We start from the raw sequence: 46,981 nt of genomic DNA, 5'->3' as shown, positions 1-46,981 counted from the left end.
TCATCACGCTGTGCCAGAGGATGTCGATTACCGCAGCGAACGCGGTCTCGATCGGGCGCTGTTCATGAAACTGATCGGCGGCGACTGGATCGATGCTCACGACAATCTCGCAATCTGCGGGTCGTCCGGCGTCGGCAAGAGCTGGCTGGCTTGTGCACTTGGGCATAAAGCCTGCCGGGATGATCGGTCTGTTCTCTATCAGCGTGTGCCGCGCTTGTTCGCCAATCTCGCTCTCGCCCGCGGCGATGGCCGGTATGCCAGGCTTCAGCGCACCCTCGGTCACGTCCAGCTCTTGATCCTGGACGATTGGGGTCTTGAGCCGCTCAATGACCAGGCGCGTCATGATCTCCTGGAAATCCTCGAAGACCGCTACGGCCGCCGCTCCACTATTATCACAAGCCAGCTCCCCGTTTCGGCTTGGCACGAAGTGATCGGCAATCCGACTTACGCCGATGCCATCCTCGACCGCCTCGTTCACAATGCGCATCGCATCGACCTGTCCGGCGAAAGCTTGCGGCGAAATCAGCGCCGGAAATCTTGACTCGCTACCCGAATGAACTGACAACAATCACAGCCAGCAGGACCCCAGCCTCAAGGGGGCGAGATCATCCCGGAATCCGGGGGCGCAATCATCTCGGAACAAAGGGGCGGCTTCATCGGAATCGGCACCTCATAGACTTTTTCGCGTTTCTTACCCACGGCGATCGACCCCCGTTTGAACCGGAGTGCAATATTCGTCATCAAAGTGTCATAAACAAGCCAAAAAGCCGTTCTGCCGGGTCGATGGCTAGCTGCCAAGCGCCCCCAGAATGCTCGCGAGCGGCGGATCGGAACAAAGGTTTTGCGACGTCACCGACAAAACAATACGGGCTTCCCGAGCGATCGAGGTCGTGTTCGACGGTGCGCATGTTCCATTCAATCTCGCGGCCGTCATGCGTGACCTCAACCGGCAGCCAGAATTCAAAGGTCCTTGTGTGGCCATCGTCGCACTCGCCTCTGACAAGGATGCGGCAGGCTTTCTATCCGTGCTGTCTGGCCATGCTGCCACAATCATATTCACCGAGCTTTCGACCTCGGGCCGAAGCAATTCGGCCAAGGACCTGCAGGCGATTGCGGCATCTGGGGGATCAAGAGCGAAGCCGCGCCGGATCCATAGCGGGTTTTCGAGCGAGCTGTTGTACTTGCGTCGGAAAGCAAAGCTTGGATGCTCGCTACTGGGTCACTTTATCTCGTCGGCGCATTGCGCGGACGAGCAGACGTGACGCTTGACGGAGAGATTTCTCAAATGTCCTGCAGACCGTCTGAAAACTCGCCATGTTGATCGCTATGCAGCAGAATTTTCAGGCTGGCCGAGCACCGGCTTGGACGAAAGGCTAGTTTGTCAGAGGCGGCAGACAACTCACTTGCGATGTGAGAAGGCCGCCGAGCGGTTTGGCATAAGTGCGGCGAGCCCCGTTCGGTGGCCAAAAGCAGATGAGCTAGACCGGAAGCGTGAACCCGCGACAAGCTGGGCGGCGGCGACGCTCAATTGCTCTGGTCGAAATGGATATCAGCGACAGCCGGCGAGCGAGGCAAATCGGATTCGGCTGCGTTGGCAAGCGATGTTACCAGGCGCAAAACCGATTGACGAACGCCCCCATCGGTAATCGTCATGAAGGCTTTGTTCAAACCCAAGCCTTCCTTCGAGGCCAGAAACTCGGAGAGATCCTCGAGCCCCGCAAGATGACCCAGCCGCTCCGTTGTCAAAGGTTGGGAGGCGTCTTGCTGAAAGAAGAAGCTGACCGGAATGGCAAGCGCCGTGGCGATGGTCTGCAGACGGCTTGCACCGATGCGGTTCGCGCCCGTCTCATATTTCTGAACCTGCTGAAAGGTCACGCCGATCTGGTCGGCAAGCCGCTCTTGGCTCATGCCCAGCATGAGGCGACGCATCCGGACACGGGAACCTACATAGACGTCGATCGGGTTTGGTGACTTAACACTCAATATGCGCTCTCCTCATGCAAAAACAGCGCCGCCATCCGCCAGACGCCCAGGGAGGAGGCAAGTAACGAGTCCCCAATTTGCCCCTATAATGTGTATTTGTTTACAAATGATTTCAACCAAAGTGGTGAAGGCGATGCCGCCATAGCGCCATAGCCGATATGAGGCACAAGATTGGCCAATTTTTTGGCCCGCCGATCATCAATATCCCATGCGAAGGACAAAAACGGCCGCGAATACGCGGCCGGTTTTTAGAGTTCGAATTCTGCAGTGGCAGGTTTAGGCTGCGGCAGCCTTGACGACGGCCGTCGATTTGGCGATCGGCGCTTCGTAGGGCTTGTGGATATTCTTGGCGAGGTCGGCATACATTTCGGCGATCTTCGTGGCTTCGTCGACATAGTTTCCGTAGGCGGACGTCACGAAGCCGGTCTGCAGTTCGAAAGCAGCTTCGACGCTCTTGACGCTGCTGATCTTCTCGATATGGGCTACTCCGTCTTCAAAAGCCTTCTTGGAGTAGTTGGCAACTTCGGTGGCAATTGCCTGAGACGCCTTCGTCAGCGACGCATAGCTCTTCAGAATCGTGTCCATGTTCTCTTTGTTTTTTTTGTTCGCATCTTCGAAATTGAACATCAGGCTGCTCCTTTTTTGACTGCGGGTGACAAAGACAATTTATGCGGGCCGCACAAAAAAGTCAATGTATACGTGCAGTTCAATAATACACCATCATCGCAACAGCTTGATGAACGCTGCGAAAACGGCCTGCATTTGCGATAAAAGGTATGATTTTATTAAAAAACCAGGCCTGAATATCCAAGTCGGGTCAAATCCACACATTCAACTTAAAATGGTTCTTAGCATTACCTACTCCAATGCTGTGCCCTTGAGCTGTGGAGATTTACCACCAATGGACCGCTCTGACCGTGGCAACGATGGTCGCCAACGCGGCGATGGACAGACAGACGTACTTTTTCAGCAGAAAGGACGGCAGCCGACCCCTGATTGCGGGATGCAGCGCACGGGAGCGGAAGGCCAGATAGGCGAACAGCGTGGCGGCGATGATCCAGCCGATCAAGTCGTAGAGAGGTCCAAAGACACGAGAGCCCAGCGTCTGTTCCTCTTGGCCGGCCACGACCGATAGCGGCTGATCTGGCTGGGACGACTGTTCGTAGACCGACGCCTCGCTCAGTGCGAGCATGGATTTTGCCGGAGCGTAGTTCAGCTCGGCCTCCTTAGCCAACCAGAAAAGTCCCTGTTGCCTGTCCAGGGGAACGGTCTTTGCGCTCGACATTCCTAGATAGACCGCCCCCAATTCATATTGAGATGCGGCGTGTCCCTGTTCGGCGGCTTTGCGGAACCAGTACATGGCTTGCTTCCAGTCCGCGGGAATACCTCGCCTTCCTTGTGCATCGTCCAAAGCGCGTATTGAGCATGTAGGTCCCCTTGCTCGGCCAAGGGCTTCCAATCAGCCAGAGCACTGGCGTAGTCGTGGGTCTGATAGGCGGCATATCCCTCGTCATATCCAGCCGGAGCCGCACGAGCTACGCAGAGGGAGCAAAAGAGGCTCAGGAACAGTAGGAAAGCGGAAGGACCGAGTTTCATATTCTTTTCAAATTCTAGTGTTAACCGCCGCGAGCGCCTCAGCCTCATAGGCGCGCTCCAATGCCCGCGCGCGCCAGCATCAAATGATCGGTGTTTGATCATCGACCGTACTCAAGCCGAACGGTTGCAATCGGGCGGGGGGCCTATATGACATGGCGATCCCCTTTTGGGCCCCACCATTTGCCGGTTTCCGTGACAATGCGCATACATGGCGACAAAATTGGATCTTGGTGTCGATGAAAAAAATGTTTCAAGAAATGCAACCCTCAGAAAAAACCGGCGAGCCCGCCGGCATCAACGGCTGGCCCCTAGTGCTCTTTTGCTATCTTACGGTCCAATCGATTGTTTATGCGGTAAAATTGTCGATCCCACTTTACGTGGCTCTCACGGTTCCTCGTTTGGATTTCCTTCCCCAACTTCCCACACAAGATTTTCAGCTCATCGAGATGATTGCCAATCTGTTGATGCTGGCAGCGATCTTGCTCTGCATGGCCGTTTTTCTCGCGCGAAGGAAGAGCTTTCGCACAATCTGCGTCTACGTCCTGTTTGCTTCGTTCATTCTCTCGCCCGCGATGTTCTTGTATCATCAAACTGCCCTTGGATTGCCTGTCGTCGCGGCCACATTGTCCCAGGCTTTCATCAGCATACCAAACATTGAAAACTTCGCAGCGTTTACAGCAGCGAGTTGGTATCTTGCCAGATCTCGGCGCGTGGCGAACGCCTTTGTCCGTTGAGGCGTTGGGTGCCGGATGAAGCGCAACGTTTTTGATAAGGCGGACGAAGAGATTTCTGAGAGGTCGTGACAACGCCGGCATGGCATGTGCCGCAATTTTCGCTGGCGACGATACGGTTGTGGCTGCGACGGAAAGTCATGACTGCATCAACTCAGCCTTCAGCAAAATCTCAGAAGTTGCTGCTGGGGCGCAGTTTGACGCCGGTGCAGGATCTCTACGATTATTCAGTTGAATCAAGGAAATCTGCCAGCGTTGCGAGACACATGTCCCACGCTTGCCCTCTGCTGGCATAGAAGTCATGGCCGGCGTGAGGAATGATGTGCGTTTTTACGCTTGAGCGAACAGCCCAGGAACTGGGCGGGCGATTTTCGTCACGCTCGCCAAAGACGGCCAAGGCAGGAATTGGGATGGACTGGGCCGTTATCTGCCGCAGGCGTGTCGACGATATGCAGATCAGGCGGTCAACCGACAGACCAAGAAGGACGCTTTGCCACAAGACCATTCCACCGGCACTGTAGCCCAACGCGACATCGGCGCCATCCACGAGGTCGACAAGACATTCGGCCGCTCGTGCAAATCCATCGCTTTCAACGAGATGCCTATGAAGAGCCTTGCCCACGAGGTCAGTGTTGAGCAGCTCGGATAAACTAACGGTGCGAACGGACGATTGTGCCCAACGGGGTATGAAGCGCGACAGACAACCGCTTGTGCTCGGTTTGCCGTGAATATCAGTCAGGACCAGTATGTTCATCATTTTCCGAGTTGATGGTGGATGTCGCGAAAGTTCTATTGGGCAATCCAGGGTCAATGCTCAGCTAACCTTCTAGACGTCCGCTGATCAGCCAAGTAAGAAGCTCTCTCTGCCGTATTAGTCCCTCCGGCGTTCTGATTTGAGCTCCTAGCTCTTTTAGCGTTGTTTAGTGGGAAACCAACGCTATGCCCTCCACTTGGCCAGATCGAGCCGTCGAGCGTAAAGCACGCCCTGGTACTTTTGACGGGGTGCAATCCTCAGGTGAGGCTTCCCTGCTAGCTATTGAACGCAACAAGGCTGACGCTATTGCCACTGCCTTGGCACCATACTTCGCGTCGGAGAGTGCCTTCAGGCTCAAACGGCATTTGCAGATCTGGGGCTAGTTCCGGTGAAATACTGGCGTTCAAGCGCCAGCGCCAAAACACTCGCGACGATATCGACCAACGCATCTGGGGCCGAGGGACGGCGGTCGGGGTCGAATGCCAGTCCGATAACGGCACGCTGGCCCACCGCCGTCGTCACGGGCCAAAAGTCAAAGCGCGAGGCCAAAGTCGGGTAGATCCCGGCGCGTGCGACGGCTCTCGTCGCCAACGAGGTTCGCGCCGCATCGTAATCGGCCTCCTGCGGCTCCATGTCGCCTACTTTGTTGACTGAAACCACATCGCCCTCGGTGACAAGCATCACGACGACGGGAACCTGGAAGAGCGCTGCTAGAGCTTGGGAGGTGGTCGAGACGATCGCGCTCGCCTTGTCGGCCGCCACGACGTCGCGGCTGTAACCTTGCAGCACGGTCGCCTGCCTTCTAAGGAGCGCCGCATCGGTGGCTCTGCGCCTAGACGTGTAGGCAACGCCACTGACGATAAGCCCGACGAGAAAAAGCAGTCCGATCGCCCAGATGTCCGCGGGGTCATTGACGTCCAGCGTGTAGCGAGGCTCAGTCAGGAAGAAATTGTAGGCAAGAGCACCCAGCACGGCCGAGCAGAGGGAGGCTCCCAACCCGAAAGCAAGGCCCGCGATGATCACCGGCACTACAAATATGAGGGAGAGGTTTGGGATCGACACACTTCTGTCAATCCCGACAGCCACGACCGTCGCGACAGCAGTCATTGCAAACGAAGCAAGGTAGCGCACCACAGTCGAAGCCCCCGATGGTACAGAGCCCGAAAGCAGATCGGTATCCGACATCGGTATTACATCCCGCCGAAGCTTCTCGACAACACCGGCCATTGGTACAACTCCTGCAAAAGTACCATACCGTCCTCCCGCCGGGGGCGGCGGTCAAGGCGGCGACAAGTAAACCGATTATACACCAGCTACATTCGTGCGTGAGTCAAAAGAAGTGCAAATTCCGTGGTATAGGCTTCGACTATTCAAAGTGTCGTCGCCACCGGCGATTTGATCCCGCCCATGCCTGCGGTTTATCCGGTCGGGCGGCCGCCTGGAGCTGCTGGACTACCTGCTGATAAAGCGATTGGCGGCCTGTCCGTCAGGATCGTCTGTCGACGGCGCAACAGGATGCCTAAGCTGCGCAATCGCCGCTACGTCACCAAGGCACGGGTATCCGTCCAGTCGACCCTCAATTTGCGTTCGGAAAACAGCCATTCTCCGCCCACTTTGGCGAATTGATCAAGGTAGCGGATGGACGCCAGCATCAGCGTGTGATTTTCGCCATCGACGGTCAGATGGTGGGCGATACAGTAGGTCTCTCCGGTTGCCTGGTCACCATGCAGATCGGCCGTGCTCTGGCCGTTGAAATGCGTGGTCGTCTGGTATTGGTTGAGAGCGGCAAAGACCGGTGCAAGCGCGTTGCGCCCGTACAGAACGTAGGTTGCTTCGTTTGCGCGGCTGTTCATGAACACATGGAAAACCGTATCCTCAGTGAAGAGCGCCATTTGTAATTTGGCGTCACGCCGCATAAGCATCGATCAAGGTTCGGATTGCCAGTCGATCAGCAGCTTCCTGCGGGTTCATTGTCGGGGTCATGATCAGTCCTTACCGGCTTACCTTTTTGGAATGTAAATCATTCCGCCTTGCTGTCCTTGCTAAGTCCGGCAATCATGATGTCTACAAGTCGCGTGGCTGCGACCTTCCAATGCGGACCGGCGCTAACGTTTGCGACACCAGCCACCGCGCGCAGCAGGTCGAGAGGGTCTATTTCCAACCGAATGTCGTGGTTTGCCACGGCCCGCGCGGTCAGCAGCTCGATCGCGTCGCTTATCTGCTTACCCGATTTCGCATAAAGATCAGACGTGCCATCGGTGAGCGAGTTGAGTGCTGCATACATGCCATGTTTCGTGGCGATATAGTCGATGAACAAGAACATCCACTCTCGCAGCGCCTCGACAGGAGGATGAGTTTCGGCCAGCTGTTTCGCCGCCCGGGCGAGCTGTTCTGTTTCGTTGCGGTAGACTGCCGCGATTAGCGCGTCACGATTTGGGAAGTGACGATAAAGGGTCCCGATCCCGACCCCAGCCGATTGCGCAATCTCCTCCAGGCTTACGTCAGAGCCTTTCTTGGCAAAGGCTGCCTTTGCCGTATCGAGAAGGCGCAGTCGATTGCGTTCAGCATCGGCGCGCGGCTTGCGGGGAGCGAGCAATTCATCTTTTTTCGTCAAATCACAAAATGCCCATTGATAAACGGAGGCGCCCTCCGTATTTAATCCGGAGGCACCCTCCTGTTATTCTATTCGAGCGCGGTGGACAATGGGTTCATCGCACTGGTGTCATTGCTTCTACAGCACAAGGAGACTTTTCATGACTGGATTATTTGGCGCAAACTCCACCACGGACGAAGTGCTGGCGGGGGTGGACCTCCGTGGCAAACGAGTGTTGGTCACCGGCGTCTCGGCGGGCCTCGGCGTTGAGACGGCACGCGCTCTGGCCGCGCATGGGGCCGAAGTCGTCGGTGCAGCTCGCGATCTGGCCAAGGCAGAGACCGCGACGGCGTCGGTCCGAGCACAGGCCGCAAATGGCGGCAGCCTAGAACTGGTCCGGCTTGACCTCGCCTCACTTGAAAGCGTTCGCGCCTGCGCCTACGCGTTGCTGGCGGACAAGCGGCCGTTCGATCTTGTGATTGCCAATGCAGGCGTTATGGCCGCACCCTTCAGTCATACGGCCAATGGTTTCGAGACACAGTTCGGAACCAACCATCTCGGCCACTTCGCCTTCGTCAATCGCATCGCATCACTGATCGCATCGGGCGGGCGGCTCGTAGACCTTGCTTCGTCAGGTCATCGCTTCGCCGATGTCGATCTCGATGACCCGAACTTCGAGCACACCCCCTACGACCCCTGGATTGCCTATGGCCGCTCGAAGACTGCTAACATCCTGTTCGCCGTCGAATTCGACCGGCGGCACAAGGCTCGCGGCGTGCGTGCGACGGCCGTACATCCAGGCGGCATCCGCACCGAACTTGTGCGCCATCTTGATGCCGGAACACTGGAGGCAATGATTGAGCAGATCAATGCCGATCACGCCGCCGAGGGCAAGCCGCCATACCAACTGAAGACGATCCCGCAGGGTGCCGCCACTTCGGTTTGGGCGGGTGTGGTTGCCGCAGCCGACGAAGTCGCCGGCCGATACTGCGAGAACTGCCACGTCGCTACATTGGTGGAGGGCGGTATCAGCCGGGTGAGCGAGGGGGTTCGCCCCTACGCGCTAGATCCGGATCGTGCGAAGGCGCTCTGGGCCAAAAGCGAAGAGATGATCGGCGAACGATTCTAATCGCGGTTTCATCCGTCCTCCCGGCTGCGGTGTCGACAAGGCACCGCAGCCGGGAGGACGGTCACACGGATTGTTGGTTTCGGCCGGGCATTGTCAGGCCGCAGAACAGGCTTGGGCGGCGATGTAGTGCCACTCGACCTCACGATCCTTCGACCAAGCAAGGATGGCATTCGAGGAAAGCTCAGTACTGTACGAAAATCTCAACGTGCTCCCCCAGCATTAGGCGGCCTTGAAGACATCCTTCGAGACACAGTCGCTCATGTTGCCATGGCTTGACGAGCAAGTGGTTCGCCCCGGCGCCGGGCGATAAATTCCCTATTCCTCCTACTTTCGGAAAATTCTCCCAACTAGGGCAACTACCGGCAAAAAATATAATCTATTAAATTTATGTATTTTATCGCAACCTTATGCGTGGCGCCATCGGAACCCGATCTGTCGAGCGGGGCGGCCAAGAACCTGCAATGTGGAGAAGAACCCATGACAAGGCAAATCAAGCTTGGCGCATTCCTCCCCGGCGGCGGCCAGCATATCGCTTCCTGGCGCCATCCGGACCAGCCTGCCGACGGGGCGGTCAATCTCGAGTTCCACATTGAGCTCGCGCAGGCGGCCGAACGCGGCCTCTTCGATGCCTACTTCCTGGCGGACGGGCTTGCGGTCGCCTTCGGTGGCGGCATTGAGGGCGGCAATGCAAGGGTTGTCGGCTTCGAGCCGGTCACGCTGTTTTCAGCATTGGCGCCGCTCACCAAGCACCTCGGCTTCATCGCGACGTCGTCCACGACCTATGAGGAGCCTTACTCCGTTGCGCGCAAGTTCGCCTCGCTCGACCTGATCTCCGGCGGCCGGGCCGGCTGGAACGTCGTGACGACCGCAACCGAAGCCGCCGCGCGGAATTTCAATCTCGAGCGGCAGCAGCCCCACGCCACCCGCTACAGGAGGGCGGCAGAGCACGTCGACGTCGTCAAAAAGCTATGGGAAAGTTTTGAAGACGATGCCTTCATTCGCGATCGCGAAAGCGGCATCTATTTCGATGTGAACAAGGTGCATCGTACCAATCATTGCGGCGAACATTTCCAGGTCGAAGGGCCATTGAACGTCCCCCGCTCGCCTCAGGGTCATCCCGTCATCGTGCAGGCCGGCCAATCGGATGATGGGCGGGGACTTGCCGCGGCCACCGCGGAGGTGATCTTCACAGCGCATCAAAAGCTCGAGACTGCGCAAGAATTCTACCGCGATATCAAAACGCGCGCGCGCGGCTTCGGTCGCGATCCGTCGCATGTGCTTATCATGCCGGGCGTCTCCCCGTTTGTCGGGCGCACAGAGGCCGAAGCGCGCGAGAAATACGAGCGGCTCACAAGTCTGATCATCGAAGAGGATGGGCTCGCGTTGATCAACGCGCTTACCGGCGGTGAGCTGGATCTTAAAGGCTGCGATCTCGACGGCCCGCTGCCTCCAGCGCCGCCGACAGAGGGCATGAAAAGCCGCCAGGAGCTGATCAGGCGCATTGCGGACGAAAACAACTTCTCCATTCGGCAGCTTTACCAGTGGATCGCTTCCGCGCGCGGCCATTTCACCATCGTCGGATCCGCGGTCCAGGTCGCGGATACCCTACAGGAATGGTTCGAAAACGAAGGCGCCGATGGCTTCAACATCCTGCCGCCATGGCTGCCTACCGGTCTCAATGATTTCGTGGAACTGGTCATTCCCGAGCTGCAGCGCCGCGGTCTGTTCCGCACAGCCTATGAAGGCAAAACCTTGCGTGAAAACCTAGGCCTGCCTTTCCCAAAGAGACGGTTAACCGACGTCTACTCCGAAGCCGCCGAGTAAAACTGACACTGGGATAGAGGGCAAGGTCCATGGCGCTTGAAACCGAACAGCAGGGCATCCTGCAGACCTATCGCGAAACATATTTCTGGCAGAGCGGGCTGGCGAGGGACGCGGGCGCGCTGTTGCGCAGCTTGGCGTCGCGCTATGGGCTGCTCATCGCCTTTGCCGCCCTCTGGCAAATTGCACCGGCGCTTGGCTGGATCAACGCTGCAGTTCTGCCTCCACCAGATGCGATCTTGCGGGCGCTCTGGAATGGCATAAGCAGCGGTCGGCTGCTGGGCGACATCGCCATCAGCCTTGAGCGCGCCGGTGTTGCATTTGTCGCGGCGGTCGTCGTGGGCATCCCGCTCGGGCTATTCATGGGGCAGATCCGAATTGTCGAGCGCAGCCTCGACCCGATCCTGCAATTATTTCGGCAGACATCCGCACTCGCGCTCTATCCTGTTTTTATTTTGCTGCTGGGCCTTGGAGAGGCTTCGAAAATCTTCGTGATCTTCTGGGCGACTTTGTTCCCGATACTTCTTGCCACCATCGGCGGCGTTAAACAGGTGGATCCAAAGCTTGTGGAAATGGCGCGCGTCTACGGCGCCAGGCCGATGACTGTGTTTCGCCGCGTGGTGCTTCCGGCGGCCTTGCCGCAGATCTTTGTCGGCTTGCGGCTGAGTTCCACGACTGCACTCCTGCTGCTCATCGCTGCAGAAATGATCGGCGCCAATTCCGGTGTCGGATTTCAGGTGATGAACGCCCAGTATAATTTCCAGATCCCGCTGATGTTCGCGGCAATATTGCTGCTCGCCATTCTGGGACTGTCGGCCAACTTCATCCTCGAAACATTGCAGGCTCGGCTCTGCCGTTGGGCCAACCCCAAGGACTGAAAGCCGGGACGAGACGCATCGTATTTTCATCCTATCCAATGGAGTCCAGAATGCAGATTTCCCGTCGTTCTCTAGGGCGTTTGGCCGCGCTCGCAGCCGGCATGCTGCTGGCGGTCCAGGCGAGCACCGCCGTGGCTGCCGATCAAGTCACCATCCGCTATCTCTCAAGCCAGGGCGGCCTGGCACCCCATGAACTCGCCGATGCGCTCGGCTATTTCAAGGACACGGGTATCACATTGCAGAATGTCGGTTATGCCCAGGGTGGCCCGGCATCGCTCTTCGCGCTGGCGTCGGGCAATGTCGAACTCGGCGGTGCCGCTACCGCCTCGGTGCTCAATTCGATTGCCGGCGGCAACGATTTCGTTGCAGCCTATCCCTCGAACGGTATCGACAAGACGACCGAGAGCGTCTTCTATTCGCTTGACGGCAGCCCGATCAAATCGATCAAGGATCTGGCCGGCAAGACGATTGCCGTCAATACGCTTGGTGCCCATCTCGATTATACCGTGCGCGAGGCGCTCCATTCGGTCGGCCTGCCGGAAAATGCGGCCAAGCTCGTTGTCGTCCCGGGTCCGCAACTCGAACAGGTTCTGCGTTCCAAGCAGGTCGACGTGTCTGCCTTCGGCTACTGGCAGAAGACCTATGAAGGCGTAGCGCTGAAAAACGGTGGTCTCCAGAAGATCGTCGGCGACACCGACGTGCTCGGCGAAATCGCCGGCGGCTTTACGGTGCTACGCCGCGATTGGATCAGGCAACACCCGCAGGCGGCCAAGATCTTCGTCGAAAAGTCGCAAGCCGCGCTCGAATATGCCCGTCTCCACCCCGAGGAGACCAAGGCTCTGATCGCCAAGGTGCTCGCCTCGCGCGGTGAAAACGCCGAAATTGCGCAATATTTCACTGGCTATGGCGTGCGTGAAGGCGGCAAGGCCGTGAACCGTGATCTGCAATTCTGGATCGACATCTTGGCCCGCGACGGCGTCCTCAAGCCGGGACAGCTCAAGGCGGGGGACATTCTCTACGATCCGGCGAATTTCGCCGTCGCCGGCAACTGAGGAGCGGGTCGATGGCTGTTGCTGAATTGACCTTACGTGGAGAGGTGACGATCAAGAACCTCTCCAAGTCCTACTCGATCAACGGCCGCCATCTCAATGTGCTCCAAGGGGTCAGCAACCACATCCGCGCCGGCGAGAGCCTGGCGATCGTGGGAGCCTCGGGGTCTGGCAAGACCACCCTGCTCAGAGTTCTCGCGGGGCTCGAAGATGCGGATAGAGGGGACGTGCTGATCGATGGTCATCCCGTTCACGGCGTCGGCACGGATCGCGCCGTGATTTTCCAGGAGCCAAGGCTTCTGCCCTGGCTTACCGTACTTGATAACGTTGCCTTCCCGCTCGACAATCGCGGTCTGAAGAAGGCCGAGGCGAGGGCCCGTGCACGCCACTATATCCAGCTCGTCGGCCTCGGCGATTTCGCCGATGCCCTGCCGTCGCAGCTTTCGGGCGGTATGGCCCAGCGCGTCGGCATTGCCAGGGCGCTGGTCGTCAGGCCCGAGATCCTCCTGCTCGATGAGCCGTTCGGCGCACTCGACGCCATGACCAAGATCACCATGCAGGAAGAGCTCGCCCGTATCTGGCGGGAGGAGAAGGTGACGATGATCCTCGTGACGCACGATCTCGAGGAGGCAGTCTATCTCGCAGACCGGGTGCTCATCCTTTCCAAGGAAAAGGGTGGGCGCACCCGCGAGATCGATATCGACCTTCCGCGGCCGCGCAACCGTAGCGAGCCGCGCTTCGTCAAATTCCGCGAACAACTGTTGAACGCGTTCGGGCTGCACTGATTTTCAGCTGAGCAATTTTTGAGAAGGAGAATGAAATGGCCAAACGTGACGGTCAGTTGAGCCTCGGCGCTTTCCTTTTGTACACCGGCCACCATGTTGCCGCGTGGCGTCATCCAGGCGCCTCCGACAGCACGGGCTTCGCGGATTTCGCGCATTTTGCCCGTATCGCGGAGAATGCCAAGTTCGATGCGGTGTTTCTCGCCGACGGGGTGAACACGCGCCTGCAGAATGTCGAGGCGGCAAGCCGCAAGGCGCATTCCGGATTCTATCCGTTCGAGCCGATCACGCTGCTTTCGGCGCTTGTGGCGGTTACGAGCCGGATCGGTCTAGTGGCGACAGCCTCCACGAGCTTCTCCGATCCCTATAATCTTGCACGGCAGTTCGCCTCGCTTGATCATCTCTCCGCCGGTCGCGCCGGCTGGAACCTGGTCACTTCAGCCGACGCCAGCTCTGCCTACAATTTCAGCCGCGATGCGATCATCGCGCATGCCGACCGTTACAAGCGGGCGGAAGAGTTCGTCGATGTCGTCACCGGTCTCTGGGACACGTCAGACGACGACGCCTTCCTGCGAGACAGGGAAAGCGGCGTCTACTTTCATCCTGAGAAGGTTCGTCACCTCAATCATCGCGGCGCATTTTTCCAGGTTCGTGGGCCGCTGAATATTCCACGTCCGCCGCAGGGCCATCCGGTCGTGGTTCAAGCCGGCTCTTCTGAACCCGGCAAGGAACTCGCGGCCAGAACGGCCGAGGCGGTCTTCACCGCCCAGCAGACGCTGAAGAGTTCCATCGCCTTCTATAGCGACCTCAAGGGGCGCCTCGCCAAATATGGCCGCGCGGCAGACGACGTGAAGATCCTGCCGGGCGTCTTCCCCGTCGTGGGCAGGACGCGGCAGGAGGCTGAAGACAAATTCGAGCAGTTGCAGGCCCTGCTCGAACCTTCCGTGGGCCTCGACATGCTGGCCGAGCTCGCCGGCGTGGACGAAGTCAGGATGCTGCCGATCGACGCGCTTATCTCGGAACTGCCGGAAACCGAAGGCGGCAAGAGCCGCCGAGCGCTGTTCCTTGAGCTTGCTGCCCGGGAAAATCTGACCTTGCGTCAACTCTACCAGCGAGTTGCAGGCGCCCGCGGGCACTGGCAGGTCGTCGGCACTGCTCAGGAGATAGCCGATGAGCTGGAGGAGCGTTTTGTCAACTTCGGTGCGGACGGCTTCAATATCATGTCGCCGGTCCTGCCATGGGGCCTGTCCGATTTCGTAGAGCTCGTCGTACCCGAACTACGTCGTCGCGGTCTGTTCCGCGATGAATATCGCGGATCGACGCTGAGAGAACATCTGGGCCTCAAACGTCCGTCTTCTCAGAATGCCGAGTCCGCAGCTGTGGCAGCCGAGTGATCCCGATCCTGTTCCTCGTGACGAGCGACGTGTACCGATGGACGGCGTTGGATGTGCAGATCGACGACCAGCGCATTGCTCTGGCCGTCGTAGCTGCATTTGCGGCCGGGCTTGCGCGCGGCTTCTCGGGATTTGGCGTTGGATTGGTGTTTATGCCGTTGGGTGCGGCAGTGCTCGGACCGAAGCTCGCAGTCGCCTCTCTGCTGATCTTTGATCTGATCGTCGCGGCTCCGACAACCCTGCGCGGCGTTCGCTTCGAGGGTCTAAAGCCACTTTTGCCGATATGGGCTGGGCTCTCTGCGGCAACCCCTATCGGGGCGCTGGCCGCAACCCACCTCGAGCCCGGTGAGGTGCGTTGGTTCGTGAGCGTTTTCATTGCCTGCGCGCTAATATTCCTGACTTCGGGCTGGCGCCCGCAGCTGGAGAATCGTCCAAAGTCATCCTTTGTAGCCGGTGTAGCAGGGGGCTTTATGGGGGGTCTGGCCGCATTGAACGGGATCGTGGTTGTCACGTACTGGATGGCAACTGGCATGGAACCACGAAATCTACGAACCAACCTAATGACGCTCTTCTGCCTGAGTTCGCTAGGCTCGGTCGTCGCGTTCATCTGGGCCGGCATGCTGACGCCGCAAGCCCTGTGCATCGCTGCCATTCTTGTACTTCCTTATGCAACAGGTTCGCTTCTGGGTGCCACTCTTTTTCCGCATGCCTCGCCGCAGACGTTCCGCCGGATTGTTTATGGAATGATTGCAGGCTCCATGGTGATCGGCTCCCCGTTCCTTGATCCGGTGCTTCGATAACATCCAGTGGATATCAAGCCGATCCACAGAACCGAACGCAATTGCGATGGTTGGTTCAATTCCCCTCACATCAGGATCGATCGAAGGCCGATTGGCACATCAACCCGACATTGGCGTCCCCACCATCTCACTCCCGGGAGCGGACGATGGCGTTGATCCTCTAAAGCCAATGACATTGACGCCCAATACTTCACAGGTGCTTAGGAGCGAAGGACTATTACCGGTGCGGGGCACAATTTGTTGCAGGAAGCGCCTGCGGCCTTTGCCGTGCTTGCCACCACGGCTGTTGTGGCTTCGATGCGACGCGCATCTACCCCAAGCCGAATTTGCCACCGAGGCTTCTGAGTCCCGGATTTTTACCATTTGCCATTTTCCCAATTGACCTGACGTGGATCGCTGACGGAACGACCGTTCCTCTTTTCGCGTCCGCATCCGCCCGTCGTTTTGACCTTCGAGAGGACCCGGTTGCTTGATTGCGCCGGGACAGGAAATCATGCGTAATGTACAATCTATAGCTTTCAAGGTGGGGAGGCGCGCGTAGCGTGCCTTTCCCGGTCCGACGAAGTCGTACGCCGGAATCCGGAGGCTCGGAAGGAGAACGCTCTGCTGACGTTTCGATTGTTGACTGATTTTTCGCAACAATTTGGAAAGCCGGTGGCCCCCCAACTGGCCCGATCATGTCAGTGTTCTAAACCGGATGGAACGAACTCGGCCGTCCGCAATGCAAGCGCGTTGCATGAATAATGCCGTGGCTAGAACTATCTCGCCCAAACTCTGATCCGTGCAACATCGCCGTGGCGGCACTAGCAATCCAAGATAACCCAAGTGGGGCCCAAATCCTTGACCGTTCCTGAGCGGGAGAGATCGGTTCTTTGCCGAGGATGACGAGGCTAGGGTAAAGCTGCCAATGCTGCAGGAGCGGATGCGGAGGTTCACGCTTGAACTTTTTTCGGAGTGTTCCACAATTTTAGCTGTTCGAAACGGGGGAGATGAAATGCTGAGGATGCTAAACGCTCATCGCAATGCCATACCGCCGCTTCCCTTGTCGACGCCGGTGGTTTTTGTTGTTGATGACGATATTTCAACGCGCGAGTCGCTGGAAGCGCTGATCCTTTCCGGCGGATGGGCCGCAGAGACGTTCGCGTGTGCGCGGTCATTTCTGTCGCGGCCGAGGGCACGTGTAGCGAACTGCCTGATTTTGGACTTTAACTTGCCAGATCTGAGTGGACTCGATTTGCAAAGACTGATTTCTGCCCAGCGATCCGAAACGCCGATCATCTTTGTCACCGGCTGTAGCGATGTACCCATCGCTGTCAAAGCGATGAAGGCAGGTGCTTGCGAATTCATGATCAAGCCGTTTCGCAGCGACTTGCTGCTAGTTGCAATTGAGAACTGTATCGAGCGAAGTAAAGCCGAACTGTTGCGCCGCTCGCAAATTGAAGCGATGAAGGATCGCTACCGATCGCTGAGCCATCGCGAGCGTGAGGTCATGTCTCTGGTGGCTGCGGGTCTTTTGAACAAGCAAGTGGGCTTTGAGCTCGGGATCAGCGAAATTACTGTCAAAGCTCATCGTGGCAGAGTTATGCGCAAGATGAACGCACGTTCGCTCCCCGATCTCGTCGTAGCGGCCGCGCGCCTCGGCCTTTTGAGCCTGTATTGACTACGACGGCTAAAGCACCGATCTCAGTTCGCGATAGTGTTCCGTCAATCTCGCCAGGTTAAAGGCCCTATTGAGCCCGCTTGGATTTGGAAGCACCCAGACTGAAGCGCCCGCGAATTCGTCGGATTGCCTGCCCCATTCGACTTGGGCTCGAAGACTGATGGCCGCGTATGCCGCCTTTCCCAGAAAGGCCAAATTCGCTGGTCCAAACTCTCCGATCTTGCTTTCCAGTGCCGGAGCCGCGCTGACATAATCATGATGCTTAAGCTCACTGGCGCTTTTCGTCGGACGTGAGACTGCCGATGTCAGGCCCAATCCATATTTTAGTATCTCGCGCTCCTCTTCCGCCCGCAACAGGCGGGGTGTAAATCCGGCAAGGTGCAATACCTGCCAAAAGCGGTTGCTTCGGTTTGAGAAGTTATGGCCATCTCTGGCAGCGGACAGGGCCGGATTCAATCCGCAGAAAACCACGCAAAGGCCGGGCGCAAGGATTTCCGACAGGCCGCTCGCCGGCATTGCGGCGTCGATCGGACCAGGGATGCGGGTCTTTGTGGAGTTATCTTGCATGTCAAATTTCGCTGCGCGAACGGAGGCAAGGACGACGCAGTGCGTTCAGTGCTCTGACCAAAATCTGCCGTATGATGGGGTTCGGCGTCGTTGTCATGCATCAGGCGTAGATCAATTCCATGCTCCCGATCAACAAGCAAGAGATCGGATGCATCCACACCAGCATATTGGCCTGCTTCGCAGATGAGCAATCGCTGCATCTGTTGCTCTACGATCGAAGAGATCGGAACGATGCGCGAAGCTCTTCAGTGAATGCGGCCGGCTGCTCCCAGGCTGCGAAGTGCCCGCCCTTTGGAAGCCGGTTGTAGTGAATGAGCTTTGGATAGGCCCGCTCCGTCCAGCTCTGCGGCGCGGCATAGATTTCGTCGGGGAAGACGCTGACGGCCACTGGAATCTTGATGCCCTTGACGGCGAAGAAGGCGAGCTTGTTCTCCCAATAGAGACGGGCCGAGGATGCGGCCGTATTCGTCAGCCAATAAAGCGTGACGTTGTCGAGGATATCGTCGCGGCTGAGGCCCTCATGCCCTCCGTCGAAGACACGGGCAATCAGCTCATAGCTGCGGATGTCGTGGTCGATCATCCAGGATGCGAGACCTACGGGCGAATCCACAACGCCGTAGATCGACTGCGGACGGTTCGCCATTTCGATGGCGTACCCCAGTCCGTGTTTGTAGAAATCGTCGAGCTGCTCGTAGGCGTGCTTCTCGTCGTCGGAAAGGCCGCTCGGCATCGTGCCACCGGGCTGCAACGCTTTGGCAATGTCGTCGGGAACTGTCGCCGGCATATTGACATGTATGCCGGCCAGCTCGGGAGGCGCCAGCAGCGCCATCTGCTCCGACACGGCGTCGCCCCAGTCGCCCCCTTGAGCGACATAATGCGTGTATCCAAGCCGTTTCATCAGCTCGATCCAGGCGTTGGCGATGCGTATGGGATCCCAGCCCGTCGTGGTCGGCTTGCCTGAGAAGCCATATCCGGGCATCGATGGGATGACGAGGTTGAAGGCATCCGACGCGGCGCCGCCATGTGCCGTCGGATCAGTCAGCGGCGCGATGATCTTCATTTGCTCAATGATCGAGCCCGGCCATCCATGCGTGATGATGGCCGGCAGCGCATTTTCATGCTTGGACTTCACATGAATGAAGTGGATGTCGAGACCGTCGATATTGGTGACGAATTGCGGCAGGGCATTCAGCCGCGCCTCGACATTTCGCCAGTTATAGTCGCGTGCCCAGTAGTCAGCGAGTTTCTTGATCGTCGCGAGCTGGACGCCTTGCGAGCTATCCTTCACCGTCTCCTGCTCAGGCCAGCGGGTCGCCAAGACACGTTTGCGCAAATCGGCAAGCTGCTTGTCGGTCGCTGAAAAATGGAAGGGCCTTATTGCTTCGTCGCTCTTTGCGAAGGATCGCCCATTTGGCAAGACGCTGATCGCGGCAGCCGCTGCCGCGGTGGCCAACAGGCGACGACGAGTGATGGATAATGAGAAGGATGACATGACGATCTCCTGCGCCTTCGAATTTTTGGTCCCGATCGGAAGTCCGCATCCTGTCAGGTCGGCAACGGGTGGCCGGCCTGTTCGTTGACGACATATTCGGCGTACCAGTCTGGCCAATTTTCGTCATGCCGACCGCCGTTCCGTTTCTCGTGTTCGCCATGGGCGGCAGCGGCCCGCCGGAGCGCGCCCGCGAGTTCCTTCGACGAGCGAAAGTTCGTGCCTTGCGTTTCCACGCGCCCGGGCAGTCGCGCTGTGACCTCCTGGAAAAGCCAGCCGTTGCCATCCGGGTCATTGAACGACGCGAACGATGAGTAGCTGCTCCGTGCCGGATGCAGACCGGGAAGACGGCCGTTTTGGTCGCTGTGATGAAATAGGCCGCCAACATCGTGAAACACTCCGCTCATCGCAGCGCCCCGAGCGGCGAGCGATGCGCGAGCCTGCTCGATGTCGGAGACGATCAGATGCAGCCCCTGCGCTGAGCCAGGCATCGCCGAGCTGACGCCGCTGCCGAAGATCACGGAGCACGGCGAGCCCGGCGGGGTGACCTGTATGACACGAAAGCCGTCTTTTCCAGAGACGTCGGCGTCCAGTCTCCATCCAAGACCCGTGTAGAAGCGCTTGGAGCGATCGACGTCGGAAACAGGAATAACGACGACCTCAAGCTTCATGTCCATGTCCGCCTGCGCCTTCTGGGCGGTGGCTTCGCTACGCTCTGAGATGATGGTCATTTCAACCTCCCTCGAATGATCAGACTTTCGCGGGCACAGACCTCGCGGCGCGATGAACGATGCGCCGCCCGAATGGACAAGTCTATTGTGCCATGGTGTCGGTTCTGACCCGACAAGCGCGGAATAATCGACACCATCGTACAATACGATTTGCTCGCGAATTGTAGGAAGGTAGTTCCATCAGCTCCTGGCTTCGCTCGCTCGCTGTGCCGTGCTGTTCCGACTAAGGAGGGGCAACGATCCATGCGTTTCCAGGGTCATGAAATATGGGAGATCTCCAATGAACTCGAAAATCCTTATGGTGCTGACGTCACATGATCGGCTGGGCAACACCGGTCGGAAAACCGGCTTCTGGCTCGAGGAATTCGCAGCGCCCTACTATGTCTTCAAGGACGCTGGGGCGCAGATTGTCGTTGCCTCGCCCAAGGGCGGTCAGCCCCCGATCGATCCCAAGAGCGACGAACCGGCAAATCAGACACCGGCAATGACCCGGTTCAAGTCGGACAAGGCCGCCCAGGCCGTGCTGGCCAATACCGTGATGCTTGCAGACGTGGATGCCAAGCAATTCGACACAGTCTTCTATTCCGGTGGTCATGGACCGATGTGGGACCTGGCGGAAGACAAGAAGTCCATTTCTCTTATCGAGGAATTCTACAATTCGGAAAAGCCTGTCGCGGCGGTATGTCACGCACCGGGCGTCCTTCATCACGCGATGTATCGCGGCCAGCCTTTGGTGAAAGGAAAACGCGTGACCGGCTTTGCAAACAGCGAAGAAGAGGCCGTCCATTTGACCAATGTGGTTCCGTTCCTCGTCGAGGACGAGTTAAAGCGCCTTGGCGGAAAATATGAAAAGGTCTCGGATTGGGAGAGCTTTGCCATCACCGATGGACGCCTTATTACCGGCCAGAACCCTGCATCGTCGACTGCTGCCGCTCAAGCTCTGTTGAGGTTGCTTTGACTAGGAAAATGTCGACATCGTTTCCAATCCTGTGGAGGCTCGCATGATGGAGAGGTTCGACGTCGCTGTCATCGGCGCGGGGCAGGCCGGTCCATCGATTGCTTCCAGCTTCGCTGCAGTCGGACGGAAGGTCGTGCTGATCGAGCGTGCGCTCGTTGGCGGGACCTGTGTCAACACCGGATGCATGCCGACAAAAACCATGGTGGCGTCCGCGCGCGTGGCGCATATGGCGAGGCGAGGCGCGGACTTCGGCGTCAGATTTCAAAGCGCAATCGAAGTCGATATGGCACGCGTGAGCGAGCGTGCGCATTTAGTCACGACAAATGCCAGAAACGGTCTTGAGCAATGGATTCAATCGACCAAAAACATCGAACTGGTCCGTGGCCATGCGAGATTCGTGGGGCCGCACGAAGTGGAGGTTGGAAGCCGTGTTTTCGCTGCGCCGCAGATATTCATCAACGTCGGCGGCCGGGCCCGGTTTCCCGACATGCCCGGACTGTCCGAGATCGAATGTCTCACCAATACGTCAATGCTCTCGCTAAGCAGGGTGCCCCGACACCTGATCGTCGTCGGTGGAAGCTATATCGGTCTCGAATTCGCGCAGATGTTCCGCCGCTTCGGCTCGGAGGTGACGGTTGTCGAGCAGGGACCGGCCCTGGTATCGCGCGAGGACGAGGACGTCTCCTCGGCAATTAAGGACATTCTCGAGCGGGAAGGAATAGGCTGCCGATTGAACGCGTGTTGTGTTTCGTTTTCGGCCCATTCCGCGGGCGTGCAGGTCAATCTTGAGTGCCTAAGCGGTGCGCCGCACATCGCTGGGTCCGACGTTCTGCTCGCCGTCGGCAGAGTTCCAAACACAGATGACCTTGGTCTCGACAAGGCCGGCATCGCCACCGACCAACGCGGTTACATCGTCGTGGACGAGGCTCTTTCGACGAATGTCGAGGGCGTCTGGGCGGTCGGCGACTGCAATGGAAAAGGTGCCTTCACCCACACGGCCTACAATGACTTCGAGATCGTAACCGCCAACCTTCTTGACGGTGAGAGCCGCAAAGTCAGCGATCGTATCCCCGGATATGCCTTGTACATCGATCCTCCGCTGGGGCGCGCGGGAATGACCGAGAAGGAAGCGCGCAAGACCGGAGAACCGCTTCTCATCTCGACGCGCCCAATGACAAGGGTCGGCAGAGCCGTCGAGCGGGACGAGACGCTCGGCTTCATGAAAGTGGTCGCAAACGCGCAAACCAAGCAGGTGCTGGGTGCGGCTTTTCTGGGTCTCAATGGAGACGAGGCAGTCCATGGCATTCTCGACATCATGAGCGCTGGAGTTCCTTATCCCGTTCTTGAATGGGCCGTGCCGATCCATCCGACGGTCTCGGAGCTGATTCCGACGCTGCTTCGTGGATTGAAGGCAGCGCCGTGACGAGGGGAGAGCATTCGAATCCAAGCAGTACTTCGGCCTTGAGGAGAATAGGAATGACAGAGCCCGACATGCTTCGCTTCAGCAGGATTCCTCTCAACAACGGATCAGGCGCGATCCCCGTCGTCGGGTTTGGCACGCTGATACCCGATCCACACGCGACCAGACAGGCGACTGAGACAGCTCTGCAGATCGGGTTCAGGCATCTCGATTGCGCGGAGCGATATCGCAATGAAGAAGCGGTTGGTGACGCGATGCAGGCTGTGTTCAAAGCAGGCACGGTTCAGCGGCAGGATGTCTTCGTTACCACCAAGCTGTGGAACACCAATCATCGTCCCGAGCGGGTGAAACCCGCCTTTGAGGGAAGTCTTCAGCGACTGCAAGTCGACTATATCGATTGCTATCTCATCCATACGCCCTTCGCCTTTCAACCCGGAGACGAGCAGGACCCAAGGGACGAGCAGGGTCACGTAATCTATGATGCCGGAGTGACGTTGATCGATACGTGGCGAGCGCTTGAGGGTCTCGTGGACGATGGGCAATGCAAGTCGATCGGGCTGTCGGATATAACCCTGGAGAAGCTCAAGGAGATCGTCGCGCAAGCGCGGATCAAGCCCGCGGTGGCGCAAGTCGAATCCCATCCATATCTGCCGGAATGGGAGCTGCTCGAGTTCTGCCAGAAACATGGGATTGTACTGCTCGCCTTCGCAGCCTTGGGACACGGAATGGAACCTAAGGTATTGGAAGATCCCGTCATCACAGCCATCGCGCAGCGCGTCGGCAAGACGCCAGCTCAAGTTGCTTTGGCCTGGGCTGTGCAGCGTGGCACCGCCTTCCTGACCACTTCGATCACGCCTCGTCGTATTGCAGAAAACTTCGAAATTTCCGCCCTCCCTGAAGACGCAATGCGGGAGTTTCGAGATAGGATAACGACCAACATCCGGTTCAATAGTGTGGTTGGAACCGGTGTGCCGGGCTTTATTCCACGGGTCAAATGAGTGTAGAGCCGCCGGATCGGATGTCAGTTGCCCAAACCCTTTACGACCCGACACACAGGGCTTCTTGAAGACCCCGATATTCGGGTCTCAGCAAATCGGCACCAAAGTACATTCACAAATGACCAAAGGCTCCGATCTCCTAGTGGCCGCACTTGAGAACGAGGGTGTCGACCGCATCTTCGGCATTCCCGGTGAGGAGAACCTCGATGTCGTCGAGTCCATCCGAAAGTCGTCAATCCAGTTGGTGCTCAACAGGCACGAACAGGCGGCCGCGTTCATGGCCGCGACCTATGGGCGCCTGACTGGGAAGCCGGGCGTGTGCCTGACGACACTTGGGCCGGGTGCTCTGAACCTTTCGACGGGCGCTGCATATGCATTGCTCGGAGCAATGCCGATGGTGATGATCACCGGTCAGAAAGGGATCCTTTCGTCTCGCCAGGCCCGATTCCAAGTCGTCGACGTCGTGGCATCAATGAAACCGCTCACCAAGCTGGCGCGGCAGATCGTGTCGCCGCAGATGATCCCGACGATGGTCCGCGAGGCGTTCAGGATCGCTCAGGAGGAGAGGCCGGGACCGGTTCATCTCGAGCTTCCCGAAGACATCGCTGCCGAGGAATGCCAGGATATGCCTCTGATCGCGCCGCATCAGCTCGAACTGCCGACCGCAGGCGACGTAGCGCTCGACCACGCGGCTGCGCTCATCATTGCAGCCAAGCGCCCGCTGCTGATGTTCGGGGCTGCCGCCTCGCGTCCCCGTTCAACATCCGACATCGCGGAATTTGTGACACGCACGGGCATTCCGTTTTTCACGACGCAGATGGGGAAGGGAACGGTTCCGGGCGGAACGGAGCTTTATATGGGCACCGCGGCACTGTCGGAACGGGACTATGTACACGAGGCCATCGAACAGGCGGATCTCATCGTCACGATAGGCCACGACACCATAGAGAAGCCGCCATTCATCATGGGCAAGGGCGGCCCGAAGGTGGTCCATGTGGGATATCAGCCCGCGACCGTCGAGCAGGTCTATTTCCCCCAATCGGAAGTCATCGGCGATATCGGACCATCTCTGAAGACGCTGGCGGATCGGCTCGAGGGCAAGTTGCCGAACGCTTCGGCTCTCCTTCATTTGCGCGAACGAATTCTCGAACGCATCGCAGCGCGGGCGACGGAAGATCGCTTTACGCCTCAGCGCTTGGTCCACGATATTCGCGAGGTGATGCCGCACGATGGCATCCTCGCCCTCGACAACGGAATGTACAAAATCTGGTTTGCCCGGAACTACAGGACACGGATGGCAAACACGCTGCTTCTCGACAACGCGCTTGCAACGATGGGAGCCGGGCTGCCGTCGGCGATGGTCGCCTCAATGCTCTATCCTGGGCGACGTGTCATGGCGATTTGCGGCGATGGCGGCTTCATGATGAACTCGCAGGAACTCGAGACCGCCGTCCGTTTGAAACTCAACCTTGTCGTTCTCGTGATCGAAGACAATGCCTACGGAATGATCCGCTGGAAGCAGGCCGTGGACGAATTCCCGGACTTCGGGATGACGTTCGGCAATCCGGACTTTGTGAAATATGCCGAATCCTACGGTGCCAGGGGAACCAGGGTCGACGATATCGCAAAGTTCAAGAAGGCGCTCGAAGATGCATTTTCCGGCGGCGGAGTCCATCTGGTGAACGTGCCGATCGACTATTCGGAAAATGAACGTGTCCTTGTCAAAGAGCTGCGTGAACGGCTCCCCGCTATCCTGGAGGACTGAGATGCCGCTTGCCCTGAAAGTCTACCAGGCCTTCGATCGCGAATTGATTGCGGAAGTCCCAGCCGAGGATGCCGCTGCGCTCGACCACAAGCTCGGTGTCGCGGCCAAAGCCTTCGCCGACCGCGACGGCTGGCTGCCAGCCCATCAGAGGATGGCGGTCCTCAGAAGAGCGTCGGAGCTTCTGCAACAGAACCGTGATCGCTTTGCGCTGATGATCGCGCGGGAAGGAGGCAAACCTCTGACGGATGCGATCATCGAAGTGGCCCGCGCAATCGATGGTCTCGTCAACGCCGCGGACGAGCTTCGCAATTTCGGCGGCAAGGAAATCCCTATGGGCCTGACTGCCGCCAGCGCCAACCGGTGGGCCTTCACCACAAAGGAGCCGATCGGTGTGGTGGCGGCGATATCGGCGTTCAACCACCCGCTCAATCTCATCATCCACCAGATCGCGCCGGCAATCGCCGTCGGCTGCCCGGTGATCGTAAAGCCGGCGGCAACGACCCCAATTTCCTGCATCGAGATTGTCAAGCTGTTCTGGGAGGCGGGTCTCGAGGAACGCTGGTGCCAAACTCTCATTACGGACGACAATGCGCTTGCCGAAGCCTTGGCAACCGATCGCCGCGTCGCGTTTCTGAGCTTCATCGGCTCGGCAAAGGTCGGCTGGTACCTCAAGAGCAAGCTGCCGCCGGGCACCAGGTGCGCGCTGGAGCATGGGGGAGCGGCGCCCATCATCGTCGACCGTAGCGTAAATGTCGATGCGATTGTCGGTACCATTGCCAAAGGTGGGTATTATCATGCCGGGCAGGTCTGCGTGTCAGCACAACGTCTCTTCGTGCACGAGGATATTCTAACCGGGTTCACGGATGCTCTGGCTGCCAAGGTCGCAGCCCTGCATGTCGGTGATCCGATGCTCCGGGAAACAGAGGTGGGGCCGCTCATCCTCCCACGCGAGACCGAACGCGTCGCAAGCTGGATCAAGGAGGCGACCGATGCCGGGACGAAACAGATCGGAGGAGGGCGGATGTCGGAGACCACCCTCTTGCCTTCGGTTCTCATCAACCCACCCGCAGACGCCAAAGTGTCAATGCTCGAGGTCTTTGGTCCACTGACCTGCGTCTACGGCTACCGGAAACTCGACGAGGCAATCCGCATCGCCAATTCGCTACCCTATGGGTTCCAGGCGAGCATCTTTTCCGTAGACATATCGGTCGCCCTGAGGGCCGCAAAGCACCTGGACGCATCCACAGTTCTCGTGAACGACCACACGGCGTTTCGCACCGATTGGATGCCGTTTACGGGGCGTCGCCAGTCGGGCTATGGCGTCGGCGGCATTCCATGGACGATGGAAGAGATGGCCGACGACAAGATGGTGGTGTTCAACGGCGTCAGCTAGGCAATTTCTGCAGGTGAGCTGCAAAGCCCTCTGCAAAAACAGAGTGCTGAAAATGAAGCCAGGTGATGGGCGTCGGCAGTATGTCTGGACTCAGGATCACTGCTTTCACTCACCAATTCTCGCTGCGAAACCCGTTGAAGCTGGGCTGCGTGCCTTATACCTTCGGATTCGGGGCGCCAATTTCCTCATACGTCTGAACTCCCACCTTTGAAGTCAGGTGCCGACCACAAGCTCCATGTTGCCGAGACTTACATCACCAAGGGCGGACATGCGCGACGTCAAGGACGAGATCCTTGGCGCCGTGTCCGGCATCAAGGACGATCTCGGCCTGCTCAATGAGCGCATCGACCGCATGCATGAGGCGCATGCGTCAAAACCGCACAACTTTCGCGCTTGACGAATGTATATTCAGAGCGCCTAATATAAATGCACACTCAGATTGAAATTGTATCCCCCGTTTGACCCGTCACCCATAGTGGCGGGTCTTTTTTGTTTCCGCCGGTCGAACGAAGTTTGTCGAATATGTTACATGCAGTTGATCTATCCTTGCCGTCGAAGTGCTCGGCACCGTTTACCAATGCATTTGTTGAGTATCGCGGAGAAATTTGAACCTTTGCGTGTCGATGACCGTTATGGTCGCAGAGGTAAGATGATGAACTTTGTTAAATGGCACACATCCGTGGTTCTCGACTTGAGGACTAATTCCGATGAAATGCAGGCAATAACAAACACTTGCGAAGCGGCACATTGCCTGTTGGTGCACTGGCCGGACGAGCGCGGCCAAGCCTATCATAAGGCGATCCGAACGTGCGGGCTGGTGCTTCGCGGTTTAGTGACGCCGGAGGCTGCCCGCGAAACCTTTCTCGCGGCGGCCCGCGAGTCGTCGATCTCTGTTCTGTGCTAAGGCGCACTTCAGCAGACTTCAAAAGGCATCAAAACCCACCCCAGAAGCGCGGGGCGCAGCGGTGATGACTGGCTCTCGGTCATTGGCCTAGTTTATCTTCGGCGGCCTTTTGTTCTGGGCAAGTTCCATCACGTAGTCGTCGGCAATGTCTGCAACAACAAGCGCAACTTCAGCCTCTTCCCAGCCTGCCGAAATTGCCTGTTGCACGAACTCGCGAAACGCCCGTGCCATGGCTCTTTCGCAATCAAGCGAACGTTCCGGATAGTCATAAGGAAGCTGCGGCGATGAAATCTTTAGCATGGTCTCATCGTTGCACATCTATCGCCGAAGACAAGCGAATGATTAACGTAAGGTTAATTCGACTAGATTTCGTTATTGAGCTTTGCCGTTGCGAGTTCAAAGACGATCTATATTGGGACAGAATCTACACATTGTGGGTTGCTTGGAACAAAATGACACGAAAACATCAGACATTGAGTATGCAGGAATTCGGCGAGCGGTTTGTTGAGCGCATGGTTCAGCAAGCCGCCAGGATAACCTAGCGCAGCGGCAGAACCGTTCACGGATATGCCGAGACGGTTGCGCCGCGATATTGGGCAGATGCCCACCCCGACGGAGTGTCTCCGGAGTTGTGCGCGCACGAAGACATTTCCTATTGGGAAAAGGAGGAGTGATCGTCGCGCCGTCGGCCGACAAAATTGAAACCGTAGCCCAGCCGCTGCGAGTTCTGCAGGACTACGGTTTCCGGCCCCTCCAAGAATCGAGGTCGCGCTTAGCCGTGCAGAGTACTGCAGATCACAGCCTCACTAAAGGGCTTCATTGGGTGCTCGGTTAATGCTTTTGGCCGTCGGAACCTACCCCGACGCCATGGCGTTCCTGTGTTCGGGAGAAGCCAATGGCATACGAGCCTGACATGACAATCATTTTCGACTTCAATTCGAAAGGCGTTGCCGTGAGCTTCCGCGGCAAGGTGATTTATCTTCAAGGTCCATATCCTGACCGCAAGGCGGGTGTCGCTGCCGGCGAAGAGCTTTGTCGAAAGCTGGGCTGGTTGGACGTCTAGTCATTGACGAGAACCACACTACCTGCCTCATCATAGACCCTAGATGAGGGCGACGATTTCTCGCAAGTCATCACCCTCTAGGATGATGTCGCCGCCGACTGCAAGGATGCGGACATCGGTAACCGAGGTAGGTCGCTTTGACCTTGGCGAGCGCCGTGCGGAGATTATCCTTCGCTGTGATTTTTCTAGGAGACCCATCCCTCGGCCATAGCCAGATGACAGCCTCGGTGTCTGCACATTGCGCGAAGATCTTTGCCGCGTCGTATCTCTCGATCATCAATGGTTCCGATGTCGCATCCTGCCGGCCGTCTATGGTTGACTGGCAATAGATCAAATGACCGTCAGCCATGGCCGCGCCCGCGATAGGTGTTGGGGACACCAGCCGCCTCGTGGCATTGCGCCAACGTCTCAAGCCATGCAGCAAGTCCAGCGGGCACCTCAACGTTGCCGGCCTCCAGTCCTTCCACCCACGACAAATCACACTGTAGTGCGCTCGCCAGATTGATCGGCGTCCAACGGATGTGAAGCAGGCATTCGTTGAAGCGGGCAGGCGTCATATCGTTTTCACTCTCTCTTCATGGCTGCAGCGCGATCAACTGCTCATGCCCAAGGATGCCGGATTTCGCGTCTAAGTGCTACGCGGTGTGGCAAAAGAAAAAGGCCGGGACGCTACCGTTCCGACCTTCCTCGATCTGTCTCAACGCCGCTGCCAGTACATCCGTGGTCAGCATTGGAGACAAATTCAATGCCGACAGCATGACAGACGCTGCTTAAAGTTCAAGCAGTTAGTTCGAGCTAACCCATTGCCGGATTTTTCCGATGCCGCCGGCCGCAAGCGCCGAATAGCATATTTCTCCGCTTGATTTGCAACGGCGCTGGATCATTGTCAGCATCAGAGAAACAGTGGTGGAGAACCTATGCGCTTCGTCGCTCTTGCCGCATCTTTAACAATCCTTGCCTCTAGTGCCGTCGCACAAGACGTTCCCGAGACGGACCCAGTTAAATACTGCCAGTCCGTTTCCGCGCTTTATGCAGACGGTTCGATCAAAGAAATGGCGATAAAGACCTGCATGGACTTGGAGGTATCATCTGCTGAAAAGTTGAAGGCACGGTGGAGCATTGTGCCTGCGGAAGCACAGAAGTCTTGCGTCGCCTTGCTGAAATTCGGCGCTGCGGTGTCGAGCCAGGGATTGCTCGGCTGCGCTGCCCTATCAGTTGGGACAGCGTGTATGGATGGATCGATGACCTGCAAATAGGAGGTCATTGGGCTCATCGCCACTACCTGAGCGCCGGTAGGGGTCAATACACGTCGCGAACGCCGCCTGACAACACGCAGTCTCTCGGCTTCAAATGCCCCTCAATCAGTATCCGCGCCGTATCGAATACGCCGTTCTCATCATCGCCCTGGTCGGCATCAAGGATCGTCAGTGCCAACTCGTACAGCTGACGCTCGTCACTGTCGGGCAGGATGCCCTTCTTCTTCAATGTGATGACAAGACTGGCGACGGTTGCGGATGACAGCCTTCCCCAGCAACGTGATACTCGGGTACCCTTATCCGATCGGCACACTGCCCGAGCGCAACCGGCAGTCAAGACGACCTCTTGATGGTGGAAGCTTTGCGCTTCTTTCGTTACTTAATATCCGGGGATGCCCGCGCTGTCTGCGATTACCTATAGCGCGGCAAGGGAGACAGCAAAGCCGAGGCCCTGGTGCGTCTGTTTCGTCGCGTCATCGATCAGGCAGGGATTGGCGGCTGACCGCGCGTGATCGCGGCTATAATGCCATGCATTCCGTTCAAGTCATCAACCACCCATCGGCAGTATTGAAGAACTGCTGGTCAACATTGATTGCGAGCGCATTGTCTTCAGCCTGGGAGCGCCGGAACGTCTCTTCAAACAACGCGTTTACTTTTCCTTAATTATGAATGATAAACCGCCTTCAGCGTTGGGGCGTTTACACATGATTATTGCAGATATTCTGTACGCGGCTCTTGCTGTAGCGGCAGTTATTTTCCTTTGGAAGATTATCCGCACGAAAAGCAATGAAAAACGCGACAGAAATCCCGGAGATTGGTAGTTGCCTGACCTCGTGTGACAACAGGGCGGCCGTCGGCGAGCGAAGCTAGAAAGCGAGGCTATCGGGCGGCACGGTTCCTGACGGTTGAACAGCTGAACATTCCAACTCGCCACCACGGCAACAACACAAGACGTCGGCAAATGCTTTAGGGCAAACTTAGAGCTGATCCTTTTTGGGGCGCCAAGCGGCTGCTCGTCGACAAACTTGCCGCCGTGCTTTGACGGTGGGCGTCGGTGGCGAGATGTTCGGCGAGCCTGACGGCCAAGGCGACGGCGGGAAGCGTGGGGTTCGCTTGTCCGGATGTAGCGAAAACGGAGCTTCCGGCGATATGGAGGTTAGCGATGTCGATGACGCGACAGTTGTGGTTGACGATGGCGTGGTTGCGGTCCACGCCCATCCTGGTCAACCCGATCTGATGGTAGCCGTCCTTGGCTTGCGCGGCGATATGCTCTTCAAGATCTTCAGGGGCTGCGTCGAATATCAGCTTGCCTATCTTGCGCTCCTTGAGCCAGCGATCGAGGGCGAGATGCGCTTGGAGCGTCCCGCGAAAATCCTGAGGCAAATATCGGAACGAGACCTCGAGCTTGAACTGCCCGTCCGCATCTTGCTCTGACTTGAGGAAGGCGCGGCTTGAACTGCTTGGAATTTGCTCACCGTGGTAGCGAAGGCCGTATCTCCTGTCAGGCCTGCGCAGCATAAGATATGGTTCGGCCAAGCTATATTTTTGGCGAAGCAGCCCCAGCGCCGAAGAGGTCGCGCCACGAGGATTGCGCAGTACATTATGCAGCACACTATAGTAACGGGATCGGTCGGCTTCACCCCATGTCGCCTTGTGGACGAAAGACTTCCGGCTGTTCCAGAGATATAGCAGCGAGAGCGCCGCGTCGGCCTCACCGAAAGCGGCCCTCCGGTTCGTCGGCCAGAAAGCGATGTTCGGCAGCTCGAGCGCCCGTTGCAATTGAGGGGCGGGTTGAAACCGGTTACACACGACGGTTCCGGTGGATGTGCGCTTAAAAAGATACCGTTCGGCATGCTCCTTGGTGGAAAATTCGATCTGCGCGATCTGCCCAGCGAGATGTCCCATGTAGAAGCGCCCGAGCGGCCCACCGCTTCCGCCGAACAATTGCGGAAACGCAAGCTGGAGGTTCAGCAGCAGCCGGGTATTGCCCCTGCCGTTACAGGCCAGCACATAGTGGTCGGCGCACACCTTGTACGAACCACCGCGGCAGGCAATCGACATGGAATGTACCCGCCCTTCCACCGGATCGAACGCCAGAGCTTTGACCCTCGCGTCTAGGACAACGAAGAGGTTCTTCGAAGAAGCGAGCTCAGCCCTGTTGGCTCTCGCCGTGTTGCGTATTCGTGTCCAGCTTTCCCGGGATGTTGGAAAATCAGTCTCCGATTCCGATTCCGACACCGATCGCTCGCCGCCGACATTGCTGCTCAAGAGAGCCCGCGCGCGCTGGTAGAAAGGTGAAATCTTTTCGTGAGCAATAGGCCAACCGGAGTGTGCAACATAGTCTCTTGCTTCGAAATCTATATCATCCAGCTCAACGCATTGCCCACCCCATCGTTCGGACGTGCCGCCAAGTCCGGTGGCCGAAGTAACTCGGTCCGCGGCGTGATAGAGACCGTCTCCTATGTCGAACCCTGTTTCGTTTGGTTGGGGTCGTTTCGATCGTTTCGGCCCGGCATCGATAAGCAGCGTTCGCATGCCGCGCCTGCTCAATTCCAGCGCGGCGGCAATACCGACTGGACCTGCGCCCACGACGCACACGTCAAACACCTGTTGAAAGACCTCAAAGTCCGCAAACATCCTCGCCCCCCGGCTTTCAAGCTAATGTCGTTTCGGCAGTGGCCGCAATCACCGTTCCCCTCCCTACGGCACTGCGGATCGGTCTTGGCGCGATCGCCAGCGGATTGAAGGTGGCGGCGCAGACCTAAGCGCGGCACGCTAATGTTTCACTATCCGCAGAACAACCTCGCATAAAGTAGAATGAAATCTGCTCGTCACCTCGGGCAAAAGGATTAGTGACGGGTAACGCCCGTCGGACTACGTCCCGCTTCGTTACACCCACCGCCGCCGAGTTTCATTTTGATGCGACGGAGTCCATCTTCAGCCGCAGCTCAGATCGTCGCCGAAGGTGAGTAATTCGTCCTCGCGCCGTACGCGGCGGAAAGGGGGGGTGAAAGCAGCGTTCACCTTCTCACCCCCACCTGCAGCTTCGCGCCAAGAGCGGCCCTTCTTATGGAGCCGCTCATGTTTGGCAGTCGATCATCAGTTGGCCTTGGATTGTGACAACTTCTGTATGACCTCGTCGAGGTTGAAGCTGGCGGGTTACTGCCTGATTGGAAACTCCTTGAAGCTCTCAAGCCACGTCGCGACGACTACCTGCGACGGAACGACGACGAACGCTCGGTCAAACATCCACTTTTCATACTCAATCGATTGATCGCCGCGCTCGAACGGGTCTGCACGTAGATTATACAACATCGGGACGCGCAGATCGTTATCACTACCTTCGAGGGTCTAAACGACTAGATGTCTCTTCGATGACGGGATAAGTAGGCTAACCTTGCATTTCTGCGCGGATCGAATGCGTAGAGACGTGAGTTTCGACCGTGACACGGCTAATTTCTGCCGGTATCGTGTCATGAATGTCAGCCCATCCCGCCCCCGGCGTCCCAAAAGAATCGCCCGGTCTCACCTTTCGCCAACGGCTTGCCAACCTTCGCAATCTCGGCCGGCTCATGGCCCAGATCTGGCGGACCAGTCGCTGGCTGACGATTGCAAGCGTTGGATTGCGGCTGGCCCGCGCTGTACAGCCGGTCCTGACACTGTATGTCAGCAAGCTCATTATCGACGAAGTGGTTCGGTTGGCTTCCTATCGTGCGAGCACGCCTGATATTTCCGAGTGGTGGGCGAGCGGAAGGCTGAGCGTCATCCTTCCGCTTCTTTGCCTCGAATTTGCTCTCGTCCTGGTTCTCGATCTTCTCACGAGGGCGACGACGCTTGCCGATTCCATTCTTGGCGAACTTCATTCCAACACGGTCAGCGTCGAACTAATGGAGCATGCCGCCAGATTGGATTTGCGGCATTTTGAAAGCCCGGAATATCAGGATCGCCTGGAGCGGGCGCGACGGCAGGCGGCGGGGCGAAACGCGTTGCTGCCGCAAATGCTTGGCCAGGCACAGGATATAATCACGGTCGTGACGCTGGCGGTCGGCCTCTTCGTCTACGCGCCCTGGCTCATCCTGCTGCTGGGATTGTCGTTCGTGCCGGCGGTCTGGGGCGAGGCTCGCTTCAACACCGCCTCTTACTATCTCAGCCGGGGACGAACGCCTGAACGGCGGCAGCTGGAATATATCCGGTTCATCGGCGCCGGCGCGGAAACCGCCAAGGAGATGAAGCTCTTCGGTCTCGGTCAATATCTGGTGCAACGGTTCAAATCGCTGGCCCAGACGATCTTTGCCGAGAACCGAAAGCTTTCGATTGATCGGGCGATCTGGGGTTCGCTGCTCGCCGCGATCAGCACGCTGACCTACTACGGCGCCTATGCCTATATTGTCTGGCAAACCATTGCTGGCCGGTTCAGCATCGGCGATCTTGCCTTTCTCGCCGGTGCGTTTCTCCGGCTGAACGGGCTCTTCCAGAAAATCCTGCTTGGTTTCACGCAGATCGCCGGCCAATCGCTCTACCTGGACGACCTGTTTTCGTTCTTCGAGATCGAACCCACGATCGTGCCGCCAGGCAATCCCAAGCCGTTCCCCCAGCCGATCCGCGACGGCATCATCTTCGACAATGTCGGCTTTCGCTATCCGGACACCGATATCTGGGCCGTGAGGGGCTTGAGTTTTACCCTCGTTGCAGGCGAGACGCTGGCGCTGGTCGGGGAAAACGGAGCAGGCAAGACCACCATCGTCAAGCTCCTCACCCGCCTTTACGATCCGGACGAGGGACGCATCACCATCGATGGCATAAACCTTCGAGAAATGGATATCGACGACATCCATAGCCATGTCGGGGTGATCTTCCAGGATTTCATCCGCTACAGCTTTACGGCCGCCGACAATATCGGGGTCGGCCGCGTCAAGGAAAGCACCGATGCCGGCCGGATAGAGCGGGCGGCAGAGCGCAGCCTTGCCGACGCGGTCATCCGCAGGCTTCCGCTGAAATACGATCAGCCACTGGGTCGTCTGTTCAACAAGGGCCGGGACCTGTCCGGTGGGGAATGGCAGAAGGTCGCGATCGCCCGTGCCTACATGCGAGACGCGGAATTGGTGATCCTGGATGAGCCGACGGCGGCCCTCGATGCGAAGTCGGAAGCGGAAGTGTTCGCCCGCTTCAAGAGCCTGGCTGCGGACAAGACGGCAGTGCTGATTTCGCACCGGTTCTCGACCGTGCGCATGGCAGATCGCATATTGGTGCTTGAAAACGGCGGAATACTGGAAGGCGGCACCCATGAGGAGCTTCTCGCAAAGGGTGGGCGCTATTCAGAACTGTTCGAGTTGCAGGCCGCCGGCTACCGCTGAGGCTGTCGAAAAGCTCCGTCGCTGGGCGAAGGAGTGGACAAAAAATTATCCTCCCATCTGTCTAGGAATTGCGGGAAAAGTGGACGCTATAGTCCATTTTCCGTCACGCCGAGGTCAGGGGCTCACAACCGGCTTGCGCTAAGAGGGGAAAAACCTCACCCGAAAAAGCAGACGAGATCGCGCGAGCTCTAGATCTTTTGTTGCACCTTGGGCTTTTCAAAACATCGAATTGGGACGTCGCTAGCGAAAATGCTATCCCGTTTGCGGAGGCTGAAGGTCGCCAAACTTCAATTTGAGGCCAATTTGCTCTGTTTCCAGCCGACCAAACCGGCAGGTGTTATCCCGGGCATTACCCCGCACACCGTATCGCGATTTTCTCAAACCGTAGTTGTCGCCGCAAGTCGTTGAATTTAAGTGGTGATCTCGACGCGATTCGAACGCGTGACCCCCAGATTAGGAATCTGGTGCTCTATCCTGCTGAGCTACGAGACCACTTGGCAGCATCCATACAAAAGCCGGAGCTTGAAGCCAAGCCCTTTTGCGTCGCGATGACAATAAGCCTTCAGGGCGCCAGACGCTGTTCGGCAAGGCGAACCCAGTAGGAAATACCGTGGGCTATGACCTCGTCGTTGAAGTCGTAGGCGGCGTTGTGAAGGCCGGCCGTTTGGCCGTTGCCGACGAAGATGAAGGCACCGGGGCGGGCGTTCAGCATGTAGGAAAAATCCTCGCCTCCCATCATCGGATCGACCTCCGCGTTGACATTGGCGTCGCCGGCGATCATGCGTGCGGCCGCGACGGCGTGGTCCGTTTCTGCGGCGTGATTGAAGGTGACCGGATAATTGCGGTGGTAATGGATTTCAGCTTCTGCGCCGTGCGTGGCAGCGATGCCGTTGACGATCTGCCGGAGCCGCTGTTCTGTCAGGTCGCGCACCTCAGGGTCGAGCGTGCGAACGGTGCCGGCAAGCTTTGCTTCGTCGGGGATGACATTATGGGCGAAGCCTGCATTGAATTTGGTGACCGATACAACCACCGAGCGCAGCGGATCGACGGTCCGCGATGCAATGAGCTGAAGGTTTGCGACCACCTGCGCGCCGATGGCGATGGGGTCGATGGTCTTGTGCGGCATTGCCGCATGACCGCCGCTACCTTTGATCGTGATGCTGAATTCATCAGTCGCGGCCATGATCGCACCCTTGCGGATTGCGAAATGGCCGACTGGAAGGCCCGGCAGATTGTGCATGCCATAGACTTCCTCGATGGCGAAACGCTCCATCATACCGTCCTTGACCATGAGATTGCCGCCGCCACCGCCTTCTTCGGCCGGCTGGAAGATCACCGCCACATTGCCGTTGAAATTGCGCGTCTCCGCCAGATATTTTGCAGCGCCGAGCAGCATCGCGGTGTGGCCGTCATGGCCGCAGGCGTGCATCTTGCCGGCGGTCGTGGAGGCCCAGGGCTTTCCTGAGATTTCGGTGATCGGAAGCGCATCCATGTCGGCGCGCAGGCCGACCGTGCGGCCGTCGCCCTTGCCGCGGATCAGGCCGACGACGCCGGTGCGGCCGATGCCGGTGACGATTTCATCGACGCCGAAATCCCGAAGTTTTGCTTCAACGAAGGCTGCCGTGTTTTCCACGGAGAACATCAGTTCCGGCCGGGCATGAATGAAACGGCGCCATTCGGTCACTTCGTCCTGCAGTTCCGCGGCTCTGTTCAAGATAGGCATGCTGGACTTTCCTGCTGCTCAATATTTGCGTCATGTTTAGCGATATTGGATCACAAGCTTGTGAGGCTAATGAAATAAACTGACCAATCGCCTTTGCCATCTCATAGCCATATAGGTTAAATAAGTGCGGCTTTCGAGAAAAATCCGGACATTGAAGGACAAGCCGTGGAAGGAACGACCGTGCCGACGAAGCAGTTCAGTCAGTTAGCCCGCATGCGGCTTATCCCTCTTGGCGCGGCGGCAACAGCGCTTTTCCTGTCGGTGGCGCCGGTCGCGCATGCCAATCCGCATATTCTCGTCGATGTCAGCACTGGACGTGTCCTTGAGCATGAAGAAGCGTTCCGCAAGTGGTATCCCGCCTCGCTGACCAAACTGATGACGGTCTATACGACGTTCCGGGCGATCCAGGCAGGTCAGGTTACGCTGGACACTCCCGTCGTCATGTCCAAGCACGCGACCGCCCAGCCGCCGGCGAAAATGGGCTTTAAGCCCGGCCAGAAGCTGACGCTCGACAATGCGTTGAAGATGATGCTGGTCAAATCCGCCAACGACCTTGCCATGGCGATCGCCGAGACGGTCGGCGGCTCCGAGCCGGGGTTCGTGGGGCGGATGAATTCTGAGGCGGCCCGTCTCGGCATGACGTCGTCGCATTTCATCAATCCAAACGGTCTGCCAGGCAAGGGTCAATATACCACTGCCCATGATCTTGCCGTCGTCGCCGTCGCGCTGCGGCGCGAGTTTCCGCAATATGCCAGCTATTTCGCCCTGGAAGGCTTTACCAACGGCGTCAAGGAGGTTCCGAACATCAATCTCCTGATCGGCCGCTTTGATGGCGCCGACGGCATGAAGACGGGCTTCATCTGCGCCTCCGGGTTCAATCAGATCGCGTCTGCTACCCGCAACGGCCGGACGCTGATTTCGGTCTACCTGGGCACGGATAGCTTGGCGGCGCGCGCCGACGATAGCGCCAATCTGCTGGAAAAGGGATTTACGTCGCAATTCCCCGGAAATGATACCTTGCAGACCCTGAAGCCCTATGGCCCTGGCCAGGATCAGGTCGCCGATATCACCGCCGACATCTGCAGCGCCAAGGGCGCGCATGCGCGCAGCGAGACACGTGACGAAACCGGTCGCATGAAGGTGCTTTCCCCCTATATTCACGAAATGACGCACACGCCGAATTTTGTCTATGCCAACCTGATCGGCGGCCAGGACCCGGCGACGGCCGCCGGTGACAAGCTTGCAGCCACTGCCGGCAGCACGCCCGACGCATCGGGCGACGTCGCCGACGTGCCGATCCCCCTTCCTCGCCCGACCTATTGATCGGATTAGCCTGATGAGCAAGTTGCCGGAGAAAGTGCCGGTCACGATCCTGACCGGCTTCCTCGGAGCGGGAAAGTCGACACTACTCAACCGGATCCTCAAGGATCCGGACATGCGAGATGCAGCTGTCATCATCAACGAATTCGGCGATGTCGGCATCGATCATCTGCTTGTCGAAAGTTCGGGCGATTCGATCATCGAGCTTTCGGACGGATGCCTTTGCTGTACGGTGCGCGGCGAGCTGGTCGATACGCTGGCGATGCTGATGGACAGCATGCAGACGGGTCGCATCAGGCCGCTGAAACGTGTCGTCATCGAGACGACAGGACTGGCAGACCCGGCGCCTGTCATGCAGGCGATCATGGGTAATCCCGTTATCGCCACCAATTTCGATCTCGACGGCATGGTGACGGTGATCGATGCGGTCAACGGCCTGCAGACGCTCGACAACCATGAGGAAGCACGCAAACAGGTGGCGGTGGCAGATCGGCTGATCATTTCCAAATCGGAAATGGACGGCGCTGTGCCGGCTGCAGCGCTCGAGGCGCGACTACGATCGCTCAACCCGCGTGCGCCGATACTGGATGCGGGCAGGCAAGAGGCCGGGAAGGCATCGATCCTGGTCAACGGGCTCTACGATCCAAACTCGAAAATCGCCGATGTGGGGCGCTGGTTGCGCGACGAGTTGGCGCTCGATGCTCATCATCATGAACACGACGAGTATGGGCATCATGAAGATCATCATGGCCACCACCACCATGTGCATGACGTCAACCGTCATGACGGATCGATCCGCTCTTTCTCAATCGTCGAGAGCCAGCCGATCGATCCAATGGCATTGGAGATGTTCATCGACTTGCTGCGCTCGGCGCATGGCGAACAGCTTTTGCGGATGAAGGCGATCGTGGCTCTGTCCGACAAACCGGATCAGCCGGTGGTGCTGCATGGCGTCCAGAACATCTTCCATGCGCCAGTGCGACTGCCGGCTTGGCCGGACCCTGCCGATCGCCGGACACGGATGGTCGTCATCTCCAAGGACCTGCCGGAAAGCTTTGTGAAGGATCTGTTCGATGCCTTCCTTGGAAAGCCGAGGGTGGATACGCCTGACAGGGCAGCGCTCGAAAACAATCCGCTTGCCATTCCCGGCATGCGGCTGTGAACCTCACACCTTGTGGATGACAAAGCGATGGCCGCGTTCGGTCTTTGCGCTTTCAATCAGCTCGTGACCGTTTTCCCGGCAGAAATGTGGAATGTCGATCACGGCAAGCGGATCGGTGGTCTCGACGATCAGCGTGGCTCCGCTTGACAGGGAAGCGAGATATTTTCGTGTTTTCAAAACGGGAAGCGGGCACTTCAATCCGCTGAGGTCGTAGACCTTGGCGTCGAGCCGGGTCATTATTCCTTGGCCCAGAATTTCCAAAATGGCGGCTTCTTCGGCGGCATGTTCTGCGCGGTCTCGACCGGCGCCTGGGCGTAGGCGAGCGGATTTTCGGTCGGAACGGGAACAACGGCAGGTATCGCGGCGGCAAGCGTCGGTGCATCGGCGGCGGCAGTGGGGCTAGCCGTCTGCGTGCCGATACTGCCCCTGCCTGTGCGGATGGTGCCTGTCATGCCCGCCATCGCGGTCGGTGACGCCATCGGCGATGTCGATTGCCGCGCCATCAGCGTTTCGAGCTCGGTTACCTTCATCATCTTGCCGGCTGCCAATGCCGTGCCGGTCGGCGCATAGGCGATGTCGTGGCCGGCGCGCTGCTTGGCGACAACGGCCTTGCGCTCAGCCTCGGTCGGGTCGTACCAGGCCATGCCGTCATATTTCTTCGCGGCCTTGTCGTAGTCGGCCTGGTAGGTCTTGTCGTATGATGCCAAGGCCACTGCCAGAGCCGGAGGCGTCGTCATGGCAGGGCATTTGCCGGTCGGATTGAACGCTCCGTCGGCCTGCTGGTTGAAGACGTATTTCTTCTCGCAGACCTCAACTTCCGGCGGCCGCTTGGTCACTTCGAAATTGTCGTAGCCGACCTTCAGCATCTTCCAGAAATCATAATTCGAGCTGAGGCGATGGCGGACCATGTTTTCAGCCGTCATCCGGAAGGGAAAGGCTTCAAGCTCGATGGTCTTCTGGCCGCCCTTGAAGGCGTCGCGGGCGAAGGCATAGATTTCAAGAACCTGCTGGTCGGTCATGGAATAGCAGCCGGACGACGAGCACGCACCGTGGATCATCAGGTTGGCGCCGCTGCGACCGTTTGCTGCGTCATAGCGGTTCGGAAAGCCGGTGTTGATGGCGAGATAATATTTGGAATTCGGGTTCAGGTTGGCCGGCGTCAGGTTGTAGAAACCCTCCGGGGCCTGTCGGTCGCCTTCCTTTACCTTCGGGCCAAGTCGGCCCGACCAGGCGCAAATCTTGTACTCGGCAATCTTGTCGAAACGGTTGTCGGTCTTTGCCTTCCAGATCTCCATCACGCCCTCTTCCTTGAGGATGCGGATCATGATCGGCGAATTGCGATCCATGCCCTTGGCGGACATATCGGCAAGGATGTGGCTTGGAAGCGGCTGCTCTACCTTGTTCTTGACCTTGGAGAGATCGACCGAGGTCGCCGAATCAAGCGTGTCGTTGCAGCCGGCAAGTGCCAGCGCCATCAGCGAAACATAGGCAAGGTGACGGAAGCGCATTGCGACTAAGCCCATAATAGACAGGAAATCGGCCACGAAACCCTCTCCGCGACCCTATCATAACGAAACAGAATCATAGGCGGCTTATACTTGATAAATCCTTACCAGCCTATGCCGCGCGTGCAGCACGCCTGCAAGCATTTCTTTGTCACAGAGCCCTTGGATAACATCATTGTGGCCAAGATTTGGCCTCAATGGCGCTTTCGAGCTCGCGTTTTGCTGAAAAAGACATCGTATGCGTGCGCGTCGACCGCTAGAGACTACGTCCCATGGCAAGGAATTTCTGGCGTCGATCGTTGCGAATCTGATCGCGCGAGCGGCCGGAAAATTCGCCAAGTGCATTGGCAATGACGTCGCCGGTCGCAGCAATGACGCTGTCGGGATCGCGGTGCGCGCCGCCCAGCGGCTCGGGGATGATGCCGTCGATGATGCCCAGCGATTTCAAATCCTCGGCGGTGATCTTCATGTTTGTCGCCGCTTCCTTGGCGCGGGTCGGATCGCGCCAGAGGATCGAGGCAGCACCTTCCGGAGAGATGACGCTGTAGATCGAATGTTCGAGCATGTAAACGCGATTGCCGGTGGCAATGGCGATCGCGCCGCCCGATCCGCCTTCTCCGACCACCACCGAAATGATCGGCACCCGGAGATTGAGGCACATTTCAGTGGAGCGGGCGATGGCCTCGGCCTGGCCACGTTCCTCAGCGCCAACGCCTGGGTAGGCGCCGGCAGTGTCGATCAGGGTGATGACAGGCAGATCGAAGCGATCGGCCATTTCAAGCACGCGAATGGCCTTGCGGTAGCCTTCCGGCCGGGCGCTGCCGAAGTTGTGCTTGAGCCGCGTCTTGGTGTCGTTGCCCTTTTCCTGGCCGATGACCGCGACCGGCAGACCGCGAAACCGCGCAAGCCCCGCCTGGATTGCCGCGTCTTCGGAAAACTTGCGATCGCCGGCAAGCGGGGTGAATTCCTCGAAGAGAGCTGCGGAATAATCGACGAAATGCGGTCGCTGTGGATGGCGCGCCACCTGGGTCTTCTGCCAGGCATTCAATTTCGAGTAGATATCGAGCATGGCCTCGCGAACACGGACCTCCAGCCTGCCAACTTCGTCCGAAGTATCGATGCTCTCGTCTTCGAGGGCGAGCTTCTTCAGCTCATGAATCTTGCCCTCGAGATCCGAGATTGGTTTTTCGAAATCGAGATAGTTGTGCATGAGGTGCGTTTCCGATCCTTTTGCGCGGGCAGACTTGAGAGCTCCTGCCTTTGTTGCCGGTCCTAATCGTGTTTTTTGGCCTGTTTGGCAAGGGGGTGATGCGTTTGCACCAACTGGTGAAGGCGTTCTTCGAGCACATGCGTGTAGATTTGTGTCGTCGAAATGTCCGAATGGCCAAGCAGTTCCTGCACGACGCGCAGATCCGCGCCGTTCTGGAGAAGGTGGCTGGCGAAGGCGTGGCGCATCACATGCGGCGAAATCAGCGACGGCGTCAGCCCGGCGCGGATGGCAAGATCCTTCAGATCGCGGGCAAAGACCTGGCGCGGCAGGTAGCCTTCCCTCGACGACGAGGGAAAGAGCCACGGGCTTTCGGGCGGCGGCTCTTTTGCTGCTGCACGTTCGAGTGCCTGCATTCGGCCGTAAGCCTTGATGGCGGCGATTGCCGAATGCGATAGCGGCACGAGGCGCTCCTTGTTGCCCTTGCCGCGGATCATCAGGAAGCGTCCCTCCTGATCCAGCACCTTGGCAGGCAGTGAAACAAGCTCGCTGACACGCATGCCGGTGGCGTAGAGCAGTTCGAGCAGGGCAAGCATCCTTGCGCGTGGCAACTGCCCCGCGCCTGTAAGCTTCGCCTCCTGCTCGGCTTGGGTCAGAAGCCGCGTCACCTCGTCGACGCCCATGATCTTCGGCAGGGAACGTCCCTTTTTCGGGGCGTCGAGAATGCCCGTCGGGTCGTCGGTGCGCAGCCCCTCGGCGTAAAGGAACTTGTAGAACTGGCGCATTGCCGACAGGCGCCTGGCCTGTGAAGATGCCGCAAACCCCTGGCGAGCAAGCCCGGAAAGATAGGCAACGAGGTCTGTCGAAACAGCTTCGGTGATGCGGACGCTTCGTTCGCTCAGAAAGCCGTGCAGGTCGTCCAGGTCTCGCTCATAGGATTGCAGCGTGTTGACCGCGGCACCTCGCTCAGCGCTCATCATCTCGAGAAAGGCTTCCATATGAGCGCGACCGAGATCTCTCATCGATTGTTTCCCGTCACTTCTTGACAGTGCCGGTCGGCTGCGAATTGACGCGCTCGGACGGAAGCCTGATCGTCACGTCGCGCTGCTTGGGCTCGACGAAGGTGGCAAGTGCCCACATTGCCCCATAGATCGATCCGGCGATGACCGCGCAGACGACAAGGAAGCGAAACAGGGTGGGCATTCATTGGTCTCCTCGGGCTGGCTATGTCGGTTCAACGTAGCATTAAACGGTAGAAACAAGCCTTAGTCTAAGGATATTGCAGTCCCGTTTACGCAGCGGCGACTTGACGCTCCCGGTGCATTTGACGATACCGTTTGCAAACAAATTGTGAATGGACCGATGAGTGAAACTGCCCTGACCCTTGGAGGGAGCCTGAGAAACCAAGCACGCGCAGCACTTGGGTCGCGCAATCTCGTTTTTGTCGGGCTTATGGGCGCTGGAAAATCCTCGGTCGGCCGGTTGGTCGCCCTTCAGCTTGGCGTACCGTTCGTCGATACGGATGCCGAGATCGAGCGGGTATCGCGGATGTCAGTGCCGGAGCTGTTTGCCGCCTATGGTGAGCAGGAGTTCCGCTCGCTGGAGAAAAGGGTGATCAAGCGCCTCTTAAAGGGCGGGCCGCGCGTCGTGTCAACTGGCGGGGGCGCTTTCATCAACGAGAACACGCGCCGTCATATCAAGCGCCGCGGCTTTTCCGTCTGGCTGAAGGCTGACCTCGACGTATTGTGGGAACGCGTCAACAAGCGCGATACACGCCCGCTCCTTAAGACAGACAACCCGAAGCAGACGCTCGAAAACCTGATGAACGCGCGCTACCCGATCTACCAAGAGGCCGATCTGACGGTGATCTCGCGCGATGTGAACAAGGAGACGATGGCAAAGGAAGTTCTTGCCGCCGTCATCGATGCATTGAAAGAGAGTAAAGCCTGATGACTGCGATCGTTTCTGCTCCGACCGACCGTGTCGTGCATGTGCCGCTCGGCGAGCGAGCCTACGACATCCTGATCGGCTCCGGCCTGATCGAACGGGCAGGCCTCGAGATTGCCGCGCGGCTGAAGGGCCGGAAGGCTGCAATCATCACCGACGAGAATGTCGCGCCGCTCTATCTTAGCTCGCTGGTCGCAAGCCTTAAGGGGGCAGGCATCCGGTCTGCAAGCGTGGTTCTGCCGGCGGGCGAAAAGACCAAGAGCTTCGAACAGCTGATGACGGTCTGCGATGCCGTGCTTGACGCTCGCATCGAGCGCAACGACATGGTCATCGCGCTTGGCGGCGGCGTCATCGGCGATTTGACTGGCTTTGCAGCGGGGATCGTGCGGCGTGGCGTTCGTTTCATCCAGGTGCCGACCTCGCTTTTGAGTCAGGTGGATTCCTCCGTCGGCGGAAAGACCGGCATCAACACCCGCCACGGCAAGAACCTCGTCGGTGTGTTTCACCAGCCCGATCTGGTGCTTGCGGATACGGATGTGCTCAATACGCTCAGCCAACGGGAGTTCCGCGCCGGCTATGCCGAGGTTGCGAAATACGGTTTGATCGACAAGCCTGAATTCTTCGGTTGGCTCGAGGCCAACTGGCAACAGGTCTTTGCCGGTGGCGTCGAACGCGTCGAGGCGATCGCAGCCAGCTGCCAGGCGAAGTCCGATGTGGTCGTTGCCGACGAGCACGAGAACGGGCAGCGCGCGTTGCTCAATCTCGGTCATACCTTCGGTCATGCGCTCGAAGCCGCGACTGCCTATGACAGTCGCCGGCTGGTCCACGGCGAAGGTGTCGCAATCGGCATGGTGCTGGCGCATGAATTCTCCGCTCGGCTCAACCTTGCAAGCCCTGACGACGCAAAGCGGGTCGAGGCGCACCTGAAGACCGTGGGGCTGCCGACGCGAATGAGTGACATTCCAGGGGAGTTGCCGTCTTCCGAAGTCCTGATGGATGCGATCGGCCAGGACAAGAAGGTCAAGAGCGGTAAGCTGACGTTCATCCTCACCCATGGCATCGGCCAATCCTTCGTGGCCGATGACGTCCCGTCTTCCGAAGTCCTCGGTTTCCTCAAGGAAAAGCACCCGCGATGACGCTTGAAGGCACGCTCGCCACCCTGTTTACCTATTGGCCTGAGATCCTATCCATCGCAGCCCTGGTCCTGTGTTCGGCCTTCTTTTCCGGCTCGGAAACAGCGCTGACGGCCGCTTCGCGCAGCCGGATGCACACGCTGGAGGCCAATGGCGAGGAGCGGGCCGGTATCGTGCGGGCGCTGATTGAGCGACGCGACCGGCTGATCGGCGCGCTCTTGATCGGCAACAACCTTGCCAACATCCTGTCGTCGTCAATCGCGACCAGCCTGTTCCTCGGGCTGTTCGGCAATTCCGGCGTGGCGCTGGCGACCTTGGCAATGACCGTCATCCTGGTCATCTTTGCCGAAGTGCTGCCGAAGAGCTGGGCGATCTCGGCGCCGGATCGCTTTGCGCTCAACGTTGCGCCGTGGGTGCGGATATTCGTCGCGGTCGTCGGTCCGCTGTCCAGTTTCGTCAACGCCATCGTCCGCCGCATCCTCGCGCTTTTCGGCGTCAACCTTTCGAAGGAAGTCTCAATGCTGTCGGCGCATGAAGAGTTGCGCGGCGCTGTCGATTTCCTTCATCGAGAAGGCTCCGTGGTCAAGGCCGACCGCGATCGGCTGGGCGGCCTGCTTGACCTTGGCGAGCTCGAGCTTTCCGACATCATGGTCCATCGCACGGCGATGCGTGCCATCAATGCCGACGATCTGCCGGAGGTCGTGGTGCGCAATATGCTTGAGAGCCCCTACACGCGAATGCCGCTCTGGCGCGGCACCATCGACAATATCATCGGCGTCGTGCACGCCAAGGATCTGCTGAGGGCCCTTGCCGAGCGTAACGTCGAGCCGGAAAATCTCGATATCGTCAAGATCGCGCAGAAGCCATGGTTCGTGCCCGACAGCACCAGCCTCGAAGACCAGCTCAATGCCTTCCTCCGCCGCAAGCAGCATTTCGCCGTCGTCGTCGACGAGTACGGCGAAGTGCAAGGGATCGTGACGCTGGAGGACATATTGGAAGAGATCGTCGGCGATATCGCCGACGAGCACGATCTGGATATTTCCGGCGTCCGGCAAGAGGCGGACGGGTCTATCGTCGTCGATGGCGTCGTGCCGATCCGCGACTTGAATAGGGCGCTCGACTGGAACCTGCCGGACGAGGAGGCAACCACGATCGCCGGCCTCGTCATCCACGAATCCATGACCATCCCCGAGGAGCGACAGGCATTCACCTTCTACGGCAAGCGCTTCACGGTCCTGAAACGCGAGAAGAACCGGATTACCAAATTGCGCATCCGCCCGGCTGATTCCGAGGACAGCAAGCCGGAATAGTGCTTTCCCGCTACCAGCGGGTGGCTTCTCCGGGTGCTGCTGGCTCGATGGCGAGCGCATGCAGGCCGGCATCCAGTTCCGGCTTCAACAGTTCCGTAATTGCGCGGTGCCTTGCAAGCCTCGGCATGCCGGCAAATTTTTCCGATACGATCCTGATGCGCATATGCGTTTCGCCGGTGCCGGTCATGTCGGGCTGATGGCCGGCGTGCAGCTGGCTCTCGTTGATGACCATGAGCCGCTCCGGCGCAAACGCCTTTGCGAGCTTTTCTTCTATGCTTGATTGAACCGACATTTCCTGGATCCCGTCGTCGTCTTCATCGTGAGAAACGGATCACAAAGCCTGCAACAATCTTGTTTGTCAATTCTTGTTGTCGGTGTCCGTCAGCCCCATAATTAGGCGCATGGGACTTGATTCAAAATTCTTCGATGGCATTCGCACCCGTCGCAAGAGACCGGTGGAACCGGAGCATTCGGATCCGACCTGCCAGTGGGACGGCTGCGACAAAACGGGCCTGCATCGCGCTCCAGTCGGGCGCAATGCCGAGGGCCAGTTCTTCCTGTTCTGCTTCGAGCACGTCAAGGAATACAACAAGGGCTACAATTATT

47 protein-coding genes and 1 tRNA gene (1 of these 48 cut by a window edge) are annotated in these 46,981 nt (G+C 58.3%); 26 read left to right on the top strand and 22 right to left on the bottom strand.

Translation table 11 applies throughout. The annotated features are described in order from the left end of the window. The coding region (istB, locus tag AB4Z52_RS22690; protein ID WP_442220154.1) for an IS21-like element ISRel16 family helper ATPase IstB at nt 1-541 on the top strand (541 nt) is incomplete at its 5' end. A gap of 983 nt (nt 542-1,524) precedes the next feature. Here the strand turns inward: istB and AB4Z52_RS22685 are convergent. The 3 genes from AB4Z52_RS22685 to AB4Z52_RS22675 form a co-directional block, all read right to left on the bottom strand. After that, complete coding sequence (locus AB4Z52_RS22685; RefSeq protein ID WP_442220153.1) at nt 1,525-1,983, bottom strand: helix-turn-helix domain-containing protein; 459 nt, start codon at nt 1,981-1,983, stop codon at nt 1,525-1,527. Nucleotides 1,984-2,259: 276 nt separating this feature from the next. Beyond that, a complete protein-coding gene (locus AB4Z52_RS22680; RefSeq protein ID WP_442220152.1) occupies nt 2,260-2,610 on the bottom strand; it encodes a phasin family protein in 351 nt (116 codons plus the stop codon). Between the two features lie 265 nt (nt 2,611-2,875). Next, nucleotides 2,876-3,394 carry a tetratricopeptide repeat protein gene (locus AB4Z52_RS22675; RefSeq protein WP_442220151.1) on the bottom strand — a complete coding sequence of 173 codons (519 nt, stop codon included), beginning with the start codon at nt 3,392-3,394 and terminating at the stop codon, nt 2,876-2,878. 337 nt (nt 3,395-3,731) lie between these two features. On the opposite strand from AB4Z52_RS22675, the gene AB4Z52_RS22670 reads away from it, so the two are divergent. After that, a complete protein-coding gene (locus AB4Z52_RS22670) occupies nt 3,732-4,313 on the top strand; it encodes a DUF2569 family protein (RefSeq protein ID WP_442220150.1) in 582 nt (193 codons plus the stop codon). A 487-nt stretch (nt 4,314-4,800) separates the two neighbouring features. After that, nucleotides 4,801-4,959 carry a hypothetical protein gene (locus tag AB4Z52_RS22665; protein ID WP_442220149.1) on the top strand — a complete coding sequence of 53 codons (159 nt, stop codon included), beginning with the start codon at nt 4,801-4,803 and terminating at the stop codon, nt 4,957-4,959. A 459-nt stretch (nt 4,960-5,418) separates the two neighbouring features. Here AB4Z52_RS22665 and AB4Z52_RS22660 read toward each other — a convergent pair whose 3' ends face one another. From AB4Z52_RS22660 to AB4Z52_RS22650, 3 genes are all read right to left on the bottom strand, one after another. Further along, nucleotides 5,419-6,291, bottom strand: a complete 873-nt coding sequence (locus AB4Z52_RS22660; protein ID WP_442220148.1) for a DUF4118 domain-containing protein — start codon at nt 6,289-6,291, stop codon at nt 5,419-5,421. Nucleotides 6,292-6,602: 311 nt separating this feature from the next. Beyond that, complete coding sequence (locus tag AB4Z52_RS22655) at nt 6,603-6,980, bottom strand: nuclear transport factor 2 family protein (protein WP_442220158.1); 378 nt, start codon at nt 6,978-6,980, stop codon at nt 6,603-6,605. 104 nt (nt 6,981-7,084) lie between these two features. Beyond that, the gene (locus AB4Z52_RS22650) at nt 7,085-7,678 is read right to left on the bottom strand and encodes a TetR/AcrR family transcriptional regulator (protein ID WP_442220147.1); all 594 of its coding nucleotides are present in this window, start codon (nt 7,676-7,678) and stop codon (nt 7,085-7,087) included. 139 nt (nt 7,679-7,817) lie between these two features. Between AB4Z52_RS22650 and AB4Z52_RS22645 the strand changes: the two genes are divergently transcribed. The 8 genes from AB4Z52_RS22645 (at nt 7,818) to AB4Z52_RS22610 (ending at nt 17,170) form a co-directional block, all read left to right on the top strand. Continuing rightward, entirely contained in the window at nt 7,818-8,786 is a 969-nt protein-coding gene (locus tag AB4Z52_RS22645; RefSeq protein ID WP_442220146.1) for an SDR family NAD(P)-dependent oxidoreductase, read from the top strand. A 477-nt stretch (nt 8,787-9,263) separates the two neighbouring features. Continuing rightward, nucleotides 9,264-10,610, top strand: coding sequence for an LLM class flavin-dependent oxidoreductase (locus tag AB4Z52_RS22640; protein WP_442220145.1), 1,347 nt, complete (start codon nt 9,264-9,266; stop codon nt 10,608-10,610). A 29-nt stretch (nt 10,611-10,639) separates the two neighbouring features. Beyond that, on the top strand, nt 10,640-11,485 hold the full coding sequence (locus tag AB4Z52_RS22635) for an ABC transporter permease (protein ID WP_442220144.1): 846 nt from the start codon (nt 10,640-10,642) through the stop codon (nt 11,483-11,485). Nucleotides 11,486-11,535: 50 nt separating this feature from the next. Beyond that, nucleotides 11,536-12,537: an ABC transporter substrate-binding protein gene (locus tag AB4Z52_RS22630; RefSeq protein WP_442220143.1), complete on the top strand. Its 1,002-nt coding sequence runs from the start codon at nt 11,536-11,538 to the stop codon at nt 12,535-12,537. A gap of 11 nt (nt 12,538-12,548) precedes the next feature. After that, nucleotides 12,549-13,319, top strand: a complete 771-nt coding sequence (locus AB4Z52_RS22625) for an ABC transporter ATP-binding protein (protein ID WP_442220142.1) — start codon at nt 12,549-12,551, stop codon at nt 13,317-13,319. Between the two features lie 35 nt (nt 13,320-13,354). Continuing rightward, entirely contained in the window at nt 13,355-14,710 is a 1,356-nt protein-coding gene (locus tag AB4Z52_RS22620; RefSeq protein WP_442220141.1) for an LLM class flavin-dependent oxidoreductase, read from the top strand. After that, nucleotides 14,707-15,510, top strand: coding sequence for a sulfite exporter TauE/SafE family protein (locus AB4Z52_RS22615; protein WP_442220140.1), 804 nt, complete (start codon nt 14,707-14,709; stop codon nt 15,508-15,510). Before AB4Z52_RS22620 ends, AB4Z52_RS22615 begins: the two co-directional genes overlap by 4 nt. 994 nt (nt 15,511-16,504) lie before the next feature. Then, the gene (locus AB4Z52_RS22610) at nt 16,505-17,170 is read left to right on the top strand and encodes a response regulator transcription factor (protein ID WP_442220139.1); all 666 of its coding nucleotides are present in this window, start codon (nt 16,505-16,507) and stop codon (nt 17,168-17,170) included. 9 nt (nt 17,171-17,179) lie between these two features. Here AB4Z52_RS22610 and mug read toward each other — a convergent pair whose 3' ends face one another. The 3 genes from mug to AB4Z52_RS22595 form a co-directional block, all read right to left on the bottom strand. Continuing rightward, the gene (mug, locus tag AB4Z52_RS22605; RefSeq protein WP_442220157.1) at nt 17,180-17,686 is read right to left on the bottom strand and encodes a G/U mismatch-specific DNA glycosylase; all 507 of its coding nucleotides are present in this window, start codon (nt 17,684-17,686) and stop codon (nt 17,180-17,182) included. A 259-nt stretch (nt 17,687-17,945) separates the two neighbouring features. Further along, the gene (locus AB4Z52_RS22600; RefSeq protein ID WP_442220138.1) at nt 17,946-19,229 is read right to left on the bottom strand and encodes an epoxide hydrolase family protein; all 1,284 of its coding nucleotides are present in this window, start codon (nt 19,227-19,229) and stop codon (nt 17,946-17,948) included. Nucleotides 19,230-19,282: 53 nt separating this feature from the next. Next, nucleotides 19,283-19,957 carry a VOC family protein gene (locus AB4Z52_RS22595; protein WP_442220137.1) on the bottom strand — a complete coding sequence of 225 codons (675 nt, stop codon included), beginning with the start codon at nt 19,955-19,957 and terminating at the stop codon, nt 19,283-19,285. 280 nt (nt 19,958-20,237) lie between these two features. Between AB4Z52_RS22595 and AB4Z52_RS22590 the strand changes: the two genes are divergently transcribed. The 7 genes from AB4Z52_RS22590 to AB4Z52_RS22560 all read left to right on the top strand — a co-directional run bounded on the left by AB4Z52_RS22590 (nt 20,238) and on the right by AB4Z52_RS22560 (nt 27,395). After that, nucleotides 20,238-20,915 (top strand): type 1 glutamine amidotransferase domain-containing protein, encoded by a 678-nt coding sequence (locus tag AB4Z52_RS22590; protein WP_442220136.1) that lies wholly within the window; start codon nt 20,238-20,240, stop codon nt 20,913-20,915. A 43-nt stretch (nt 20,916-20,958) separates the two neighbouring features. Further along, nucleotides 20,959-22,338 carry an FAD-containing oxidoreductase gene (locus AB4Z52_RS22585; RefSeq protein ID WP_442220135.1) on the top strand — a complete coding sequence of 460 codons (1,380 nt, stop codon included), beginning with the start codon at nt 20,959-20,961 and terminating at the stop codon, nt 22,336-22,338. A gap of 53 nt (nt 22,339-22,391) precedes the next feature. Continuing rightward, on the top strand, nt 22,392-23,333 hold the full coding sequence (locus AB4Z52_RS22580; protein ID WP_442220134.1) for an aldo/keto reductase: 942 nt from the start codon (nt 22,392-22,394) through the stop codon (nt 23,331-23,333). Nucleotides 23,334-23,451: 118 nt separating this feature from the next. Beyond that, a complete protein-coding gene (locus AB4Z52_RS22575; protein WP_442220133.1) occupies nt 23,452-25,098 on the top strand; it encodes an acetolactate synthase large subunit in 1,647 nt (548 codons plus the stop codon). A gap of 1 nt (nt 25,099) precedes the next feature. Continuing rightward, nucleotides 25,100-26,491, top strand: a complete 1,392-nt coding sequence (locus AB4Z52_RS22570) for an aldehyde dehydrogenase family protein (protein WP_442220132.1) — start codon at nt 25,100-25,102, stop codon at nt 26,489-26,491. 268 nt (nt 26,492-26,759) lie between these two features. Beyond that, entirely contained in the window at nt 26,760-26,888 is a 129-nt protein-coding gene (locus AB4Z52_RS22565) for a hypothetical protein (protein WP_442220131.1), read from the top strand. Between the two features lie 132 nt (nt 26,889-27,020). Further along, nucleotides 27,021-27,395: a DUF982 domain-containing protein gene (locus tag AB4Z52_RS22560; protein WP_442220130.1), complete on the top strand. Its 375-nt coding sequence runs from the start codon at nt 27,021-27,023 to the stop codon at nt 27,393-27,395. An 87-nt stretch (nt 27,396-27,482) separates the two neighbouring features. Here the strand turns inward: AB4Z52_RS22560 and AB4Z52_RS22555 are convergent, their stop codons facing one another. Further along, nucleotides 27,483-27,695 (bottom strand): hypothetical protein, encoded by a 213-nt coding sequence (locus tag AB4Z52_RS22555; protein ID WP_442220129.1) that lies wholly within the window; start codon nt 27,693-27,695, stop codon nt 27,483-27,485. A 595-nt stretch (nt 27,696-28,290) separates the two neighbouring features. Here AB4Z52_RS22555 and AB4Z52_RS22550 point away from each other — a divergent pair. Continuing rightward, the gene (locus AB4Z52_RS22550; RefSeq protein WP_442220128.1) at nt 28,291-28,458 is read left to right on the top strand and encodes a hypothetical protein; all 168 of its coding nucleotides are present in this window, start codon (nt 28,291-28,293) and stop codon (nt 28,456-28,458) included. Between the two features lie 341 nt (nt 28,459-28,799). Here AB4Z52_RS22550 and AB4Z52_RS22545 read toward each other — a convergent pair whose 3' ends face one another. The 4 genes from AB4Z52_RS22545 to AB4Z52_RS22530 all read right to left on the bottom strand — a co-directional run bounded on the left by AB4Z52_RS22545 (nt 28,800) and on the right by AB4Z52_RS22530 (nt 32,351). Continuing rightward, on the bottom strand, nt 28,800-29,015 hold the full coding sequence (locus AB4Z52_RS22545; protein ID WP_442220127.1) for a hypothetical protein: 216 nt from the start codon (nt 29,013-29,015) through the stop codon (nt 28,800-28,802). A 470-nt stretch (nt 29,016-29,485) separates the two neighbouring features. Continuing rightward, nucleotides 29,486-29,722 carry a hypothetical protein gene (locus AB4Z52_RS22540; RefSeq protein ID WP_442220126.1) on the bottom strand — a complete coding sequence of 79 codons (237 nt, stop codon included), beginning with the start codon at nt 29,720-29,722 and terminating at the stop codon, nt 29,486-29,488. 35 nt (nt 29,723-29,757) lie between these two features. Next, nucleotides 29,758-29,943: a hypothetical protein gene (locus AB4Z52_RS22535; RefSeq protein WP_442220125.1), complete on the bottom strand. Its 186-nt coding sequence runs from the start codon at nt 29,941-29,943 to the stop codon at nt 29,758-29,760. Between the two features lie 737 nt (nt 29,944-30,680). Next, nucleotides 30,681-32,351 carry an FAD-dependent oxidoreductase gene (locus AB4Z52_RS22530; protein ID WP_442220124.1) on the bottom strand — a complete coding sequence of 557 codons (1,671 nt, stop codon included), beginning with the start codon at nt 32,349-32,351 and terminating at the stop codon, nt 30,681-30,683. 842 nt (nt 32,352-33,193) lie between these two features. On the opposite strand from AB4Z52_RS22530, the gene AB4Z52_RS22525 reads away from it, so the two are divergent. Further along, nucleotides 33,194-35,068: an ABC transporter ATP-binding protein gene (locus AB4Z52_RS22525; protein ID WP_442220123.1), complete on the top strand. Its 1,875-nt coding sequence runs from the start codon at nt 33,194-33,196 to the stop codon at nt 35,066-35,068. A 415-nt stretch (nt 35,069-35,483) separates the two neighbouring features. Here AB4Z52_RS22525 and AB4Z52_RS22520 read toward each other — a convergent pair. Together AB4Z52_RS22520 and AB4Z52_RS22515 are read right to left on the bottom strand one after the other, a co-directional pair. Continuing rightward, nucleotides 35,484-35,560, bottom strand: a tRNA-Arg gene (locus AB4Z52_RS22520). Nucleotides 35,561-35,630: 70 nt separating this feature from the next. Continuing rightward, nucleotides 35,631-36,791: a M20 aminoacylase family protein gene (locus AB4Z52_RS22515; RefSeq protein WP_442220122.1), complete on the bottom strand. Its 1,161-nt coding sequence runs from the start codon at nt 36,789-36,791 to the stop codon at nt 35,631-35,633. Nucleotides 36,792-37,004: 213 nt separating this feature from the next. On the opposite strand from AB4Z52_RS22515, the gene AB4Z52_RS22510 reads away from it, so the two are divergent. Beyond that, the gene (locus AB4Z52_RS22510) at nt 37,005-38,114 is read left to right on the top strand and encodes a D-alanyl-D-alanine carboxypeptidase family protein (RefSeq protein ID WP_442220156.1); all 1,110 of its coding nucleotides are present in this window, start codon (nt 37,005-37,007) and stop codon (nt 38,112-38,114) included. A 13-nt stretch (nt 38,115-38,127) separates the two neighbouring features. Then, complete coding sequence (locus tag AB4Z52_RS22505; RefSeq protein WP_442220121.1) at nt 38,128-39,273, top strand: CobW family GTP-binding protein; 1,146 nt, start codon at nt 38,128-38,130, stop codon at nt 39,271-39,273. 3 nt (nt 39,274-39,276) lie between these two features. Here AB4Z52_RS22505 and AB4Z52_RS22500 read toward each other — a convergent pair whose 3' ends face one another. The 5 genes from AB4Z52_RS22500 to AB4Z52_RS22480 all read right to left on the bottom strand — a co-directional run bounded on the left by AB4Z52_RS22500 (nt 39,277) and on the right by AB4Z52_RS22480 (nt 43,188). Beyond that, complete coding sequence (locus AB4Z52_RS22500; protein WP_442220120.1) at nt 39,277-39,510, bottom strand: sulfurtransferase TusA family protein; 234 nt, start codon at nt 39,508-39,510, stop codon at nt 39,277-39,279. Beyond that, a complete protein-coding gene (locus tag AB4Z52_RS22495; protein WP_442220155.1) occupies nt 39,510-40,781 on the bottom strand; it encodes a L,D-transpeptidase family protein in 1,272 nt (423 codons plus the stop codon). Before AB4Z52_RS22495 ends, AB4Z52_RS22500 begins: the two co-directional genes overlap by 1 nt. Before the next feature lie 253 nt (nt 40,782-41,034). After that, on the bottom strand, nt 41,035-41,988 hold the full coding sequence (locus AB4Z52_RS22490; protein WP_442220119.1) for an acetyl-CoA carboxylase carboxyltransferase subunit alpha: 954 nt from the start codon (nt 41,986-41,988) through the stop codon (nt 41,035-41,037). Nucleotides 41,989-42,050: 62 nt separating this feature from the next. Continuing rightward, a complete protein-coding gene (xerD, locus tag AB4Z52_RS22485; RefSeq protein ID WP_442220117.1) occupies nt 42,051-43,007 on the bottom strand; it encodes a site-specific tyrosine recombinase XerD in 957 nt (318 codons plus the stop codon). 13 nt (nt 43,008-43,020) lie between these two features. Next, nucleotides 43,021-43,188, bottom strand: a complete 168-nt coding sequence (locus AB4Z52_RS22480) for a hypothetical protein (protein ID WP_442220116.1) — start codon at nt 43,186-43,188, stop codon at nt 43,021-43,023. Nucleotides 43,189-43,347: 159 nt separating this feature from the next. On the opposite strand from AB4Z52_RS22480, the gene AB4Z52_RS22475 reads away from it, so the two are divergent. The 3 genes from AB4Z52_RS22475 to AB4Z52_RS22465 are packed head-to-tail and all read left to right on the top strand — an operon-like array spanning nt 43,348 to nt 46,375. Continuing rightward, on the top strand, nt 43,348-43,935 hold the full coding sequence (locus tag AB4Z52_RS22475) for a shikimate kinase (RefSeq protein WP_442220115.1): 588 nt from the start codon (nt 43,348-43,350) through the stop codon (nt 43,933-43,935). Beyond that, on the top strand, nt 43,935-45,068 hold the full coding sequence (aroB, locus tag AB4Z52_RS22470; RefSeq protein ID WP_442220114.1) for a 3-dehydroquinate synthase: 1,134 nt from the start codon (nt 43,935-43,937) through the stop codon (nt 45,066-45,068). Before AB4Z52_RS22475 ends, aroB begins: the two co-directional genes overlap by 1 nt. Beyond that, nucleotides 45,065-46,375, top strand: a complete 1,311-nt coding sequence (locus AB4Z52_RS22465; RefSeq protein WP_442220113.1) for an HlyC/CorC family transporter — start codon at nt 45,065-45,067, stop codon at nt 46,373-46,375. Before aroB ends, AB4Z52_RS22465 begins: the two co-directional genes overlap by 4 nt. Nucleotides 46,376-46,385: 10 nt before the next feature. Here the strand turns inward: AB4Z52_RS22465 and AB4Z52_RS22460 are convergent, their stop codons facing one another. Beyond that, the gene (locus AB4Z52_RS22460; protein ID WP_442220112.1) at nt 46,386-46,667 is read right to left on the bottom strand and encodes a BolA family protein; all 282 of its coding nucleotides are present in this window, start codon (nt 46,665-46,667) and stop codon (nt 46,386-46,388) included. 109 nt (nt 46,668-46,776) lie between these two features. Here AB4Z52_RS22460 and AB4Z52_RS22455 point away from each other — a divergent pair, with 109 nt between their 5' ends. Next, nucleotides 46,777-46,981, top strand: partial view of a J domain-containing protein gene (locus AB4Z52_RS22455; protein WP_442220111.1) — the 5' end (the start) only. The gene runs 413 nt beyond the window's last position; the window shows 205 of its 618 coding nt (coding positions 1-205); it begins with the start codon at nt 46,777-46,779; its stop codon lies beyond the right edge, outside the window.

The organism is Rhizobium sp. 2YAF20 (genome assembly GCF_052114685.1).
Taxonomy (GTDB): domain Bacteria; phylum Pseudomonadota; class Alphaproteobacteria; order Rhizobiales; family Rhizobiaceae; genus Rhizobium.
Note: the sequence above shows the minus strand (reverse complement) of the source record. Positions and strands in the feature narration are given on the sequence as shown.

Bases quoted from the DNA above. Each gene is read 5' to 3' on its own strand.
- AB4Z52_RS22680 (WP_442220152.1), bottom strand. From the start codon at position 2,610: ATGTTCAATTTCGAAGATGCGAACAAAAAAAACAAAGAGAACATGGAC.
- AB4Z52_RS22670 (WP_442220150.1), top strand. From the start codon at position 3,732: ATGGCGATCCCCTTTTGGGCCCCACCATTTGCCGGTTTCCGTGACAAT.
- AB4Z52_RS22660 (WP_442220148.1), bottom strand. From the start codon at position 6,291: ATGGCCGGTGTTGTCGAGAAGCTTCGGCGGGATGTAATACCGATGTCG.
- AB4Z52_RS22655 (WP_442220158.1), bottom strand. From the start codon at position 6,980: ATGCGGCGTGACGCCAAATTACAAATGGCGCTCTTCACTGAGGATACG.
- AB4Z52_RS22645 (WP_442220146.1), top strand. From the start codon at position 7,818: ATGACTGGATTATTTGGCGCAAACTCCACCACGGACGAAGTGCTGGCG.
- AB4Z52_RS22640 (WP_442220145.1), top strand. From the start codon at position 9,264: ATGACAAGGCAAATCAAGCTTGGCGCATTCCTCCCCGGCGGCGGCCAG.
- AB4Z52_RS22635 (WP_442220144.1), top strand. From the start codon at position 10,640: ATGGCGCTTGAAACCGAACAGCAGGGCATCCTGCAGACCTATCGCGAA.
- AB4Z52_RS22630 (WP_442220143.1), top strand. From the start codon at position 11,536: ATGCAGATTTCCCGTCGTTCTCTAGGGCGTTTGGCCGCGCTCGCAGCC.
- AB4Z52_RS22625 (WP_442220142.1), top strand. From the start codon at position 12,549: ATGGCTGTTGCTGAATTGACCTTACGTGGAGAGGTGACGATCAAGAAC.
- AB4Z52_RS22620 (WP_442220141.1), top strand. From the start codon at position 13,355: ATGGCCAAACGTGACGGTCAGTTGAGCCTCGGCGCTTTCCTTTTGTAC.
- AB4Z52_RS22610 (WP_442220139.1), top strand. From the start codon at position 16,505: ATGCTGAGGATGCTAAACGCTCATCGCAATGCCATACCGCCGCTTCCC.
- mug (WP_442220157.1), bottom strand. From the start codon at position 17,686: ATGCCGGCGAGCGGCCTGTCGGAAATCCTTGCGCCCGGCCTTTGCGTG.
- AB4Z52_RS22600 (WP_442220138.1), bottom strand. From the start codon at position 19,229: ATGTCATCCTTCTCATTATCCATCACTCGTCGTCGCCTGTTGGCCACC.
- AB4Z52_RS22595 (WP_442220137.1), bottom strand. From the start codon at position 19,957: ATGACCATCATCTCAGAGCGTAGCGAAGCCACCGCCCAGAAGGCGCAG.
- AB4Z52_RS22590 (WP_442220136.1), top strand. From the start codon at position 20,238: ATGAACTCGAAAATCCTTATGGTGCTGACGTCACATGATCGGCTGGGC.
- AB4Z52_RS22585 (WP_442220135.1), top strand. From the start codon at position 20,959: ATGATGGAGAGGTTCGACGTCGCTGTCATCGGCGCGGGGCAGGCCGGT.
- AB4Z52_RS22580 (WP_442220134.1), top strand. From the start codon at position 22,392: ATGACAGAGCCCGACATGCTTCGCTTCAGCAGGATTCCTCTCAACAAC.
- AB4Z52_RS22575 (WP_442220133.1), top strand. From the start codon at position 23,452: ATGACCAAAGGCTCCGATCTCCTAGTGGCCGCACTTGAGAACGAGGGT.
- AB4Z52_RS22570 (WP_442220132.1), top strand. From the start codon at position 25,100: ATGCCGCTTGCCCTGAAAGTCTACCAGGCCTTCGATCGCGAATTGATT.
- AB4Z52_RS22565 (WP_442220131.1), top strand. From the start codon at position 26,760: ATGCGCGACGTCAAGGACGAGATCCTTGGCGCCGTGTCCGGCATCAAG.
- AB4Z52_RS22560 (WP_442220130.1), top strand. From the start codon at position 27,021: ATGCAGTTGATCTATCCTTGCCGTCGAAGTGCTCGGCACCGTTTACCA.
- AB4Z52_RS22555 (WP_442220129.1), bottom strand. From the start codon at position 27,695: ATGCTAAAGATTTCATCGCCGCAGCTTCCTTATGACTATCCGGAACGT.
- AB4Z52_RS22550 (WP_442220128.1), top strand. From the start codon at position 28,291: ATGGCATACGAGCCTGACATGACAATCATTTTCGACTTCAATTCGAAA.
- AB4Z52_RS22545 (WP_442220127.1), bottom strand. From the start codon at position 29,015: ATGACGCCTGCCCGCTTCAACGAATGCCTGCTTCACATCCGTTGGACG.
- AB4Z52_RS22540 (WP_442220126.1), bottom strand. From the start codon at position 29,722: ATGACCTCCTATTTGCAGGTCATCGATCCATCCATACACGCTGTCCCA.
- AB4Z52_RS22530 (WP_442220124.1), bottom strand. From the start codon at position 32,351: ATGTTTGCGGACTTTGAGGTCTTTCAACAGGTGTTTGACGTGTGCGTC.
- AB4Z52_RS22525 (WP_442220123.1), top strand. From the start codon at position 33,194: ATGTCAGCCCATCCCGCCCCCGGCGTCCCAAAAGAATCGCCCGGTCTC.
- AB4Z52_RS22515 (WP_442220122.1), bottom strand. From the start codon at position 36,791: ATGCCTATCTTGAACAGAGCCGCGGAACTGCAGGACGAAGTGACCGAA.
- AB4Z52_RS22510 (WP_442220156.1), top strand. From the start codon at position 37,005: ATGCGGCTTATCCCTCTTGGCGCGGCGGCAACAGCGCTTTTCCTGTCG.
- AB4Z52_RS22505 (WP_442220121.1), top strand. From the start codon at position 38,128: ATGAGCAAGTTGCCGGAGAAAGTGCCGGTCACGATCCTGACCGGCTTC.
- AB4Z52_RS22500 (WP_442220120.1), bottom strand. From the start codon at position 39,510: ATGACCCGGCTCGACGCCAAGGTCTACGACCTCAGCGGATTGAAGTGC.
- AB4Z52_RS22495 (WP_442220155.1), bottom strand. From the start codon at position 40,781: ATGCGCTTCCGTCACCTTGCCTATGTTTCGCTGATGGCGCTGGCACTT.
- AB4Z52_RS22490 (WP_442220119.1), bottom strand. From the start codon at position 41,988: ATGCACAACTATCTCGATTTCGAAAAACCAATCTCGGATCTCGAGGGC.
- xerD (WP_442220117.1), bottom strand. From the start codon at position 43,007: ATGAGAGATCTCGGTCGCGCTCATATGGAAGCCTTTCTCGAGATGATG.
- AB4Z52_RS22480 (WP_442220116.1), bottom strand. From the start codon at position 43,188: ATGCCCACCCTGTTTCGCTTCCTTGTCGTCTGCGCGGTCATCGCCGGA.
- AB4Z52_RS22475 (WP_442220115.1), top strand. From the start codon at position 43,348: ATGAGTGAAACTGCCCTGACCCTTGGAGGGAGCCTGAGAAACCAAGCA.
- aroB (WP_442220114.1), top strand. From the start codon at position 43,935: ATGACTGCGATCGTTTCTGCTCCGACCGACCGTGTCGTGCATGTGCCG.
- AB4Z52_RS22465 (WP_442220113.1), top strand. From the start codon at position 45,065: ATGACGCTTGAAGGCACGCTCGCCACCCTGTTTACCTATTGGCCTGAG.
- AB4Z52_RS22460 (WP_442220112.1), bottom strand. From the start codon at position 46,667: ATGTCGGTTCAATCAAGCATAGAAGAAAAGCTCGCAAAGGCGTTTGCG.